Origin of the sequence: Actinomadura sp. NPDC047616, assembly GCF_040642915.1 — a bacterium.
Taxonomy (GTDB): domain Bacteria; phylum Actinomycetota; class Actinomycetes; order Streptosporangiales; family Streptosporangiaceae; genus Spirillospora; species Spirillospora miaoliensis.
In genome coordinates, this window is sequence record NZ_JBEYTB010000005.1 from 399,581 (window position 1) to 454,695 (window position 55,115).

52 protein-coding genes and 3 tRNA genes (1 of these 55 cut by a window edge) are annotated in these 55,115 nt (G+C 73.3%); 18 read left to right on the plus strand and 37 right to left on the minus strand.

The features are described 5' to 3' along the window. Nucleotides 1-1,718 carry the 5' portion of a multicopper oxidase gene (locus tag ABZ801_RS15390; RefSeq protein ID WP_360697997.1) on the minus strand. The gene continues 220 nt to the left of window position 1, outside the view, so only the first 1,718 of its 1,938 coding nucleotides appear in the window; the start codon lies at nucleotides 1,716-1,718; its stop codon lies beyond the left edge, outside the window. Nucleotides 1,719-1,882: 164 nt separating this feature from the next. Here ABZ801_RS15390 and ABZ801_RS15395 point away from each other — a divergent pair, with 164 nt between their 5' ends. Next, nucleotides 1,883-2,881, plus strand: coding sequence for a zinc-binding alcohol dehydrogenase family protein (locus ABZ801_RS15395; protein ID WP_360698000.1), 999 nt, complete (start codon nucleotides 1,883-1,885; stop codon nucleotides 2,879-2,881). Nucleotides 2,882-2,917: 36 nt separating this feature from the next. Here the strand turns inward: ABZ801_RS15395 and ABZ801_RS15400 are convergent, their stop codons facing one another. From ABZ801_RS15400 to ABZ801_RS15410, 3 genes are all read right to left on the minus strand, one after another. After that, nucleotides 2,918-4,414 (minus strand): AAA family ATPase, encoded by a 1,497-nt coding sequence (locus tag ABZ801_RS15400; protein ID WP_360698003.1) that lies wholly within the window; start codon nucleotides 4,412-4,414, stop codon nucleotides 2,918-2,920. 5 nt (nucleotides 4,415-4,419) lie between these two features. Beyond that, nucleotides 4,420-5,100, minus strand: coding sequence for a CBS domain-containing protein (locus tag ABZ801_RS15405; protein ID WP_344955112.1), 681 nt, complete (start codon nucleotides 5,098-5,100; stop codon nucleotides 4,420-4,422). Between the two features lie 106 nt (nucleotides 5,101-5,206). Then, nucleotides 5,207-5,635: a universal stress protein gene (locus ABZ801_RS15410; protein WP_360698006.1), complete on the minus strand. Its 429-nt coding sequence runs from the start codon at nucleotides 5,633-5,635 to the stop codon at nucleotides 5,207-5,209. Between the two features lie 165 nt (nucleotides 5,636-5,800). Between ABZ801_RS15410 and ABZ801_RS15415 the strand changes: the two genes are divergently transcribed. Further along, nucleotides 5,801-6,220, plus strand: coding sequence for an OsmC family protein (locus ABZ801_RS15415; RefSeq protein ID WP_360698009.1), 420 nt, complete (start codon nucleotides 5,801-5,803; stop codon nucleotides 6,218-6,220). 668 nt (nucleotides 6,221-6,888) lie between these two features. Continuing rightward, nucleotides 6,889-7,458 carry a hypothetical protein gene (locus ABZ801_RS15420; protein ID WP_344955106.1) on the plus strand — a complete coding sequence of 190 codons (570 nt, stop codon included), beginning with the start codon at nucleotides 6,889-6,891 and terminating at the stop codon, nucleotides 7,456-7,458. Nucleotides 7,459-7,623: 165 nt separating this feature from the next. Here the strand turns inward: ABZ801_RS15420 and ABZ801_RS15425 are convergent, their stop codons facing one another. Together ABZ801_RS15425 and ABZ801_RS15430 are read right to left on the minus strand one after the other, a co-directional pair. Next, nucleotides 7,624-7,935 carry an STAS domain-containing protein gene (locus ABZ801_RS15425; protein ID WP_360698013.1) on the minus strand — a complete coding sequence of 104 codons (312 nt, stop codon included), beginning with the start codon at nucleotides 7,933-7,935 and terminating at the stop codon, nucleotides 7,624-7,626. A gap of 163 nt (nucleotides 7,936-8,098) precedes the next feature. Then, a complete protein-coding gene (locus tag ABZ801_RS15430) occupies nucleotides 8,099-10,759 on the minus strand; it encodes a GNAT family N-acetyltransferase (RefSeq protein WP_360698016.1) in 2,661 nt (886 codons plus the stop codon). Nucleotides 10,760-11,272: 513 nt separating this feature from the next. Between ABZ801_RS15430 and ABZ801_RS15435 the strand changes: the two genes are divergently transcribed. From ABZ801_RS15435 to ABZ801_RS15445, 3 genes are read left to right on the plus strand one after another with little or no spacing between them, the layout of a single operon-like run. Further along, nucleotides 11,273-12,151, plus strand: a complete 879-nt coding sequence (locus ABZ801_RS15435) for a universal stress protein (RefSeq protein WP_360698019.1) — start codon at nucleotides 11,273-11,275, stop codon at nucleotides 12,149-12,151. Nucleotides 12,152-12,157: 6 nt separating this feature from the next. Next, nucleotides 12,158-12,331: a hypothetical protein gene (locus tag ABZ801_RS15440; protein ID WP_360698022.1), complete on the plus strand. Its 174-nt coding sequence runs from the start codon at nucleotides 12,158-12,160 to the stop codon at nucleotides 12,329-12,331. Then, on the plus strand, nucleotides 12,328-12,810 hold the full coding sequence (locus ABZ801_RS15445) for a cyclic nucleotide-binding domain-containing protein (protein ID WP_360698025.1): 483 nt from the start codon (nucleotides 12,328-12,330) through the stop codon (nucleotides 12,808-12,810). Before ABZ801_RS15440 ends, ABZ801_RS15445 begins: the two co-directional genes overlap by 4 nt. A gap of 245 nt (nucleotides 12,811-13,055) precedes the next feature. On the opposite strand, the gene ABZ801_RS15450 is transcribed toward ABZ801_RS15445, so the two are convergent. From ABZ801_RS15450 to ABZ801_RS15460, 3 genes are all read right to left on the minus strand, one after another. Further along, nucleotides 13,056-13,691: a hypothetical protein gene (locus tag ABZ801_RS15450; RefSeq protein ID WP_360698028.1), complete on the minus strand. Its 636-nt coding sequence runs from the start codon at nucleotides 13,689-13,691 to the stop codon at nucleotides 13,056-13,058. 179 nt (nucleotides 13,692-13,870) lie between these two features. Continuing rightward, on the minus strand, nucleotides 13,871-14,332 hold the full coding sequence (locus ABZ801_RS15455) for a pyridoxamine 5'-phosphate oxidase family protein (protein ID WP_360698031.1): 462 nt from the start codon (nucleotides 14,330-14,332) through the stop codon (nucleotides 13,871-13,873). 2 nt (nucleotides 14,333-14,334) lie between these two features. Beyond that, on the minus strand, nucleotides 14,335-15,363 hold the full coding sequence (locus ABZ801_RS15460) for a hypothetical protein (RefSeq protein ID WP_360698034.1): 1,029 nt from the start codon (nucleotides 15,361-15,363) through the stop codon (nucleotides 14,335-14,337). 157 nt (nucleotides 15,364-15,520) lie between these two features. On the opposite strand from ABZ801_RS15460, the gene ABZ801_RS15465 reads away from it, so the two are divergent. Both ABZ801_RS15465 and ABZ801_RS15470 read left to right on the plus strand, forming a co-directional pair. Next, nucleotides 15,521-15,664, plus strand: a complete 144-nt coding sequence (locus ABZ801_RS15465) for a hypothetical protein (RefSeq protein WP_360698037.1) — start codon at nucleotides 15,521-15,523, stop codon at nucleotides 15,662-15,664. A gap of 102 nt (nucleotides 15,665-15,766) precedes the next feature. Beyond that, nucleotides 15,767-16,468: a DUF429 domain-containing protein gene (locus tag ABZ801_RS15470; RefSeq protein WP_360698040.1), complete on the plus strand. Its 702-nt coding sequence runs from the start codon at nucleotides 15,767-15,769 to the stop codon at nucleotides 16,466-16,468. Between the two features lie 49 nt (nucleotides 16,469-16,517). Here the strand turns inward: ABZ801_RS15470 and ABZ801_RS15475 are convergent, their stop codons facing one another. Beyond that, complete coding sequence (locus ABZ801_RS15475; protein WP_344955091.1) at nucleotides 16,518-16,820, minus strand: hypothetical protein; 303 nt, start codon at nucleotides 16,818-16,820, stop codon at nucleotides 16,518-16,520. A gap of 186 nt (nucleotides 16,821-17,006) precedes the next feature. On the opposite strand from ABZ801_RS15475, the gene ABZ801_RS15480 reads away from it, so the two are divergent. Beyond that, entirely contained in the window at nucleotides 17,007-17,837 is an 831-nt protein-coding gene (locus ABZ801_RS15480; RefSeq protein WP_344955089.1) for an MBL fold metallo-hydrolase, read from the plus strand. 7 nt (nucleotides 17,838-17,844) lie between these two features. Here the strand turns inward: ABZ801_RS15480 and ABZ801_RS15485 are convergent, their stop codons facing one another. From ABZ801_RS15485 to ABZ801_RS15555, 15 genes are all read right to left on the minus strand, one after another. Then, complete coding sequence (locus ABZ801_RS15485; protein WP_344955087.1) at nucleotides 17,845-19,098, minus strand: PP2C family protein-serine/threonine phosphatase; 1,254 nt, start codon at nucleotides 19,096-19,098, stop codon at nucleotides 17,845-17,847. A gap of 138 nt (nucleotides 19,099-19,236) precedes the next feature. Further along, nucleotides 19,237-19,647: a hypothetical protein gene (locus tag ABZ801_RS15490; protein WP_344955085.1), complete on the minus strand. Its 411-nt coding sequence runs from the start codon at nucleotides 19,645-19,647 to the stop codon at nucleotides 19,237-19,239. A 141-nt stretch (nucleotides 19,648-19,788) separates the two neighbouring features. Beyond that, nucleotides 19,789-20,976, minus strand: a complete 1,188-nt coding sequence (locus ABZ801_RS15495) for a glycosyltransferase family 4 protein (protein WP_360698045.1) — start codon at nucleotides 20,974-20,976, stop codon at nucleotides 19,789-19,791. A gap of 252 nt (nucleotides 20,977-21,228) precedes the next feature. After that, complete coding sequence (locus ABZ801_RS15500; protein WP_344955081.1) at nucleotides 21,229-22,023, minus strand: sigma 54 modulation/S30EA ribosomal C-terminal domain-containing protein; 795 nt, start codon at nucleotides 22,021-22,023, stop codon at nucleotides 21,229-21,231. Nucleotides 22,024-22,224: 201 nt separating this feature from the next. Next, entirely contained in the window at nucleotides 22,225-23,322 is a 1,098-nt protein-coding gene (locus ABZ801_RS15505) for a Ppx/GppA family phosphatase (RefSeq protein ID WP_360698049.1), read from the minus strand. 123 nt (nucleotides 23,323-23,445) lie between these two features. Then, nucleotides 23,446-23,838 (minus strand): hypothetical protein, encoded by a 393-nt coding sequence (locus ABZ801_RS15510; protein WP_344955077.1) that lies wholly within the window; start codon nucleotides 23,836-23,838, stop codon nucleotides 23,446-23,448. Next, entirely contained in the window at nucleotides 23,835-24,500 is a 666-nt protein-coding gene (locus ABZ801_RS15515) for a DUF1990 family protein (RefSeq protein WP_360698052.1), read from the minus strand. The genes ABZ801_RS15510 and ABZ801_RS15515 overlap by 4 nt, the downstream gene beginning before the upstream one ends. 35 nt (nucleotides 24,501-24,535) lie before the next feature. Then, nucleotides 24,536-25,966 (minus strand): DUF1990 family protein, encoded by a 1,431-nt coding sequence (locus tag ABZ801_RS15520; protein ID WP_360698055.1) that lies wholly within the window; start codon nucleotides 25,964-25,966, stop codon nucleotides 24,536-24,538. 278 nt (nucleotides 25,967-26,244) lie between these two features. Next, nucleotides 26,245-26,787, minus strand: a complete 543-nt coding sequence (locus tag ABZ801_RS15525; RefSeq protein ID WP_360698058.1) for a DUF1697 domain-containing protein — start codon at nucleotides 26,785-26,787, stop codon at nucleotides 26,245-26,247. Nucleotides 26,788-26,917: 130 nt separating this feature from the next. Then, on the minus strand, nucleotides 26,918-30,004 hold the full coding sequence (locus ABZ801_RS15530) for a discoidin domain-containing protein (protein ID WP_360698061.1): 3,087 nt from the start codon (nucleotides 30,002-30,004) through the stop codon (nucleotides 26,918-26,920). 77 nt (nucleotides 30,005-30,081) lie between these two features. Further along, nucleotides 30,082-32,235, minus strand: coding sequence for a discoidin domain-containing protein (locus tag ABZ801_RS15535; RefSeq protein WP_360698064.1), 2,154 nt, complete (start codon nucleotides 32,233-32,235; stop codon nucleotides 30,082-30,084). Further along, nucleotides 32,235-33,578 carry a GH1 family beta-glucosidase gene (locus tag ABZ801_RS15540; protein ID WP_344955065.1) on the minus strand — a complete coding sequence of 448 codons (1,344 nt, stop codon included), beginning with the start codon at nucleotides 33,576-33,578 and terminating at the stop codon, nucleotides 32,235-32,237. Before ABZ801_RS15540 ends, ABZ801_RS15535 begins: the two co-directional genes overlap by 1 nt. 104 nt (nucleotides 33,579-33,682) lie before the next feature. Continuing rightward, nucleotides 33,683-34,522, minus strand: a complete 840-nt coding sequence (locus tag ABZ801_RS15545; protein WP_344955063.1) for a carbohydrate ABC transporter permease — start codon at nucleotides 34,520-34,522, stop codon at nucleotides 33,683-33,685. Beyond that, nucleotides 34,515-35,486, minus strand: coding sequence for a sugar ABC transporter permease (locus ABZ801_RS15550; protein ID WP_344955061.1), 972 nt, complete (start codon nucleotides 35,484-35,486; stop codon nucleotides 34,515-34,517). Before ABZ801_RS15550 ends, ABZ801_RS15545 begins: the two co-directional genes overlap by 8 nt. A gap of 5 nt (nucleotides 35,487-35,491) precedes the next feature. After that, on the minus strand, nucleotides 35,492-36,796 hold the full coding sequence (locus ABZ801_RS15555) for a sugar ABC transporter substrate-binding protein (protein WP_344955059.1): 1,305 nt from the start codon (nucleotides 36,794-36,796) through the stop codon (nucleotides 35,492-35,494). Between the two features lie 170 nt (nucleotides 36,797-36,966). On the opposite strand from ABZ801_RS15555, the gene ABZ801_RS15560 reads away from it, so the two are divergent. Beyond that, nucleotides 36,967-38,163: an ROK family transcriptional regulator gene (locus ABZ801_RS15560; RefSeq protein ID WP_360698070.1), complete on the plus strand. Its 1,197-nt coding sequence runs from the start codon at nucleotides 36,967-36,969 to the stop codon at nucleotides 38,161-38,163. Between the two features lie 283 nt (nucleotides 38,164-38,446). Here the strand turns inward: ABZ801_RS15560 and ABZ801_RS15565 are convergent, their stop codons facing one another. Next, nucleotides 38,447-39,697, minus strand: a complete 1,251-nt coding sequence (locus ABZ801_RS15565; RefSeq protein ID WP_360698197.1) for an ROK family protein — start codon at nucleotides 39,695-39,697, stop codon at nucleotides 38,447-38,449. 69 nt (nucleotides 39,698-39,766) lie between these two features. Between ABZ801_RS15565 and xylA the strand changes: the two genes are divergently transcribed. Then, entirely contained in the window at nucleotides 39,767-40,945 is a 1,179-nt protein-coding gene (gene xylA / locus ABZ801_RS15570; protein WP_360698073.1) for a xylose isomerase, read from the plus strand. A gap of 88 nt (nucleotides 40,946-41,033) precedes the next feature. Further along, a complete protein-coding gene (locus ABZ801_RS15575; RefSeq protein WP_360698076.1) occupies nucleotides 41,034-41,384 on the plus strand; it encodes a hypothetical protein in 351 nt (116 codons plus the stop codon). 42 nt (nucleotides 41,385-41,426) lie between these two features. Here ABZ801_RS15575 and ABZ801_RS15580 read toward each other — a convergent pair whose 3' ends face one another. Next, entirely contained in the window at nucleotides 41,427-42,341 is a 915-nt protein-coding gene (locus tag ABZ801_RS15580) for a LysR family transcriptional regulator (protein WP_360698079.1), read from the minus strand. 221 nt (nucleotides 42,342-42,562) lie between these two features. Between ABZ801_RS15580 and ABZ801_RS15585 the strand changes: the two genes are divergently transcribed. Together ABZ801_RS15585 and ABZ801_RS15590 are read left to right on the plus strand one after the other, a co-directional pair. Continuing rightward, the gene (locus ABZ801_RS15585) at nucleotides 42,563-43,819 is read left to right on the plus strand and encodes an MFS transporter (RefSeq protein ID WP_360698082.1); all 1,257 of its coding nucleotides are present in this window, start codon (nucleotides 42,563-42,565) and stop codon (nucleotides 43,817-43,819) included. Nucleotides 43,820-43,844: 25 nt separating this feature from the next. Then, nucleotides 43,845-45,086, plus strand: coding sequence for an FAD-dependent oxidoreductase (locus ABZ801_RS15590; RefSeq protein ID WP_360698085.1), 1,242 nt, complete (start codon nucleotides 43,845-43,847; stop codon nucleotides 45,084-45,086). Between the two features lie 557 nt (nucleotides 45,087-45,643). Here the strand turns inward: ABZ801_RS15590 and ABZ801_RS15595 are convergent. The 5 genes from ABZ801_RS15595 to ABZ801_RS15615 all read right to left on the minus strand — a co-directional run bounded on the left by ABZ801_RS15595 (nucleotide 45,644) and on the right by ABZ801_RS15615 (nucleotide 47,933). After that, a tRNA-Val gene (locus ABZ801_RS15595) sits at nucleotides 45,644-45,718 on the minus strand. Nucleotides 45,719-45,748: 30 nt separating this feature from the next. Then, nucleotides 45,749-45,819, minus strand: a tRNA-Cys gene (locus tag ABZ801_RS15600). Between the two features lie 36 nt (nucleotides 45,820-45,855). Further along, nucleotides 45,856-45,928, minus strand: a tRNA-Gly gene (locus ABZ801_RS15605). Between the two features lie 40 nt (nucleotides 45,929-45,968). After that, on the minus strand, nucleotides 45,969-46,934 hold the full coding sequence (locus tag ABZ801_RS15610) for a CHAP domain-containing protein (RefSeq protein WP_360698087.1): 966 nt from the start codon (nucleotides 46,932-46,934) through the stop codon (nucleotides 45,969-45,971). Nucleotides 46,935-47,129: 195 nt separating this feature from the next. Further along, nucleotides 47,130-47,933: a universal stress protein gene (locus tag ABZ801_RS15615; protein ID WP_344955045.1), complete on the minus strand. Its 804-nt coding sequence runs from the start codon at nucleotides 47,931-47,933 to the stop codon at nucleotides 47,130-47,132. 161 nt (nucleotides 47,934-48,094) lie between these two features. Here ABZ801_RS15615 and ABZ801_RS15620 point away from each other — a divergent pair, with 161 nt between their 5' ends. Further along, nucleotides 48,095-48,670: a YceI family protein gene (locus tag ABZ801_RS15620; RefSeq protein WP_360698091.1), complete on the plus strand. Its 576-nt coding sequence runs from the start codon at nucleotides 48,095-48,097 to the stop codon at nucleotides 48,668-48,670. 47 nt (nucleotides 48,671-48,717) lie between these two features. Here the strand turns inward: ABZ801_RS15620 and ABZ801_RS15625 are convergent, their stop codons facing one another. Genes ABZ801_RS15625 through ABZ801_RS15635 form a run of 3 tightly spaced genes read right to left on the minus strand, consistent with a single transcriptional unit; the run spans nucleotide 48,718 to nucleotide 50,880 of the window. Beyond that, a complete protein-coding gene (locus ABZ801_RS15625; RefSeq protein ID WP_360698094.1) occupies nucleotides 48,718-49,257 on the minus strand; it encodes a DinB family protein in 540 nt (179 codons plus the stop codon). A gap of 12 nt (nucleotides 49,258-49,269) precedes the next feature. After that, a complete protein-coding gene (gene atpB / locus ABZ801_RS15630) occupies nucleotides 49,270-50,079 on the minus strand; it encodes a F0F1 ATP synthase subunit A (RefSeq protein ID WP_344955041.1) in 810 nt (269 codons plus the stop codon). A 24-nt stretch (nucleotides 50,080-50,103) separates the two neighbouring features. Continuing rightward, entirely contained in the window at nucleotides 50,104-50,880 is a 777-nt protein-coding gene (locus ABZ801_RS15635) for a maleylpyruvate isomerase family mycothiol-dependent enzyme (RefSeq protein WP_360698098.1), read from the minus strand. A 70-nt stretch (nucleotides 50,881-50,950) separates the two neighbouring features. On the opposite strand from ABZ801_RS15635, the gene ABZ801_RS15640 reads away from it, so the two are divergent. The 3 genes from ABZ801_RS15640 (at nucleotide 50,951) to ABZ801_RS15650 (ending at nucleotide 53,889) form a co-directional block, all read left to right on the plus strand. Beyond that, a complete protein-coding gene (locus ABZ801_RS15640) occupies nucleotides 50,951-51,889 on the plus strand; it encodes a MerR family transcriptional regulator (RefSeq protein ID WP_360698101.1) in 939 nt (312 codons plus the stop codon). Nucleotides 51,890-52,129: 240 nt separating this feature from the next. Then, complete coding sequence (locus ABZ801_RS15645) at nucleotides 52,130-53,233, plus strand: LLM class flavin-dependent oxidoreductase (protein ID WP_360698104.1); 1,104 nt, start codon at nucleotides 52,130-52,132, stop codon at nucleotides 53,231-53,233. Next, nucleotides 53,230-53,889 (plus strand): CE1759 family FMN reductase, encoded by a 660-nt coding sequence (locus ABZ801_RS15650; RefSeq protein WP_360698107.1) that lies wholly within the window; start codon nucleotides 53,230-53,232, stop codon nucleotides 53,887-53,889. Before ABZ801_RS15645 ends, ABZ801_RS15650 begins: the two co-directional genes overlap by 4 nt. A gap of 13 nt (nucleotides 53,890-53,902) precedes the next feature. Here the strand turns inward: ABZ801_RS15650 and ABZ801_RS15655 are convergent, their stop codons facing one another. Both ABZ801_RS15655 and ABZ801_RS15660 read right to left on the minus strand, forming a co-directional pair. Then, the gene (locus tag ABZ801_RS15655; RefSeq protein WP_360698112.1) at nucleotides 53,903-54,415 is read right to left on the minus strand and encodes a hypothetical protein; all 513 of its coding nucleotides are present in this window, start codon (nucleotides 54,413-54,415) and stop codon (nucleotides 53,903-53,905) included. A 358-nt stretch (nucleotides 54,416-54,773) separates the two neighbouring features. Continuing rightward, complete coding sequence (locus ABZ801_RS15660) at nucleotides 54,774-54,950, minus strand: hypothetical protein (protein WP_360698115.1); 177 nt, start codon at nucleotides 54,948-54,950, stop codon at nucleotides 54,774-54,776. Nucleotides 54,951-55,115: the final 165 nt, after the last annotated feature.

Sequence of the window (55,115 nt, forward strand, 5' to 3'; positions counted from 1 at the left end):
ACCTCGTGGATGTGGATGGGGTGCGCGTCCGCCGTGAAGTTGTGCATCTCCCAGATCTCGGTCGTCCCGACCGCCGGCTCCTCGGTGACGGGCGCGTCCCATTCCAGGGGCACCGGCTTGCCGTGGCGGTCCAGGGTGCCGAGGAACACCGCCCTGGGGCCGACGCCTTTCAGCCGGGCGGAGTTCGCCTCGTTCAGGGACACCCGCCGGGTGAGCCGCGCCGCGCCCAGCGGCTGGAACGGGGGGAGCGTGAGCTGCTCGGGAGGCGTCGACCCGTCCGCGGCGGCGAGGGGGCGCACCACGAACTTCATGACCTGCCCGGTGGTCTTCGGGTTCGCGGGCCTGAAGTCGGTGCCGGCCGTCCCGCCCTTGAAGACCGCGTCCGGCCCCTCGTTGATCAGGTACAGCTCGGTGCCGGCGGGCAGGCCCGAGAAGTCGACGATGACGTCGGCGCGCTCGGCGGGCGCGATGAGCAGCTGCCCGAGCCGGACGGGCGCCGGCAGGAAGCCGCCCTCGCTGCCGATCTGCCACGGGGTGAGCGCCGCGGCGGCGGGGCGGCGCGCCAGCGGATCGGTGACGATCTTCAGGATCAGCGTGCGCGCGTTGCAGCCGTTGAGGAACCGGAACCGGTAGCGGCGCGGTTCCACCGGCAGCACCGGCCAGGTCCGGCCGTTGGCGAGCATCGCGGCGGCGAAGAACTCGGGGTTCCAGATCGGGGAGATGTCGCTCGTCGGAACGTAGGGCCCCTTGAACCCGTCGAACACGGCCCGGCTCGCCGGATAGGACAGGCTCCCGTCGGCGTTGAACGACCGGTCCTGGATGAGGACGGGGATCTCGTAGTACCGCGTGCCCGGCGGGTCGCCGAGTCTCGGCGCGGGACCGGGCAGCACCCCCCGGCCGAGGTCCGTCGGCCCGCCGCGCAGAAGGTAGAAGCCCGTCAGGCCGGCGTAGACGTTCAGCCGGGTGATGCCCAGGCAGTGGTCATGGAACCACAATGTGGTGGCCCGGCCGTGGTTTTCGTAATGGAACACCGCGTCACCCGGGCGCCAACGCGTTTCGTGCTTGGCCTCGAATTTCCGCCTGAATTCCTCGTAGAAGGAACCGGCGGAGGCATATCCCCGTGGAATGTCGCGTGCGGCCGGTAGATACCATGCCTCGGCGTAGCCGTCGCTCTCCTCGGTGTTCAGCCCTCCGTGCAGGTGCGTCACGATGGGCACCGGTCCGGTGTACGGGCCGGGTGTCGAGGTGAAGGAGGGGCGGGAGTCGCGCCCCGGCGTGCCTCCCGGCGGGTACGCCCAGTGCAGCGTGGGGTCCACCGGCAGCAGGGGCGGCAGGTACCTTCCCCGGGCGTCCACCAGTTCGTTGACCCATCTGACCTCGACCGGCCGGTCGATGTCCGCCTCGATGGTGTAGGCGGGGTAGTGGAACGTGTCCGGGTGCCGGGAGGACCCGTATCCCCACACGGTCGTCGCCGGGCTGCCCGGCGGGAGCAGCTGCTGGCGGAACTGGCGCACGCCGATCGTGTACCGGTCGGTGTCGCCGCGGCGGTCCGGTGGCATCACCGGCGGTATCACCAGCTCGGCCGCGTATTTCTTGATCGCCGCGGGATCGAGTGGGGCGGCCCTTCCCGCCCCGGTCCGCGCGGTCGTTCCGGCCGGCAGGAGAAGGCCCGCTCCTCCCACCGCTCCCGCCCGCAGGACGCGCCGCCTACTGATCATCGGTCCCCCCGTTCGCCGCCGCGTCGAACAACGCGCATCAAAACACGTGAAAAGCCGCATACCCGGGCAAATCCAACACATTCTTCGCTGCGCGGCGCCGGCCGTCCCGCGGGCCCGTGTCAGCCGCTCGGAAGCGGGCATCGCGGTCCTGGAGGGAGACGGTGATGCGGGCGTGGAGCGTGCGGGAGCCCGGAGCGATCGCGACCGGGCCGCTGCGGCCGGTGCACCGGGACGTGCCCGAGCCCGGCGGCGGCGAGCTGCTGCTGCGCGTCCGGGCGTGCGGGGTGTGCCGCACCGACCTGCACGTGGCCGAGGGCGACCTGCCGGTGCACCTGCCGGGCGTGACCCCCGGGCACGAGATCGTCGGCGAGGTGGTCACGGCGGGCGCGGGCTGCCGTCACGCGCCGGGCGACCGGGTCGGCGCGGCGTGGCTGCGCGGCACCTGCGGCGCGTGCCGGTACTGCCGCCGCGGCGCCGAGAACCTGTGCCCGTACTCCTCCTACACCGGCTGGGACGCCCACGGCGGATACGCCGAGTACACGATCGCGCGCGACGCCTACGTCTACGACCTGCCCGCGCATCGCGGCGACCTGGAGGTGGCGCCGCTGCTGTGCGCCGGGATCATCGGCTACCGGGCGCTGCGCCGCGCCGCGCTGCCGCCGGGCGGGCGGCTGGGGATCTGGGGCTTCGGCGGGTCCGCGCATCTGGCGGCCCAGATCGCGATGGCCGAGGGGGCGACCGTGCACGTGTTCACCCGGGCGGCCGCCGCCCGCACCCTGGCCAGGGCACTGGGGGTCGCGTCCGCGGGCGACTCGTTCGACCCCGCGCCCGAGCCGCTGGACTCGGCGATCGTGTTCGCCCCGGCCGGAGAGCTGGTCCCGGTCGCCCTGGAACGGCTGGACCGGGGCGGCACCCTGGCGATCGCCGGGATCCACCTGACGGACGTGCCGGCGCTCGACTACCGGCGTCACCTGTTCCAGGAGCGGCAGGTCCGGTCGGTCACCGCCAACACCCGGGCGGACGGGGAGGAGTTCCTGCGCCTGGCCGGACGGCTGCCGCTGCGCGTCGCCGGCGCGCCCTACGAGCTGTCCGACGCCGACCGGGCCCTGGCCGACCTGGCCGCCGACCGGGTCGAGGGCGCCGCCGTCCTGTTCGCCGGCTGACCGCCCGCGTGACCGTCCCGGCACCGGGGACGCGGGTCAGCCGGGCGCCATGCGCGGCCGGCGGTGCCAGACGTGCTCGGCGCCGTGCGGGCGGACCAGCGCCAGCGCCTCCCGGGCCGCGGTCTCCGGCGCCGCGGTGGTGTCGACCACGGTCGCGCCGGGCCACGGACGGGCGTCGGCGGTCATCGCCGCCGCGACGGCGGCGTCGGCGTCGGACGCGCCGCGCGGGCGGGTGCGCAGCCGTTCCGCGGCGACCTCCGGCGGCGCCTCGCAGCGCAGGGCGAACAGGTCGGCGTGCTCGTGCCGCGCCGCCTCGGCGGCCGCGTCGCGGTGCTCGGGGGCGGTCCACGAGGCGTCCAGGACGACGCTCTCGCCCAGGCGCAGCAGGCGCCGGGCGCGGTCGATCAGCTCGGTGTAGGTGCGGTGCGTCCACGCCGGATCGTAGATGCCCTCCCGGTAGGCGGCGGCCGCGGGCTGCTCCGGCGCCAGCCCGGCCAGCTCCTTGCGGACGCGGTCGCTGCCGAGCAGGGTGCAGCCCAGCCGGTCGGCCAGCGCGCCGGCCAGCGTCGTCTTGCCGGTGCCGGGCGCCCCGCCGACCAGGATCAGCGAGACGGCCCCGGCGCGCAGGTGCCGCAGCGCCACCTGCGCGAGCGCGCCCGCCTCGGCGGCCGCGTCCGGGTCGCCCTGGGCGTGCCGCAGGCAGGCCACCTTGGCGCGGACGAAGGCGCGGTAGGCCACGTAGTGGTGGCGCAGCGACGGCGGCGCCGGGTCGGCGGCGAAGTCGGCGTACCAGGCGACGAAGCGTTCGGCCAGGCCGGGCGCGCCCAGGCGCTCCAGGTCCATGGCCAGGAACGCGGCGTCGTCGAGCCCGTCGAGCGAGCGCAGGCGGTCGTCGAACTCCAGGCAGTCCAGCACGCGCGGCCCGTCGTCCAGGCAGAAGATGTCGCCGGCCAGCAGGTCGCCGTGCCCGTCGACGACGCGGCCGTCGGCGATGCGGGCGTCGAACAGCGGCCCGCGCCCGGCCAGGAAGCGCATGGCGCGCTGCTCGGTCTCCAGCGCGTCGGCGGTGTCGATCGACGTGCCGTGGAACGGCCTCACCTGCTGGAAGCCGTCGGCCCACCGGCCCTGGAGGGCGTCCCGGGTGCCCTCGGCCGAGATGCCGGGGCCGCGCGGCGCCATGGAATGCCAGCTCGCCAGCGCGTGCGCCACCGACCGCACCGCGTCGTCCACCGGGACGTGCGCGGCCACCAGGCGCGACAGGCGCCGCTCGGCCGGCATCCGGCGCATCACGACCAGGTGGTCGCAGGGTTCGCCGGCGGGGCCGTGGACGTCGGCGACGCCGAGATACACGTCGGGGGCGAACCTGCGGTTCAGCTCCACCTCCCGGTGGCAGGCGCGTTCGCGCGCCTCGCGCGTGGTGAAGTCGAGGAAACCCAGGCTCACCGGTTTCTTCAGCTTGTAGGCGCGGTCGGCGGCGAAGAAGACGATCCCGATGTGGGTCTCGCTCACGGCGGCGGGCGGCGCGGCGTCCATCGCCCTCACACCCGGCGGTAGGACTCTGGAATGGTGTCGTCCTGCTTGTAGTAGAGCAGTTCCCGCACGTCGACCACGCCCTCCGTGGCCGCGGCCAGCCGGACCAGGACCGGGATCATGCTGCGCCGGTCGACCCGCCCGGTCAGCTGGACCACCCCGTCCTGGACGCGGACGGCGACCTGGGAGGGGTCCTGCCAGAGCCGGTCCACCAGGACCTCGCGGATGATCTCCTCGCGGATGTCGTCGTCGGAGCGCAGGAAGACGCGCAGCAGGTCGGCGCGGGTGACGATGCCGGCCGGGCGGCCGTCCGCGTCCACCACCGGGGCCTGCTTGAACCCGTGCCGGGCCAGCAGCCGGGCGGCCTCGGCGACCGAGGAGTCCTTCGACACGGTGACCGCGGGGCCGCTCATCAGGCCCCGGGCGTCCACGGCGCCGGCCTTGGCGTGCACGCGGCGGCGCCGCAGCGACTCCAGCAGCGTCCGCGGGCCCTCCGCGTCCTTGTACTCCTGCTTGCGCAGCAGGTCGGCGTCGGTGACGATGCCGGTCACCCGGCCGTCCTGGCCGACCACGGGCACGGCGTGGATGCCGTGCTCGGCCATGGCCTCCACGATCTCGATGAAGGGCGTCTCCTCGGCGACGGTCACCACCCGCGCGGTCATGACGTCGGCGACCTTGCGTCGTCGCATGTTCCCTCCCGGGGCCTTTCGTAGGTCTTCAGCCTTGCTGGGCAGGTCCGGACGGCGTAGTGCCGAGCGGCCCGGCGGCCACGCGCTCATCGCGGGAGGCCCGGCGTCAGGCCGTCTGGCGGCTCGCGGCGTGATCCGCGCAGATCACCACCTCGCAGGCGGCCCTCTCCAGCACCACGGGCACGGTGGCCCCGCCGAGCGGGTTGCCGTGCTCGGAGTGCTCGCGGGCACCGATGACCAGCAGCTCGGCGCGGCGGCCGGCGGCGGCCAGCACCTGGCCGGGGTCGCCGACCGGTACACGCAGCCGGGCGGTGAGCCGCCGTGACCGTGGGATCTCGCGTGCGGCCAGGCGGCGCAGGCGCAGCCACTCGACGACGGTGCGCAACGGGCGCGGTCCGCCATCGTGCGAGCCGAGCACATGGATCACGTCCAGCACGGCGTTGCGTCGGTGGGCTTCGGTCACGGCGCGGCGGAGCGCCGCGATCGAGTTGGGCGAACCGTCGACGCCGACGACGACGCACCGCGGACCCGGCATGGCATTCATGATGAACCTCCTGATCGACTCCAGCCTCGCGGCGGCGCGGAGCCGCCGACAGTGCCGACGGGCCCCCGGCGCGCGGGACCTTCGCCCCTTCGGCGGGCGGCCCGCGAGGGGGAGCCTGAGAGGTACGGTTCCGAAGCCACCGCGTGGGGGTGCGCCATGAACGAGATCACCGTGATCCACCGCGACGGGGACGCGTTCGCCGTCCTGGTCCGCGGGCACGTCATCTGTGTGGACCAGCCGTTCGCGCTCGGCGGCATGGACGACGGCCCGACGCCGGTCGAGCTGTTCGTGGCGAGCCTGGCCGCCTGCGCCGCCCTCCACGGACGGCGCCATCTGCGCGACCACGGCATTCCCGCCGACGGCCTGGAGGTCCGGGGGCGGTTCGTCATGAACGCCGGAGCCCGGCCGCACGTCGCCCGCGTCGACCTGAGCGTGCGACCGCCGCACGGCCTGTCGCCGATGATCGTGGCGGGGCTGCGGAACGCCATCGACCGCTGCACGGTGCACAACTCGCTGCTGGACCTGCCGCGCATCACCGTGGACGTCGAGACCGTCGCGGGCACTCCCGTGATCTGAACAACCTCCGTGGTCTTTTTGAGCGTGGTCTTTTTGAGCGGGGTCTTTCTGAGCGGGGCCTTCCGGCTCCTTCAGCGCCGAGCCGTCGGCGCGTTCACCGGCGGACGCTCCGGTGAGGTGCCCGGTTTCGGCACGACGTGCAGCCGGGGCCTGGGCGGGGTGGCACGGGAGGTGCGCGGGGCTCCGGCGTGTTCCGGCGGTGGCGGCACCAGTTCCAGACGGGGACGCGGTGGCACGGCCGCTTCGTTCCTCGGCGGGTCCGTCCGCTGAAGGTCCGTCCGCTGAACGCCGGCCCTGCCGACGTCACGCCGGTAACGGGACAAACGCCTGAGCCAGCCGTGCGGGTGGGGGAAGAGGACGGCCGCTATGGCGGCGAGCAGGGCCCGGTCGACCAGGTCCCGGAAACCGTGACCGGTGCCGCGGGCGCGTGTGGCGTTGCGGTTCATGTCGTCCTTTCCATGGCGCCGTGGTTGGGACGTCACCTTCCAGCCTCCGCGCCGTCACGGCGGCCGCCGTAGGGACCTCGTCCCCCGATGCGGGGGTCTTTGGTCCTGGACGGTTCGGAGGACCAAGGTCCCGCCGATCAGGAGACCTAAGCGTCTGTCCGCCCGAGCGCGCCGAGGGTTGAGTCGTAGGTGGCAACCCTTCCTGGAGAAGGCGAGAGGACGATGGCAGTCTCGACCCCCAAGGCCCGTGACGGGCACCGGACGATCCGGCAACCGCACCTGAGCCGGCCCGAGCCGCTGGTCGAATCGCCCGCCGCGCGGTACGTCTGGGCGATCGCCCGGCTGTCGCTCGGCTGGGTGTTCGTGTGGGCGTTCCTGGACAAGACCTTCGGGCTGGGGCACGAGACCCCCGGCGCGAAGGCGTGGCTCAACGGCGGGAGCCCGACCGAGGGGTTCCTCGCGCACGCCCCCAAGGGCCCGTTCGCGGGCTTCTACCGCGACCTGGCCGGCGTCGTCGCGCTCGACTGGCTGTTCATGATCGGCCTCGCCGGGATCGGCGTGGCGCTGGTGCTGGGCATCGGCATGCGGATCGCGGCGGCGGCGGGCGCGCTGCTGCTGGTGATGATGTGGAGCGCGGTGCTGCCCCCGGAGAACAACCCGTTCATGGACGACCACCTGATCTACGCGGTCCTGCTGGTGGGCCTGGCGCTGGTCAGCGCCGGCGACACCCTCGGCCTGGGCCGGTGGTGGGGACGCACCGCCCTGGTACGCCGGCTGCCCGCGCTGAAGTGAGGAGAAGCGAGAAGCGGCGAAGAGCCGGGCGGCAACCGCCCGGCTCTTCGCTGTTCGCTGTGCTGTTCGCTGTTCGCTGTTCGCTGTCGTGTCGCTTCCCGCGCCTGCCTGCTTCTTTACGTTTCCTGCTTCTTCCGCTTCGTTCCGCTTCGGCCGCGGACGGGGTCAGCCCGGCCGGACGGCGGCCGCCGTGACCGCGAACCGCCGGCTCAGCCCGGTGATCTGCAGCAGCCGCACCACCGGGGGCCGGGCGTTGACGATCGTGACCCGGCCGCCGAGCGCCTCGGCGAGGTCGCCGGCGACCGTGAGCGCGCGCAGTCCCTGGGCGTCGCAGAAGTCCAGCCGCCCGGCGTCGACCACGACCCACGGGTGATCGAGGTCCAGCGCGGTGAGCAGCAGGTCGCCGAAGAGCTCCGCGGTGGCGATGTCCAGTTCACCGGCCACGCTCACCACCCTCGTCCCTCCGGGGGCGGTCATGAGCGACATCGTGAAACGGGGCGGATCCTCCGTCGGCGGGCCGTCCACTACCGTCACCGTCTCTCCATCTCTGTCCGGCTGCTGTCGTCGCATCGGTCTTCATGCTCCACTGCGCCGCCCGCGGCTCCGTAGGGGCGAAGGTCCCGGCGTCGGCGGCCGTCGGTCAGCCGAGGGCGCGGCTGAGGGGGGACGGCGCCGGCGGGGGAGGGGCGAGGCGCACGCGCACGTCCACGGCCGCCGTGCCGCGCGGCGTGACGATCACCGGGTTGAGGTCCAGCTCGGCGATCTCGGGGTTGTCGGCGACCAGCCGGGACACCCGTGCCAGCTGGTCCTCCAGGGCGGGCACGGCGGCGGGCGGGCGGCCCCGGTAGCCCGACAGCAGCGGGGCGCAGCGCAGCGAGCGGATCATCTCGCCCGCCTCGCCGTCGAGCAGCGGCGCCGCGCGGAACACCCGGTCGCCGAGCAGGTCGGCGGCGATCCCGCCCATGCCGACCATGACCAGCGGGCCGAACCTCGGGTCCTCCAGCGCGCCGATGATGATCTCGACTCCCGCGCCCGCCATGCGCTGGACCACGGCGCCGGTCATCGCGTCGCCGAGGGCGGCGGCCATGTCCCGGTAGGCGTCCCGGACCTGCTCGGCCGTCCGCAGGTCCAGCCGCACGCCGCCGACGTCGCTCTTGTGGACCAGGGCGGGGCCGGTGGCCTTGAGCGCGACCGGCAGGCCGGTCAGCGCGGCGGCCTCGACGGCGCCCTCCGGCCCGTCCACGCTGATCGTCTCGGCCATGGCGATGCCGTAGTGCCCCAGCAGCCGGTGCGCCGTCTCCGGGTCCAGCCAGCGGCCCGACGGCGTGAAGCGCAGCTCCGCCTCGATGAGCGAACGCGCCCGTCCCGGCCGTATGCCGGGCGGCCCGGCCGCCGGGGACGCGGGCCGGCCGCGCCACTCGGCCTGGTCCACCGCGTGCCGCAGCGCCGTGACCGCCTGCTCGGGGTAGGCGTACGCGGGGACCTGGACGGCGCCGTCGTCGATCAGGGAGTCCTCGCCGACGACGCAGGCCAGCACCGGTTTGTCCGCGCCGTGCGCCGCCGCGGCGATCGCCGCCTTGGAGGCCGCGGCGCCGGAACCGAACGGCGGGGTGTAGACGGCGATGACCGCGTCGACGCCCGGGTCGGCCAGCACCGTCCGCAACGCCTCGGTGAGCTGCGCCGCGCCGCCGTCGGCGGTCAGGTCCACCGGGTTGGCGACGGCCGCCGACGGGCCCAGGGCCCGGCGCAGCGCGCTGCGGGTCGCCTCGGCCAGCTCGGGCACCTCGAGACCGCACGCCGCGCAGGCGTCGGCGGCCAGCACGCCCGGCCCGCCGGAGTTGCCCACCACGGCCACGCGCCGGCCGCCCGGCAGCGGCTGGCAGGCCAGCAGGCGGGCGGTGTCCAGCAGGTCCCGGACCGTCTCGACGCGCACGACCCCGGCGCGGCGCAGCAGCGAGTCCACCGCGATGTCGGAGGTGGCCGCGGCGGCGGTGTGTGACCGGACGGCACGGCCGCCCGCGTCGGACCGGCCGCTCTTGAGCACCACGACGGGCTTGCGGGCCCCGACCCGGCGCGCCAGCGCGGCGAACTTGCGCGGGTTTCCGAACGACTCCAGATACAGCGCGACGACCGAGGTGTCGGGGTCGTCCTCCCAGTACTGCAGCAGGTCGTTGCCGCTGATGTCGGCCTTGTTGCCGGCCGACACGAAGCTGGACACCCCCAGCCCCGTCGCGCCGGCCTGCTCCAGCAGCGCCGAGCCGACCGCACCGGACTGCGACATCACCGCCAGCCGCCCGCGCGCCGGGATGGCGGGCAGGAAGCTGGCGTTCAGGCCCTCGGCGGTGTTGACGATGCCCAGGCAGTTGGGCCCGACCAGGCGCATGCCCGCGTCGCGGCAGATCGCCAGCAGCTCGGCCTCCCGCCGGGCGCCCTCGGCGCCCGTCTCGGCGAACCCGGCCGACACCACGACCAGCGCCTGCACCCCGTGCTCGGCGCAGTGGCGGGCCACCTTGGGCACCGCCTCGGCGGGCGTCGCCACGACCGCCAGGCACACCCCGCCGGGGACGGCCGACACGGTGGGGAACGCGGGAAGCCCGAGGATCTCGTCGGTGTGCGGGTTGACCGGGTAGATCGCCCCGGAGTAGCCGCCGTCCAGCAGGTTGCGCAGGATCCGGTGGCCCACGGTCCGCGGGTCGCGGCTCGCGCCGATCACCGCCACCGACCACGGCCGCAGCACCCGCTTCAGCGACGCCACCCCGGCGGTGTGCTCGCGGGCCTCGATCGCGGTGACGAGCTCGCCGGTGCACGCCAGGGGGAAGCCGATGTCGTACTCGTGGTCGCCGAACCGCCGCCGCACCCGGAACCCGGCCGTGGCCAGCAGCTCCATCATCGCCCGGTTCTCCCACAGCACGGTCGCGGTGAACTCGGCGATCCCCCGGGCGTCCGCCTCGATCGCCAGCTGCTCCAGCAGCAGCGTGCCCAGGCCGCGCCCGTGCATCCGGTCGTCGACCAGGACCCCGATCTCCGCGCGGCCGCCGTCGTCGGGGATCATCTCCGCCAGCCCCATCGCCTGCCCGCCCATGAAGGCCACCAGGGCGTGCCCCGGCCACCCGTCGCCGGTGACCCGGTCGACGTAGGCGTGCGGGGTGCGCAGGCCGCCGGTGAAGAAACGCAAGTAGGCCGACTGCTCGGACAGCCGGTCCACCAGGGCGTGCAGCGCCGCGCCGTCCGACCGCGCCAGCGGCCGGATGTGGACCATCGAGCCGTCGCGCAGCAGCGCGTGCTCACCCGCGTCGGTCATGGGAGCCGACATCATCTGCCTCCAGGGGCACGAAGGCGGCCCGAGCCTCCCCGGACCGCGAGCCATTGCGGCCTTCACGACATCACCCGGAGGGAACAGGGCGGCAGGGGCGAAGGTCCCCGAGGAGGAGAGGGAGGTCCCCCGGAGGGGGGACCGGCTCGCCCGAGGGGGCCGGCTCCTCATGCGGCACCCACCGGCGGTCGCTCGCGGGGCGCTTGGGATCCGGGTCATCCGTCTTGGCGACGATGGGTCTTGCGGCCGCTGTGGCCGTCTCATCCCGTCCCGGTCCCGGCGGTTCCTCTGCGCCGTCGGTGGGTGTCACTCACATACTGCCCCCCTCCCTCCGGGGGGACGACCGCCATTGGCCCCGCGACGCCGGGACCAACGTCCCGGCCTGCCCGCACGCGTCCGGTGGCGTGCGGAGGTCCCCCTCACCTCGGGCCTTTCGCCTCTGGGGCGGGTCTCGGACACGGGGATGCGATGGGACGAGGACGTACGGAACCGGGAGGCGCCATGAGCAGGGGCTCGTACGTGCTCGTCGGCTATGACGGGACCAAGCAGAGCGCATACGCGGTGGGGTGGGCGGCGACGGAGGCCCGGCTGCGGCGGCTGCCGCTGACCGTCGTGCACTCCTGGCGCTGGCCGTACCCCATCAGCCACATCGACTACGAGGGCGCGGCGATCGTCAAGCGCATGGGCGAGCACGTCCTGGACCACGGCGTGGCCCTGGCCGAGCGCTCCGCGCCCGGGGTGCGGATCCACGGGCGTCTCACGGACGGACCGGCGTACGCGGCGCTGCTGGCGGCGGGCGACGACGCCGAGGTGATCGTCATCGGCTCGCACGAGCAGGCCCGCCTGCCGGTGGCCTCGACGGCGCTCCAGCTCCCGGCCCGGGCGCGCTGCCCCGTGGTCGTCGTGCGCGCCCCCGCCACCGGTCACCGGCGCGTGGTCGCCGGGGTCGACGGCTCGGCGGGCGGCGACGCGGCCCTGGACTTCGCGTTCGAGCAGGCGGCCCTGCGCGGCTGGAGCCTGCTGGCGGTGTACGGCTGCTGGGAGCCGGGCGCGGTGCCGCGCGAGGAGCTGGACATGTTCCACGACGACGAGAAGCTCAAGCGGGTCTGCGGTGCCCGGCTGGAACGGGCCGTGGCCCCCTACCGGGTGCGCCACCCGCAGGTCGACGCGTGGACGTCGCTGGTCCTCGACCCGCCCCGCGAGGCCCTGTTCGACGCGGCCGACAACGCCGATCTCGTCGTGGTCGGCAACCGGGGCCGGGGAACCGTCGACCCGCTGCTGCTGGGTGCCACCAGCAGCGCCCTGCTGCAGCACGCGCCGTGCTCGGTCGCCATCGTCCAGCCCACCCACGCCGAGACAGGCGAGACCCGCGAGGGATGACCGGCGATGCCGGAAGTGATGACGACCGCGCACTTGGGCCGCTGCACGACCGTCGAGGACACCACCGACCTGACCGGCGACCACGCCGAGCGGTGGCAGCAGTGGGACTCGTGCGCCCTGCGGGCCGAGCAGGCCCGGGCCGGGCGGGCACGAGGAGACGAGGAGGTGGCCGCGCCATGACCGGAGTGACGATCGAGCAGCTGGCGGGCCAGGCCGTCTTCGCCGGGATGGACGGCGTCGATCTGGCCCGGCTCGCGCCCGCCGCGCGCCCGGTCACCGTTCCCGCCGGCCGGCGGCTGTTCGACGAGGGCGGCACGGCGGACCGGTTCTGGATCATCCAGGACGGCACCGTCGCCCTGGACCTGCACCTGCCGGACCGGGGAACGATGATCGTCGAGACGCTCGGCCGCGGCGCGATCGTCGGCTGGTCCTGGCTGTTCCCGCCCTACCGGTGGCGGTTCGGGGCGGTGGCGACGCGGCCGGTGCGGGCCCTGGAGTTCGACGCCCGGCTGGTGCGCTTCATCTGGGCGCTGGACCCGCGGCTGGCGCACGAGCTGACCCGGCGGTTCGCCGAGGTGGTCGTGGACCGGCTGCAGGCGACCCGGATCCGCCTGCTGGACCTGTACGCGGACGCGGCGGAGACCCGATGGCGCCCATGACGCCCGCGGCGTACCGGATGCCCGAAGCGCTGCGCGTGCTCGCCATCGAGGGAGCCGAGTTCGGCTGACGCTCCCGGTCGCCGGCGCCGTGGCGCCACGCGGATCGGATCGTCTCCCTCCTGGCCCGCCGCCAGACGCCTCAGGCGGGCGGTCCGCCTCGCGGTGGGGGACGGTCGACGTAGCGCGGGACGTACCACCGGGTGCGTTCGCCGCCGGCCGGGGCGGGCAGCGCCACACGAGCGGGTTCAACCGGCGTAGCGGCGGTCCAGCTGCTCCCACGCCCTGTCCCACGACGCGGCGCGACGGCGGTCGCACGCGCGCCGGGTCAGCGTGTACGCGAGCGCCAGGGGCGCGCCCACGCCCATGACGGCGTAGCAGGCGGCCAGCGCCGCGTTCACCACGACCTGCTCTCGCCGCAGCGGCTGGCCGACGAGGTCTCCGGAGGCGTTCACCCAGATGCGCCGGGTGCCGTCCTTGCCGGCGGACGGCCAGGCCGGGATCTCCCCGGTACGGGCCGTTCCGTCCGGTGCGCGCCAGCGCGCCCACACCGTGGACGGCGACTGGTCGCCGGTGACCGCCACGGCGCCCGCCGGACGCCGCGTGATCGTCGCGACGGCCGGGTACCGGCCGACCTTCTGGGCGGCCTCGTCGCGCAGGCCCGTCCGGTAGGAGTGGCCCGCCGCCCAGACCGCCAGCGGCGCCGCCAGTGCCAGGAACACGACGACGAGCGCGACGCCGACGGCGCGTTGCGCGCGGTCGACGGGACGCCGCAGGTCGCTGTGGCCGAATCCGAGCCTCCGGACGAGCCCGCGGACGAGCGGGCGCACCCGGGCGAGTGGACGCGGCCGGGCGCTCGCGCGCGCCGGATGTGATCGCCGCATGGCTCCTCCCTCGGTTCCCACCGACGCTAGAAGCCGGCGGCACGGGCCGGGAGGGGCTTTGTGCCCTGCCCCGGCGGACCGAAAGGCTTCTTTCCACGGAGGCCGGGCAGTCTTCGCCCCGGTCGCGGGGGCCGGGGCCGGCCTGGCGCCGGCACGCTCCCCCGCGGCCGTCGCGACCGCTACGTGGACTTCTCGCCCGGATAGAGGTGTTCGACGTACACGCCGCCCGGATGCAGGGGGAGGCGGCGGCCGGACACGTGGCGGATCGCGATGCGCACGTAGTCGGGCTTGGGATCCGGCGCCCACGGCGCCAGCCGCAGGGACTCCAGCCGGCGCAGCTCGTCGGCGTCGGTGATGATCGTGGCGGGGCCCTCGGCCACGACGCTCCAGCCCGTCTTCAGGGCCGGCTCCACGTCGTCGGCCTCGAAGGTGATGGGACGTCCCGCCGCGACGGCGGCGAGCTTGGCGCCCGCGGCGCTGCGGAAGACGACGGTGTCGCCGTCCAGCACGAAGTTCACCGGCAGCACCGTCACCCGGCCCCGGTCGTCTGCCCAGGCGACCCGGCCGATCGGGACGCCGCCCAGCAGGACCAGGCAGGTCTCGCGGTCCAGCACCTGGATCGGCTCCTGTCCGCCGGGCATCGTCAGAAGTCCTCGATCATGGACTGTTCGGCCGGGCGGCGCACGCTCGCCCGCGCGGCCTCGGCCCTGCCGAGCCGCAGCAGCATCTGCGGGTGCCGGCCGCGGCAGAACCGGCCGCGGACCAGCGCGCGCAGCTCCGGGATCTCCAGGGCCTGCGTGTGGAAGGCGGCCGAGACGTCCTCCTGCGCCCCGCGCAGCAGGACCCGTTGCAGCGCCTGCCCGGCCCGCAGCCAGTCGCCCGGCGCGTCCCCGGACGTAGTGATCAGCATCACCAGGCCCGTCACCTGCTCCTGCGCGCTCCCCGCGCCGGGGCCGGGGGCCGCCCCCCAGCCCTGGCCGCGGGAGAAGTCGCGCCCGGGGAAGTAGGGCTCGGTGCGCCGCTCCCGCCGCGGATAGGCCTCCTCGTGCACGCCCTCCGGACGCGAGGTGCCCGGGCGGGGCGCCCAGCGGGCCGACTCGCGCAGGTAGGACGCGTCGAGCTGCTGCAGGTGCTCGGCCGCCTCCGTCAGCGCGGCCAGGGCGCGCAGGGCGTGCGGGTCCTCGACGACCAGCAGCCCGGCGCCCTCCCGCTGCGCCTCCAGCCGCATCTTCGCCTGCAGGGCGGGGGAGACGCCGGGACCGGGCACGAAGCCGCCGCGGTGGGTGCGCCGCCGCCGGATCTGGTCGTACAGCCGCCGGTCGTCGTCGTTCTCGGCGATCCGGGCGCCGAGGATGACGTCGGCGAGCAGGTTGGGACGGTCCGGGTCCGGCAGGAGGCGCACCTCCGGTTCGTATCCGAGCCACCGGACCGCGACCCGCAGGCTGAGCAGGGCCGCGCCGCAGCTGATCACCATCTCCCGGCCGGTGGGGTCGGCGACGCCGAGCCGCCGGTCCGGATCGGCGCGCAACGTGATGCGGGATCCGCGGTGGCTGAAGCTCCAGGGCTGGGTGTTGTGCACCGACGGGGCCCAGACCGCGGCTTCGACCGCCCGCCGCACGTCCTCCGCCGGCGTCTCGGAGACGTTCCGGACCCGCGGCCACCTCGGTTCCATGCTGACTCCTCGTGCCGACTACAGGCCCAGTACATCGGCCGCCGCCCTTCGCAATAAGGGGCGAACGACTCATTTCGGGTGCCGTACGTCCCGGCGCCGCCATGTTTCGGATGTCCGCAGCGGCCACGCCTGGCGTAAGGAAAGGAAGTGGTAGGTCATGTACAACACTCCCCCCATCGGCGGCGCCGCCGCGGCCTCGCCGTGGCTCGGCGTCCAGGCCCTGTGGCTGGGGCTCGCCGTCTTCACCCTGGTGTCGGCGGGAATGGCCGTGAAGCGCGTGCTGCCCAGCCGGAAGGGCTGACGGCACGTCGTGCCCGGGTGCCCGCCATGGCCGCGGGCGACCCGCCGTAGGAGAGCCGGGGTCCTCACGCCCCGGCTCTCGTCGTCGGCGCATCATGAAGCGGTGGACCGCTTCCGGGTGATGGGCGTGGACGCGTGCCGGACGGGCTGGATCGGCGTCGTCCTGACCGGCGGCGCGCCGATCGCCTGCCACGCCACGGAGATCGGCGACCTGGCCGCCACCGCCGCCCGTGACGCACCGCTCGACGTCATCGCCGTCGACATCCCCATCGGCCTGGCGGACACGGGCCGGCGCCGCGCCGACGAGCTCGCCCGCGAGGCCGCCGGGCCCCGGTGGGCGTCGGTGTTCATGACACCGGTCAGAACCGCGTTGCGCGCCGCCGACTACGCCACCGCCGCCAGGGAGAGCCGGCGGATCTGCGGCACCGGCATCTCCGCCCAGTCCTACGCGCTCAGAAGCAAGATCCTGCAGGTCGACCGGTGGATCCGCCGGGCCGGGACGCGGGTCGTCGAGGCGCACCCCGAGGTGTGCTTCGCCGAGATGGCCGCGCTGTCGGGCGGCCCCCTCACCGCGGGCAAGAAGTCATGGGCCGGGATGCGGCAGCGCGCCGCGCTCCTGGCCCGTCAGGGCATCGACCTTCCGGCCGACCTCGGCGAACCCGGCGCCCTGGCCGGGGCCGACGACGTTCTGGACGCCGCGGCCGCCGCGTGGACGGCCCGCCGGGTGGCCCGGGGGGAGGCCAGGTCCCTGCCCGACCCGCCCCAGGTCTTCTCCGACGGCCTGCCGTGCGCGATCTGGGTCTGAACCGCCGCCGGCCCCGGCGCCGGGACGCCGGGGCCGGCCCGCTCGGCGGTCAGTGGCAGTCCCAGTGGCCCTCGTGGGCGGCGTGGCGATGCCCGTCGTGCAGGTAGTCCACGTGGTCGTCGTGCGGGACGGCGACGTGTCCGCAGCCGGGCCCGTGCTGGTGCTCGTGCTCCTTGTGGGCCATGTGCCCCTTCGGCGCGCACTCGTCGACGTGATCCTCGTGCAGGACGTGGAAGTGCCCGTCGTGCAGGAAGTCGACATGGTCGTCGTGCGGGACGGCCACATGCCCACATCCCTCGCCGTGGACGTGCGAGTGCTCGCGGTGGGTGCGATGCCCGGTGGCAGCCGTCATGGCCGATCTCCTCGTTGAGCAGGTGTTCCGGCATCCGAAACGGTCGACACCCCGGGTCCTACCCGCCACGGCGGCGGAGGCACGTTTCCGAACGAAGCGGGCGTGCCCGCCGTTCCCGCCCCGGGGTGAGATGCCGGAGTTTGGGGGTAGGGGGTGCGGACGCGACCGTATGGCTAGGGGGAAGCCATGACAGGCGATACGGCGGGCGCACGGCCCGGCAACTCCGTGACCTTCGTGGGCAACGCCACCACCATCATCCGCTGCGGCGGTTTCACGCTGCTGACCGACCCGAACTTCCTGCGCCGGGGCGAGCGCGCCCACCTCGGCTACGGCATCACCACCACGCGGCTGCGCGACCCGGCCCTGACGGTGGACGAGCTGCCCGACCTCGACGGCGTGGTGCTGTCGCACCTGCACGAGGACCACTGGGACAGGGTGGCCGAGCGGAACCTGGAGCGGAACCTGCCCATCCTCACCACCGGCGCCGCCGCGCGCACCCTGCGCGCCCGCGGATTCGGCCAGGCGATCGGGCTGCGCACCTGGCAGCCGCACGAACTGGTCAAGGGCGACCGGATGGTGCGCGTCACCGCCATGCCGGGCCGGCACGCGCCCGGTCAGCTGCGGCGCCTGCTGCCGCCGGTGATGGGCTCGCTGCTGGAGTTCGGCCCCCGCGGCGGCCCGCCCGACCTGCGGCTCTACATCAGCGGCGACACGCTGATGTACGACGGGATCGCCGAGATCGGGCGGCGCTATCCGGACATCGACGTCGGCATCGTGCACCTGGGCGGGACCCGGCTGATGGGGCTGCTGACGGTGACCATGGACGGGCGGCAGGGCGCCGAGTGGCTGGAGACGGTGCGGTGCGCCACCGCGATCCCCGTTCACTACGACGACTACACCGTCATGAAGTCGCCCCTGTCGGACTTCGAGCGCGAGGTCGAACGGCGCGGTCTCGAAGGAAGGGTGCGCTACCTGCGCCGTGGCGAGCAGTTCCAGCTCGTCCCCGCGCACCACTAGCGCTCCGTCACAACTTCGTGGCGAGTCGCGCGGGGCTCGTCCCGGCGGGGATGCGGGCGTCCGGCCCCCGCCATTCCAGGAGCAGCACGCTGGCGTCGTCGTCGAGCCGGCCGGCGTGATGGTCCAGGATGCTGCGGATGAGACGGCGCAGCGTCTCCGGGACGGGCAGCCCGTCGGCGTTGCGGCGGATGATGAAGTCGACGAAGCGGTGCAGGCCGAACTCCTGTCCGCGGCTGTTGCGGGCCTCGACGATGCCGTCGGTGTAGAGCAGGATGCGGTCGCCGGGTTCCAGCTGTTCCTGGCACAGCGCGGCGTCGCTGCCCAGCCCCGTGCCCAGCGGGGCGGTCGGCGGGCAGTCCAGGGTGGTGACCCAGCGGCCGTTGCGGATCACCACCGGCGCCGGGTGGCCGTGATTGGTCCACGACAGCAGGCCGGTGCGCGAGTCGAGCTCGGCGAGCAGCGCGGTGACGTAGCTGGTGGCGGCGAACTGCCGTTCCAGGATCTTCTCGATCGCGTCGCCGGTCCCCAGCAGGTCGGCGCCCTGCAGGCGGCTGTTGCGGCAGGTCGCCACGGCCAGGTTGGAGGTCAGCCCCGAGGTGGTGTTGTGGCCCATCGCGTCGAAGATGGCCAGGTGGACGATGTCGCCCGCCAGGCCGTAGTCGAAGGCGTCCCCGCCGAGCTGGTAGGCCGGTTCCAGGAGCGCGCCGATCACCACCCGGTCGTTGGCGAAGGTTCGCGGCGGCATCAGCCGCCACTGCATCTCGGCGGAGACCGTCATGGGCTGGCTGCGCATCAGTTTCGCGTAGGTGTCGCTGAGCGGCCGCTTGCTGACGACGATCAGCCCCACCAGGCCCGCGAGGCGCCACAGAAAGGGCATGACGTCCCGGTCCCCGGGGGGCACGACGATCTTCAGGACGCCCAGCCGTTCGATGCCGTCCAGTATCGGCACCCACCACACGGTGCCGCCGTCGTCGGCCGTGGGGCCCTGAACGCCGGCGACGTTCTGGAACGCCCGTCCTGCCAGGGTCCCTTCGACGCGGATCTCGCCCGGCGCGCACCTGGCGTGCGGCAGCTCCTCCTCGTCGCGTCCCCTCAGCAGGCGCAGCACGCTCTGCTGGATGTCGACGAGGTAGATGAGCGCGTCCCGGTAGCCGGCCCGCCCGGCGATGTCGGCCACCACCACCGGGATCTGCTGCATCGAGATGGCATGGCTGCTGTCGAGCAGCTCGCCGAGCAGTTGGTTGTCCCGGTCAAACTCCATCGGTCTCAGTCCCCCGGACGGGCGGCCGCGGCTGGGCGCGGAACCCGCCTCGGTCCCTACATTCCCGGCATTCACCACGCCATGCGGCCGCTCACGGCCGGTGTCCCGCCCGGACCGGACGCCGCGCGCGGTCCCCGGTCACCGGCGGGGGAGGGCGTCGACCCGGTCGGTCGGCCTGTCCAGCGCCCGCAGCACGGCGCGAAGCTCCTGGCGCTCGGCGGCGGTGATCGGCGCGTCGCACAGGCAGAGGGCCGTGACCAGGTGGTCGACGGCCTTGTCCCAGCGTTCGCCGGCCGCGGCCCGCGTGACCTGCCGCAGGGCCGCGGGGCCGAGCCGGTCGCGGTAGCGGTCGGGCAGGCGCCGTAAGGTCTGCTCCAGCCGGCGCCGTCCCACCGCCGGTACCGTCGCCGGTTCCACGGGGTCGGCGGCCAGCGCCATGGCCAGCGCCCTGGGCGCCCCCATGGTCGGACGCGAGGTGTCGCCGTACAGCGGGGGGTCGTCGTGGGCGGTCAGCCCGAGGAGCCGTAGGAAGTCCTCCATCACGCCCATCGCACACCTCGCGCTCCCCTTGGCCGCGGTGCGGCTTCCTGACCACCTCGACACACGCATCGTAATCAAATCGTTGCAGTACGTCATCATGGGGCCACCGTGCGCGCAGCTCCCAGAGTCTGAACCCGGCTGATCCCGGCGTCAGGCGAGCACGTGCCCGGCGGGGGCGGGGAGCAGCACCGAGCGGTAGACGTCCAGGACGCGGGCGCCGAGGTGCTCCCACGTGTAGCCGCGTACGAGCTCGTGGGCGGCGCCGGCCAGTTCCCGCGACAACACGGGATCGTCCAGCAGCTCGCGGAGCGCGGCGGCCAGGGCGGCCGGTGCGTGCGGTGGGACGAGCAGGCCGGTGCGGCGGTGCCGCACCAGCTCGGGAACACCGCCGACATGGCTGGCCACGACGGGAACGCGGCAGTGCATCGCCTCCAGCAGCACCGTGCCGAGTTCCTCGTAACGGGACGGGTAGGCCAGCAGGTCCACGTCGTCGAGCACGCTCGGGACGTCCTCGTGCGGAACGAAGCCGGTGAAATGGGTTCGGCCGGCGATGCCCAGACGCTGGGCCGAGCGCCGCAGCCGCGCCCGTTCGGGGCCGTCGCCCACGATCACCAGATGCGCCGGGTGGGCCATCCCCAGCGACGCGAAGGCGCGCAGGAGCGTCTCGACGTCCTTCTGCGGGTGCAGCCTGCCCACGTAGGCGACGCGTGGACGCGGGATGTGCGCGGGAAGGACCGGCCGCCTCGGCCCGGTCGTGAACTCGCGGCCGATGCCGGACGGTATGACATGCACGTGGGCGGAGGGCATGTCACGGCGGAGACGGTGGGTCAGGACGATGACCGCGTCCGCCCTGGCGCTGCCGTACCGCTCCAGGAGGCCGCCGGCCGTCTTCAGCACCAGCGAGCGCGGCCCGCCCACCCTGAGCGTGCGGCGAAGGCTGCAGTGGATCGTCAGCACCAGGGGCGCGTCGGCGAGCGCGGCCGCGTGCATCGCCAGCGGCACGATCGCCAGGTCCTCGCCGAGGTGCGCGTGGACCAGGTCGACGCCCCGGGTCAGCGTCGCCGCCTGCCACCAGGCGGGCAGCCAGAAGAACTGGCGGCAGCGCGGGACCGGCACGCCGAACCTGACCACCGTCCCGTGGCGCCCGAACGGCGCGGTGGCGGGCGCGGTCGGCGGCCTGCTCGTCACCACGGTCTGGCGCACGCCGAGTTCGTCCAGGACGCGGCTCAGCTGGGCGGTGTGGTTCTGCATCCCCCCGGCGGGGTCGAAACGCACCCCGCGTCCCGACAACGCCGTCACCGGAGCCTCGAACACCGAGCACAGACGCAGTACCCGCATGGCCCCCGTTCCTCCGCACCCTGCCGTTCGCGCGCCGTCGGGCCTGGCCGTTCCTTCACCGAAACCCCAGGTCAGCCGGGATGTTCCACGACATTTGAGGCCGAAACGTCCGGTGTGCGAGCCGCACTCACATGCCCGCCCCTGTCCAGCGCGCTCCCCGGGGCCACGTTCCGGCGACCCGATCAAGGACCTGCTCTCACACAGAGTTAGCGACGCGGACTCGGCGCCGTCTGCTCGCCGTTGCGTGGGCGGTTATGCGGGGGTGATCAGGCCGTAGTGGCCGTCGTAGCGGTGGTAGAGCACGTTGCCCCGCCCGGTGGCGGTGTCGAGGAAGAACAACCACGGCATCCCGGACGTCTCCAGCCGCTCGGTCGCCTCCAGAAGGCTCAGCCGGGGCGCCGGGTGGGCGCTGATCGTCAGCGGGACCGCGAGCGGGGCGCGCCGGCTCCGCCGCGGCGCCACCTGGGCCAGCCGGTAACCCCCTTCGGCACGGTAGATGACGCTGTCCTGGCCGGTCTCGACGTCGGCGAACAGCAGGAAGCCGTAGTCCAGCGTCTCCAGGTCGAAGGCCGCCTCGTCGGGGGTCTCGGTGGCCAGCGTGAACGACTTGTGCCGCACCAGCTCGCGATCCTCCAGCGGACGCGGATACCAGGCCGGGCGGTGCGTCCGCTCGGCGCCGTGCCGCCACTCGCGGGGGTCCGGCGCCGGCCGGCCGCCGCGGCGGTACTCCGCGTGCCGGCCGATCCGCTCCAGCCGGGCCAGCAGCCGGTCGTGCAGCCGGTCGATGGCCTCGCGCATCGTCTCCGCCGTCACCTGCACCCGCACCGGGCGGCCGTTGACGTCCAGGTTGGCCTGCGCGACGGCCGGGCGGTCCACCGCCGGGTCCGGCGCCATGGTCAGTTTCGCGCGGGCGAACAGCACCGGCTCGGGCGCGTGCCCGAACACCGCGGCCACCTTGGCGCGCGCGTAGTCGGCGGAGCCTTCCGGCACCGCTCCCCGGTGTTCCACGGCCACCTCGGGGGCGACCTGGGTCGTCGGCCGATTCATGACGTTCCCCTCTCACCGCGATCCGGCGCGCGCCTTGCTCGCTTCCAGCCTTGGCCCACCGGACCCGCCCGGACAGTGGCCGAAGGTCACCGCCCGGAGGGACGTCCGGCCGTCGGCCACCTTGAGGGGACGATCTCCGGCACGGCCGCCACGCGCGAAAGGCGGCCCGGGCGCCGGGTTCCGAGCGCCCGGGCCGCGCCTTCACACGAGGTCGGACCGGCCGTGGGAGACGGAAAGGACGGGCCGGGGGCTGCAGCGGTGCAGCGGGACGACGGGGGAGCGGTCCCGCTGCGCCGGCAGCCGGAGGATCGACTGGGTGAGCCGCGCGGTCTCGTCGTCGGCGTCCGCCGGATCGGCCATCGCCTGCAGCCGCCGGATGACGACGCCCTCCCGCAGCGCCCACGGGCAGATCTCGAGCTGCTCGATGTCGAAGATGGTCATGACGGCCTCGGCGACGATCGCGCCGGCCAGGATCTGCGGAGCCCGCGCCCTGGAGATGCCGGGCAGCTTCGCCCGGCCCGCGTAGTCGGTGCGGGCCAGGACCGGGATCTGCGCGCGCAGCCGCTCGCGGTCCAGCACCCGGCGCGCGTAGGGGCCGGCCTTGTGCTTGGGCGCCCCGGTCAGCCGGGCCAGCTGGGTGAACGTCCTGGAGGTGGCGAGCGGCCGCATCGGCTGCGGATCGTCCCGCCGCGCGGCCAGTCGCGCGGCCAGCTCCCCGGTGGCCTCGGTGAGGCGCCGCCGGACGAGCCGCCGCAGCCGCCGCACCCGTTTGGGCGACGGCGGGTCGCCCGGCAGGTGCTCGCGCGTGAGCCGTCCGGCGCCCAGGGGAAGCGACAGCGCGGTCGTCGGCTCCTGCCCGTCACCGTGGGCGATCTCCAGCGAGCCGCCGCCGATGTCGGCCAGCAGCAGCCCCCCGGCCGACCAGCCGTACCAGGCGCGCGCGGCCAGGAACGTCAGCCGGGCCTCGTCCCGGCCGGTCAGGAAGCCCAGCCGCAGCCCGGTCGACGCGGTGACCCGCGCGACGATCTCGTCCCGGTTGGCGGCGTCGCGCACCGCCGAGGTGGCGAACGCGATCAGCTCGTCGACGTCGTGCCGCGCGGCGGCGCCGATCGACCCCCTGATCGCCTCCGTCAGCCGGCCGATCGCGGCGGGCTCGACCGTGCCGTCCGCGCCGGTCGCCTCGGCCAGCCGCGTCGGGTGCTTCACCGTCGCCACCGTGCGGTGCGGCCGTCCCACGTCCACCTCGACGACCTTGAGATGGGCAGAGTTGGATCCCACGTCCAGAACACCGAGTCGCATGTGGCGCGCTTTACCCGGGGGAGCGCTTTCCTATCCGTACACGGCATCTGACCAGCGACGTAACCTCGACCGGCTCCGGCCGAAACCGACATGACCTCGAACGGTGACCGCGCCCGCCGAACGCTATTTCAGCCGGGCCAGGAGCTGGTCGGGACGCGCCACCGTCACCGTCGCCGTCGGATGGCGTATCAGGTGCAGGGGGTCGATCGCCGGTACCGGGGTGCGGAAGCGGACGCACACGCCCCCATCGCGGTTGGTGGCGAAGGTGATGCCGCGATCGGCGAGCGAAAGATGCGCCGGGCCGGCGGTCTTCAGGAAGGCGTAGGGCCCGGAGACCTCCTCCGCCTCGGCGACGTTGTCCAGGTTCGTGGTGAGACGCCACGGCCCGAACCGGATCTCCAGCGCGACCTCCGTCACGATGACGCACGCGGACGACGACGTGACGCCGAACGGCAGCGCCGCCACCCGGTACGCCGAGCTGAACCGGAAGGGGAAGACTTGGCGTTCCGTGGTCATCGGCTCGTTCCTCCTCCGGGGGCCCGCCGTCGCGCGGCCAGCGCGGCCCTGGTCAGTTCCTCCATGCGCCGGCAGGCCCGCCTGTGGTACCTGACCTGCGTGGTGCGGCCGAAGAGCACGAAGCCGAGGCGCACGATGGGGTTCGCGATGGGCGCCATCTGGGAGAAGGCGTGGATGTGGAACTCCACCTCACCGGTGTCCAGCCACTTGCGCACCTCGTGATCCATCTGGCCGCGTTCGAGATGCCCCTGGAGCGTCCGGTAGTTCCACCCCCACACTCGTGCCCGGCGCCCGTCCTGCTCGACGACTCCGTCGACGACCGCCCCGATTCGTACCCCGAGGTAGAACCGCAATCCGTAGAACCGGCCCTCGAGCAGCATGTCCTGGCCCGCCGCGGGACGGCCGCCGCCGTAGGCGTGCCGGATGAAGGCCGGATCGGCGAACTCGTAGTCCCGTACGAGGCGACGGGCGATCTCCCAGCTTCCGTCGGGCAGCGGCGGGCCGGGCGGCTCGGCGGGCAGGGGCTGCCGGTAGTCGTCGATGTGCCAGCCGGAGTCCGCGTCGCCGCCGGGTTCCTCCCGCGGATCGAAATTGATCGGCCGATGCCGCAGCTCGGCGTGCAGCCGCCGCAGTCGTCGCTGAACCCGCGTGTTCTCGCCCATGACATCGAGCTTCTCCGCCTGGCGGTGTGTGACGCTCAGAGTGTGACGTCGTCGGCGGGGCCGGCGACCTGGCGGACGGCGGCGTAGGCGGGGCCCCGTATCTGCTGCAGCGCCCCGGCCGGCGGCAGCCCTGGAATCTGGTGCCGGGCCGGGGCGAAACGCATCGGTGCGCTGTCGTCGCTGCGCGCCGGACCGGTGAGCAGCAGCTCGCCGAACCTCTCCCACGAGCCGAACTCGGTCGCGATGACCAGGTCCAGCGGCAAGGGGCTCTCGCCGACGGCCCCGGCGAGCGCGGCGTCGCCGGCCGGGACGATACAGGGCCGCCGCGCGACCGCGCCCAGGAAGACGCGGCGGTCACCGGCCGCGTACGGCAACAGGGAACCGTAGAAGGCCGGACTCCACCTGATCGCCGGCCGTGGCAGGTGGCGGCCGAGCAGGCCGTGCCCGGCGGTGACCAGGAGCAGCTCGGCGACGGCCGGCTCGCCGTCCGGCGAACCCCCGCCGGACCCCGGCGAGACGTCCGCGGGTTGCATCCACCGCAGCGCCAGCCCCAGCACGTCCGGCAGCGGGGGAGGCAGCCCCACCGACCTGGACAGCCGCGCCACCCCCCGCAGCTCGGCCGCGTCGTCCAGGAAGGAGACGCCCCAGGGCCGGGAGGTGCCGTGCAGGAGCAGGGTGGCGTCGCACACCAGCCCCTTGGGGTGCAGAGGCCGCCCGCCGCGCAGCCGCGCCGCCGTGGTGAACAACCGCGTGAAAGCGGTCGTGGCGACCTGGGTCAGGTGCTGTGCGTGCAGCCTGCTGTCTCCGGCGACCTCGGCCCGCTCGGTGTGGACTTCCACCTCGCCGGTCACCCGGCCGCCGGCCATCTCCGCGACGCGCGAGCAGAAATGGGTCCACATGTGAAGCTGCATCTCCTTCGCGATGCGCAGCCTGTCGTACAGCACGTCCGCCAGGCGGCTACCGCTGCGCGCCCATGACTCGATGGTGAAGACCACGTCGCCGTCCCGGGTGTTCACCGCCCGGAACTCGATCTCTCCCGCCTCGATGTGACCTTCCAGGGTCGCGAAGCGGAATGACCGCGGCTCGCGTTCCACCACGCGCACCGGACAGTTCCACGGGCCCGGCATGTGCACGTCGTACTCGTCGCCGAGGTCCAGGCACCGCGAGTCGCCCGACGTCTTGTCGAAGACGGCGAACTCCACCGGTGACGCGGCGTTGATGTCGGCGCACAAACGGCCGATCAGCTCTTCGGCGCTCAGCGGGCTGCCGGTGATCCGGACGGTGTAGCGCCGCTGGAAGGCCGGCCCGGCGCCCTGCCGCGGATGCTGCAGCCGGTCTCCGCCACGTTCCGGGATCTGCTCGATCTCGGCCACCACACTGGTGCGGAGCCGCCGCCGCGCCACCCCACGGGAACCGCGCAGCCACCGCCACGCGGCCAGGCCGATCCCCACGGGCCAGCGCACCATCCGCACACGCTGCCGCCAACGAACTCGCACGGCGCCCCCCGATGATCGTCTGCCCGTCGTCGCGCCCGCCCCCGGACGCGACAGCCGTGCCCGCCATGAGTACCCCAGGCGCCCACCCCCAACCCGCCCCGGACCCGGGAGCAGCTGATCGACGGCACGCGACGCCCGAAGCGGCAGCGGCCCTGCGCCGAGATCTACGGCCTGTTCCGGCGCCGCCAGAAAGGGGCCCGCGACGGGGCAGGCCGGCGTCGCCGGTGGGCGCGAGGGTGCGTGAGGGTTTACCGGCTCGCCTTGAGCAGGCGCCTGATCGTCCCTGCGGTGCGCGTTGTGGCCGGGACGCCCAGCCTCGCCTCCAGCTCCGCGGTGGGGTTGCCGACCCGTGATCCGGTCTTGCGGATGACGCCCAACGCGACGCCCTGGGAGAACTCGATGATGTCGACGTCGCCGCGGCGGTTCGTCCAGGGAACCGGAGCCCCGAAGTCGTGGTCGCCGTCGAAGAAGGTGAACGTCTCCCGGTAGGTGCGCTCGTCCGTGGAACCGGCGAACGGGTTCCGGTCGAGAATCGTCTCCAGGTGGTCGACGGGACGCACGATCGCGGCATCCTTGTAGCCGCTGACCGCCGTCAGGCGCGGCGCCGCCCGGTCGACCACTTCACGAGGGTCCTCGTCGCCGACCTTGACCAGTACCGTCCCGTTCGTCTGGAACGACCGTACGAAGGACGCTCCGGCCTCGCGCAGTGCGTCCTCCAGCGCCGCCCGGTCAGGGCTGTTCTGATGGCCCAGGTTCATGTTGCGGTAGAAGACGACGAAGACTGTTGACATGCGCAGAGTGTCGCAGATCCGCGGTGACCATCACGGACGGTCGCACACCACCCGGTGCGCCTCGATACGTCGGCCTGGAACCCGGCAGCCGGGGTCCAGGCCGACGTGAGGCGGTCAGCGGGTGAGGTGGTCAGTCCGTCTTCCGCTGCGCTGAGCCCCAGCCCTGGAGGCCGGCGCCGTAGGGGTAGAGCGGGTTCCCGTAGCCGGTGGGGACGGGACGTCCGGCGTCGATGTGGGAGCGGATCTCGGCGCGCTGCGCCGGAGTGGCGCCCAGGTCGTACGGGATGGTCCAGTCCTCGACGGCGTCGGCGGGGACGTCCGCGCCGCCCGGTGTGAGGATCTGGTCGAGGGAGCGGGGCATCTGCCAGGGCAGCCGTCCGCTGGGGGCGTAGTCGCCGAACAGCAGGGCGGCGGTCGCCGGGCCGACCTCCTCGCCGCCGCGGTAGGTCAGCACGATGGCGTCGGCCAGGTCGTGCCATTCGGTGATGACGGTGGGCCGGGGCAGGGTCATGACCACCACGACGGGGACGCCCTGGTCGTGGAACCGGCGGATGATCGCGAGTTGTTCGGGTGGCAGCTGGGGTTTCTCCTTCACCCAGGCGGTGGCGTGCGTGTAGCTGGGCTCCCCGACGGCCACGACGGCCAGTTCGGGGTCGGTCGCGGTGTCCTGGTGGACGGTGACGCCGGCGGCCGCGGCCCGGGCTCTGACCGCCTGCAGCAGGGTCTGGGAGCCGTGTTCGGCGTGGAAGAAGCTGGTCCAGATGCAGCAGGCGCCGCCGTCGGTGGCGGTGGGTCCGGCCACCACGATGTCGTCGCCGGGCCGGAGCCTGACGGGCAGGACGCCGTTGTTCCTGAGCAGGGTGTTGGACTCCCGCGCGGCCCGCTCGGCCAGGGCGGCATAGGACGGCTGGTGGAACCGGAAGGGTCCGTTCACCGGGTCCCCGTACGGACGCTCGAAGATCCCGAGCTGGAACTTCAGCCGCAGGATCCGGGTGACCGCGTCGTCGATGCGGGCCATGGGGACGTCGGCCAGGAACCGGGACATGGTGAACCCCTCGGCGCCGGGGTCGGCGCCGCCCATCACGTCCGAGCCGGCGTTGGCGGCCTTCGTCCAGACGCCCGAGGGCAGCCAGTCCGTGGTGATCAGGCCCGTGTAGCCCAGGTTGTTCCGGAGGTAGTCGAGGATGGGCTTGCTGTCTCCCGCGCCCGATCCGCCGGGATCGAGGTACTTGCTGCCGGCGTACCCCGGCATGATGTTGACGGTGCCCGCCTCGATCGCCGCCCTGAACGGGATCATGTGGTACTTGATGGTCACCTCGTCGTAGGTGATCTGGGCCTCGCCGCCGGCGCCCTCGCCGGGCCAGTGCTTGACCGTGGCCAGGACGGAGTTCGGGTTCAGTTCCGGCCCGCCCTGCAGGCCCGTCACCAGTGCCCGGACCTGGGCCGCGGCGACCTGGGCGTCCTCGCCGTTGCCCTCCTGGATCCGCGGGTAGATCACCTTGGTGCCGACCTCGGCGAGCGGTCCGAGCACGCCGCGGGTGCCGACCTCCAGCTGCTCGCGCCGCTGCATGTCGCCCAGTTCGCGGTCGAGCGGATAGTTCCTGGCGGCGGCCAGCGTGCTCTGCAGCGGGTAGGTGGTCTGGTACCCGGCGATGGTGTCGCCCGCGGAGACCGGCGGGATGCCGAGGCGGGTTCCGGCCGAGCCGAGCAGCACGTTGTGCAGGTCGCCGGGCTGCGCGGGCCCGAAGTGCCATCCCGACCGCGGGTACTGCTGGGCGCCGTAGAACATCTGGTACGCCTTCTCCTCCGGCGTCATCCGGCCGAGCAGGTCGCTCACCCGGGCCTCCACCGGCCGCCGCCAGTCCTCGTACGGCTCGATCGTCCCGTTGCGGTTGAGGTCGCGGGCGCCGCCGACGATCGGGACGCCGTCGTCGACCCGCTCGATCTCCGGGAGGTAGACGCTGAAGGTGCGGACGGCCGAGGTGGTCCGGCCCCCGGACCCGTCCACGGCGACCACGAACCACCGGTACGTCCAGCGGTCGGAGATGTCCCAGGTGGGGGTGTAGCCGGTGGCGGTCGTCTCGGCGACCTTGGTGTAGAGGTCGAGCAGGCTGCCGGACGCGGTGAAGTCGTAGTCGGCCCGGCTGACGTTGATCCACACCTCGTAGCGGACGGTCCCCGGCACGGCCGACCACGACAGGGCGGGCCGCCGCGTGTCGGTGATCATCGCCCGGTCGGGCGGGGCGGACAGCGCGAACTGGCCGGTGGTCCCCGGTGCCCTGGTGGGTCTGGACAGCAACGGCGGGGTGTCGGCGGTGGTGTCGAGGGTGCCGTGGACCTGGAACTCCCACAGCGAGTAGCCGTAGCCGGTCGCGCGGGCCGTCCCGGTGAACCGGACGTAGCGGCCCTTGCCCGAGACCGTCAGGTTCTCGACGCCGCCCTTTCCGGCGGTGGTGCTGTGGAGGGTCCTCCAGGTGGAGTCGTCGTCCGAGACCTCGACCCGGTAGCCGGTGGCGTAGGCCGCCTCCCAGTTCAGGGTCAGGCCGGTGATCGTGCCGATGCCGCCGAGGTCGACCTTCAGCCACTGGTCGTCGCCGGTGAGGCTGGCCCACCGGGTGGTGGTGCGCCCGTCCAGGGCCGCGGCGGGCGCGTTGCCGCCCTCCCAGGACGAGGCCGACACCTTCTTGAACGCGGAGATCGGCGTTCCCGAGGGGACGGCGGTGTCGGCGGTGTGGACGGCCATTTCCCACAGCGAGTAGCCGTAGCCGGTGCCGCGCGCGGTGCCGTACATGCGCAGGTAGCGGCCGGTGCCGGTGACATCGAGGGTCTGGGTGCCGCCGGTTCCCGTGCCGGTGGTGTAGATGGGCGTCCAGTTCGACCCGTCGGTGGAGGTCTGGAGCTGGAAGGCCCGCGCGTGGGCGGCCTCCCAGGTGAGCACGACCCTGCAGATCGACTTCGTCGCGCCGAGGTCGACCTGCAGCCACTGCGGGTCGGAGAAGGCGCTGGACCAGCGGGTGCCGCCGTCGCCGTCGACGGCGGCCGAGGCGGGGAAGGCGCCGTTCTCGACGGACGAGGCGGTCGCCGGACGGTTCAGGGCCGCGTTGGCGGTGCCGCAGGCGGCGGCCGCCGCCGGACGGGCGGTGACGCTCACGGCGCAGGCGGCCAGCAGCGACAGCGCGCCCAGTGTCACGGACAGGGCGCGGGGACGGTGTTTCATGGGCGTTCCTCCAGGGAGCGGGGAACCTGGCCTGCGGGGCCCGGCGGCGGCGCCCGCCGGGCCCGGCAGGGGCGCTGTCACGGGTAGGAGACGACCACGGACGGGGTCGTGGAGGTGCCCGACGTCGGCGCGCCGGTGTCGTTGATGACGTGGTTGTACTGGCCGTTGCCGCCCAGCGACACCACCAGCGCGTGGTGGAACCTGATGCCGGGCTTGACGGGGGTCTGGAAGCCGTGGTGCTGCCGGATCGTCGGGTCGACGTTGTAGTAGCAGTACGAGCCGACGCCCCACGCCTCGTGGGTGTTCACCGAGTCGGCGACCCGGTAGGCGGCGTAGCCCTGGATGGAGCCGTTCTGGATCGCCGCCTGGTTGGGCGCGTCGTACGCCTTCTCGTTCTGGAAGAAGATCGTCCGGCCGCGCTCGCCGAACCACTGCACGTCGTACTTGTTGAAGTGCTCGACGAACAGGCCGGTGGCCAGCACGTCGTCGCCGTTGACGACCAGGCCGTAGTCGGCCCGGTTGGTCTCCCAGCCGACGCCGGCGCCGTGGTCGGCGCGCCAGATCCAGGTGTGGTCGATGATCACGTCGTCGCTGTTGACGACCATGCTGGTGGTGGCCCGGCCGGGCCCGGCGCCGCCGATGCGGATGAACACGTCCTGCAGGGTCGTCGGGTCGGCGGCGTGGTCGGCGGCGGAGCCGGACGGGCCGACCTCGACGAGCGTGGCGGAGTTGGCGGGCCCGGCGTCCACCAGGAACCCGGCGAGCCGCACCCCGTTGACGTCGGCCACCTTCATCGCGGTAACGCCGTTGTCGGGGATGAGCGTCGCCAGCCCGAGGCCGAGCACGACGGTGCCCGCGCGGTTGACGTTGATGGGCTGGTCGAGGTGGTAGATGCCGGGGGTCAGCAGCAGGTGCAGGCCCTGGGCGAGGGCGGTGTTGATGCGCGCGGCGCTGTCTCCGGGCTTGGCCACGTAGAACTGGGTGAGCGGGAGGGAGGTGCCGGGGGTGGAGCCGCCTTCCCAGGTCGTGCCGCGGGCGTTGGTGCGCTTGGCGGGGACGAACACGCGGTAGTCGGCGCCGTCCAGGTAGATGTACGGCTTCTCGCGGCTGATCGGGGTGGTGTTCAGGTCCGTGTACGGCGGCTGGGGGAAGGTGTCGCCCGGGGAGCCCTGGACGCCGGAGAACACCATGTTCCACACGCCGTTGAGCCACCCGCCGATGGAGCTGTCGCGGGTGTACCACTGCTGCTGCGAGTACGGGCCGACGGTGCCGTCGATCTTGCTGTCGGCGATGTAGCCGCCGCTGGCCCAGCCGTATCCGGCGGGCGCCAGGTTGAGCCCGCCGCGCACGTGCATGCGGCGGAACGGCGCGGCCTGGGCGACGGCCCACCGGTTCGTGCCGTTGACGGGGGTGACCGACAGGTTCTCGGTCGAGCGCCAGAAGTTCTGGGTGGCGTTGCCGCCGAACCAGCCGGCGTCGACGGTGATGTCGCCGTTGATGGCCACGTCGTCGGGGTTGCGGCCGAGCCCGTGCACGGAGGTGTAGAAGCCGATCTGCGCGTTCAGCCCGCTGTAGCGGCCGGGCTTGAAGAAGATGGCGTGCCGTCCGGTGCCGAACTGCGCCGACTCCTGCTGCCGGAAGATCTGGTCGAGCTGGGACTGGACGGCCGAGGACGGCATCGACGGGTCGAAGACGTGCACGTTCGGGCCGAGGTCGCCCCCGCCGGTCGGCGGCGGCTCGTCGCCGTCCTCCACGTGGACGGCGAACTCCCACAGCGAGTACCCGTAGCCGGTGCCGCGTGCGGTGCCGTACATGCGGACGTACCGTCCCGAACCGGTGACGTTGTAGGCGGCGGTGCCGCCGGTGCCGCCGGTCACGGTCGCCAGGTCGGTCCAGGACGTGCCGTCGCGGGACGCCTGGATCCGGAAGTCCCTGCCGTAGGCGGCCTCCCAGCTCAGGTCCACCCGGCAGATGTTCCGGGCGGAGCCGAGATCGACCTGGACCCACTGGGGGTCGGAGAAGGCGCTGGACCAGCGGGTGCCGGAGTCGCCGTCGAAGGCCGCCGCGGCCGGGGTGCCCGCGTTCTCGGCGGACGAGGCGGTGGCCGGCCTGTTCAGGGCGGCGTTGCCGGACCCGCACGCGGCGGCGTGCGCGGGGGAGGCGGGGACGGTGAGCAGCGCCGCCAGTACTGCCAGGGCCGGCAGGGCGGTGCGGGCGGGGTGGGGTTTCATCACACTCCTCGTGGGGGGTGGCGGTGGGTGCGGATGATCTCGGCGTAGCGGTGGCCGCTGGCCTTGACGGTGCGCGCCTGGGTGGCGTAGTCGACGTGGACCAGCCCGAACCGCTTGTCCAGGCCGTCGGCCCATTCGAAGTTGTCCAGCAGCGACCAGGCGAAATAGCCCTTGACCGGTGCTCCGTCGCGGGCGGCGCGGGCGACGGCGGCCAGGTGGTCCTCCAGGTAGGCGATCCGGTCCCGGTCGTCGACCGAGCCGTCGGCGCCGACCTTGTCGTCCCAGGCCGAGCCGTTCTCGGTGACGTAGAGCCGGGCGGCGCCGTAGTCGCGGCTCAGCCGCAGCAGCAGCTCGGCGAGCCCGTCGGCGTGGACCTCCCAGCCCATCGCGGTGACCTGCGCGCCCGTCACCGGGAGCTGCCGGAAGTACGGGGCGGGCCCGGCCGGGTCGTCCGCGACGATCTGCCGGAAGTAGTAGTTGACCCCGTCGTACTCGACGGGGGCGGCGATGGTCTCCAGGTCGCCCGCCCGCACGGGCGGCTCGACGCCGTAGACCTCGATCATGTCGGCGGGGTAGCCGTGTCCGTGGGCCGGGTCGAGCCACCACCGGTTGATGTGGCCGTCCGCCCGGGTCGCGGCCTGGACGTCCTCGGCCCGGTCCGACGCCGGCTCGATCGGGCTGAGGTTGTTGACCAGCCCGATCGAGGGCGGCGCCGCCGCGTGGGCGCGCACCGCCGCGGCGCCGAGGCCGTGCGCGAGCAGCAGGTGGTGCGCGGCGTGGACGGCCTGGCGCAGGTCGCGCAGGCCCGGGGCGAAGCGCCCTTCCAGGTGCCCGATCCAGGCCGCGCACAGCGGTTCGTTGACGGTCGTCCAGTCGGTGACCCGGTCGCCGAGCCGGGCGGCGACGACGGCGGCGTAGTCGGCGAAGTGCGCGGCGGTGTCCCGGGCCGGCCAGCCGCCCCGCTCCTGCAGCGCCGACGGCAGGTCCCAGTGGTAGAGGGTGACGAACGGCCGGATGCCCGCGTCGAGCAGCGCGTCGACGAGACGGTCGTAGAAGTCCAGGCCCGGGCCGTTGACCGCGCCGGCGCCCTCCGGGACGACCCGGGGCCAGGCGACGGAGAACCGGTAGGCGTCCAGGCCGAGCCGCCGCATCAGCGCGACGTCCTCCCGCCAGTGGTGGTAGTGCTCGCAGGCGTCGTCGCCGGTGTCGCCGCCCGCGACGGCGCCGGGGACGCGGCAGAAGTCGTCCCAGATGGACGGCAGCCGGCCGTCGGCGGAGACCGCGCCCTCGATCTGGTAGGCGGAGGTGGCGGCACCGAAGAGGAAGTCGGCGGGAAGGTTCAAGGCAGTCTTCTCCCAGGGAGGCGGCGCGCCGGCCTGTTGCCCGGCGGGCGCCGGCGCTGAACGGTTGCTTGGGGGGCGAGTGGCGTTTACCGGAGGGGGCCGGGTTACTTGACGGCGCCGGCGGTGAGGCCGGCGACCAGGTAGCGCTGCAGGAGCAGGAAGCCGGCGACGATCGGCACCGACACGATCAGCGAGGCGGCCATGACCTGGTTCCAGTAGACCTGGACCTCGGTGGAGTACTCCTGCAGCCCGACCGCGAGGGTCCGGGTGCCCGAGTCGGTCATGACGGACGCGAACAGCACCTCTCCCCAGGCGGTCATGAACGAGTAGATGGCGACGGCGACGATCCCGGGGGCGGCGGCGGGCACCACGATCCGCAGCAGCGTGCCGATCGGGCCGTTGCCGTCGACCAGCGACGCCTCGTCCAGCTCCTTCGGGATCGAGTCGAAGTACCCGGCGAGCATCCAGATGGCGAACGGCAGCGAGAAGGTCAGATAGGTCAGCACCAGCCCGAGCCGCGTGCCGTAGAGCGCGACGCCGGTGCTGTTGCCGATGTTGACGAAGATCAGGAACAGCGGGAGCAGGAACAGGATGCCGGGGAACATCTGGGTGGACAGCACGCTCATCGAGAACAGCCGGCGGCCGGGGAAGCGGTACCGGCTGATCGCGTACGCGGCGAGGATCGCGATCACGACGGACAGCGCCGTGGCCGCCCCGGACACGATCAGGCTGTTGAGGAAGTAGCGGCCGAGCGGGATCGTCGTCCAGATGTCGGCGAACGGGCGGAACGTGATCGTCGAGGGGATCCAGCGCCAGTCGCGCTGCACGTCGCCCAGCGGTTTGAGTGCCGAGGTGACCATCGCGTACAGCGGCAGCCCGGTGAACAGCACGAGGAATCCCACGACGGCACGGCGCGCCCAGCGCACCCCCCGCGGCTCACGCATGGACCCGCCCCCTTCGCGACGTGACCGCCAGGTACCCGGCCGTGACCAGCAGCAGGAACAGCAGCAACAGCACCGACATCGCCGAGCCGAGCCCGAAGTTCCAGGTCACGAACGAGCTCTGGTAGATGTGCACGGAGATCAGCGACGCCTCGCGCGGCGCGGACTCGCCGAACAGCACGTACGGCGTGTTGAAGTCGTTGAACGTCCACAGGAACAGCACCAGCAGCAGCACCTGGTTGACCGGGCGCAGCAGCGGCTGGGTGACGGTGCGGAACCGGCGCCACCAGCCCGCCCCGTCGAGCGCGGCGGCCTCGTACAGGTCCCGCGGGATGTTCTGCAGCCCGGCCATGACGATCAGGAACGCGAACGGCCAGGTCCGCCACACCGACACCACGACCAGCGACCAGAAGCTGTTGCCGCCGATCAGCCAGAACGGCGCGTCCGGGCCGTCCAGGCCGAGCAGCCCGTTCACCATGCCGGTGTCGCGCTGCAGCATGAACGCCCATGTGATCACCGCCGCGTACATCGGCAGCGCGTACGGCACCAGGAAGAACGCCCGCAGCGCGCCGCGGCCGCGGAAGACCGGCTGCATCAGCACGGCGGCCGAGGTCCCGAGCAGCCACGCCGCCCCGACCGAGGCGAACGTGAACCCGGCCGTCACCCAGAACGAGTGCAGCAGCTCGCGGCCGACCGCGGAGTCGAAGTCGAGCATCACCCGGTAGTTGCCGAACCCGGCGTGCGGAGCCGCCGACCAGTCGCGGATGTAGAACTGGGTGAGCTTGCGGAAGCTCATGAGGATCCCCACCAGCATCGGCACGATGTGCACGAGCAGCTCCAGCGCCAGGGCGGGCAGCAGGAGCAGGTAGGGCAGCGCGATCCGGCGGCCCCGGGCGCGGGCGCGCCGGCGCGGAGGGCGGTCCCCCGCCGCGGGGGCGGCCGGGGGGTGGTCGGCCAGTGCCGTCATGGGCCTCAGCCTCCGGCGGCCAGCTGCTGGTCGGCCTGGGCGAGCTTGGCCCTGATGCCCGCGGCGTCGACCGTCCGCCCGGCGGCGACGTCGGCGAACATCGACTTCATCGCGGTGCCGACGAGGGTCTCGAACTGGCTCTCCTGCGGCACCTGCGGCATGGGCTCGGCGGTGCCGCTCAGCACGCTCTGGAACACCTTGACGTGCTCGGTCTGGAACGCGGGGTCGGCGTAGGCGTCCCTGACCGTGGGCAGCGAGCCGTAGGTCTTGTTGAGCAGCACCTGCTCCTCGGTGCCGGTCATGAACCGCACGAACTTCAGCGCGCCGTCGCGGTTCTCGGTGTTCTTGAACACCGCGAGGTTGATCCCGGCCACGAAGCTGTTGACCCTGCGGCCGCCGGGCGGGGGCTGGTCGGGCAGGGGGATCGGGGCGACGCCGAGCTCGTCCATCTTCATCCCGACGGCCTGGAACGAGCCCGCCGACGCCTGGTTCATGAACATCGCGGCCCTGCCGTCCGCCAGGTCCTTCAGCGACTTGGCGGTGTCGGTGTACTCGGCGTTGCTCGGGTTGACGATCCTGTGGACCTGCATCAGGTCGAGGTACTGCTTGATCGCGTTGGCGGCGGGATCGGACGCCAGCGTGGGCTTGGCGCCGTCGAAGAACCGGGCCCCGTGCTGCGCGCCGAGGATCGCGGCGTGGTGGGCGTTCTCGGTGACCTGCCCGGCCTGCAGGGTGAGACCCCACCGGCCCGGCTTGGTCAGCTTCTTGCCGACGTCGACCAGCTCGTTCCAGGTGGCGGGCGGCTTTGTGATGCCCGCCTCCTTGAACAGCCTCTTGTTGTAGTACAGGCCGTACGCCTGGCCGTAGAGGGGGACGGCGGTCGGCGGCTTGCCCTCGGCGCCGGTGGCGGCCAGGCAGGGGCCGAGGAACCGGTCCTTGCCGCCGACCTTGGCGAGCGTCGCGTCGTCGAACGGCAGCAGCGCCCCGGTGGCCTGCAGGGACGCCGACCATGTGTTGCCGATGTTGAGCACGTCCGGGCCCTCGCCGGACGTGGTGGCGGCCAGGATGCGGTTGAGCAGGTCGGGCCAGCCGATGACCTCCAGCTTGACCTTGATTCCGGTCTGGCGGGTGAACTTCGCCAGCTCGGGCTCCAGCACCCGCCGGTCGTGGTCGAGGCTGGTGCCCTGGTTGGAAGCCCAGTAGACGAGCTCCTTCGGGCCGCCGGCGGACGAGCCGCCGCCTCCGCAGCCGGCGGCGGTCACGGCGAGCAGCGTCAGCGCGGCCGCCGACGCCATCTGTCTGATGCCCATGGAGGGGTCCCTCGGGGGTCGGGGTGGAGGACGGAGGTGACGTGACGTACGCCACACTCCTTTTTTCACGGCTTGATTTAATCCTGGGGCCAGAGGGCCGTCAACACTTCCGGATGACTTTTTTCGCGCCGTGAAGGAAGATGGGGGCGAACAGCGGGGGAGGTGCCACGATGGCGCAGCGCAGGCGGGGAACGGTGCGTGACCTGCGCCGGGACAACCGTGCGGTACTGCTCAGGGCGCTGTACTTCAGCGGCCCGCGCAGCCGGCAGGAGCTCGCCGCGGAGACCGGGCTGAGCCAGGCGTCGGTCAGCAACGTGACCCGCGAGCTGATCCGCGACGGGATCGTCGCCGAGATCGGCTCGGTCGACTCCGAGGTCGGCCGGCCCCGGGTGCTGCTGCAGGTGAACCCCGAGTACGGCTACGTCGTCGGCGTGGACGTGGGGGAGACCCGGGTGCAGGTCGAGCTGTTCGACCTGGCGATGACCGAGCGGGCCAAGGCCGACTTCCCGCTGGACCCGGCGCGGCATCCGGCGCCCGAGGTCGTCTCCCGGATCCTGGCCGGCATCGAGGCGGTCCTCGCCGACGGCGGCGTCCCGGACGAGGCGATCTTCGGCGTGGGCATCGGCGTGCCCGGCGTCGTCCAGCAGCGTCCCGAGGTCATCGTGGACGCCCAGACGCTCGGCTGGGACCGGGTGCCGCTGGAACGGCTGCTGTGCGCGGGCACCGGCCTGCCGCTGCTCATCGACAACGGCGCCAACACCATGGGCCAGGCCGAGCTGTGGTTCGGCGCCGGCCGCGGCACCCAGAACATCGTGGTCGGGCTGATCGGGTCCGGGGTCGGCGCCGCGATCATCTCGCAGGGCACGGCCGACCGGGGCTCGCCCGCCTCGGCCGGCGAGTGGGGCCACACCCCGGTCGTCGTCGGCGGCCGGACCTGCCGCTGCGGCAACGTCGGCTGCCTGGAGGCCTACGTCGGCGCCGAGGCCATGCTCGACCGCTACGCCGAGGCCGGCGGGACGATCACCGCGGCCGACCAGGAGTCCGCCCTGGCCGCCATGATCCTGGAGGCCGGCACCCCGGGCACCGTCGGCGCCCGGATCGTCGACGAGACCATCCGGTACCTCGGCGCCGCCATCGGCGGGCTGATCAACCTGCTCAACCCCGAGCGCGTCATCCTCGGCGGCTGGGCCGGCCTGCTCCTCGGCGAGACCTACCTGGACGCCATCCGCGAGGCCGCCCGCGGCCACGCCCTGAAGCACCCGTTCGCGACCACCTCGATCGAACTGTGCACCCTGGGGCCCGACGCGGTCGCCCTGGGCGCCGCCACCCTCCCCCTGGAACTCTTCCTGAACGGCCGAGGCGGCTAGGCCGCGTTCAGAAAACGTGGGGCCGGCGACAGAACAGGGCCCGCTCCCCTTTTCCGGCATATCCGGTGAGCGGGCCCTGAGCGTGGACAGATGTCCAATCACACCGACAGGTGAACCTTCTCGGCCGCACGGCGCTTTTGGCCACTGAACGCCTTGTGCCGAGCAATAGGTGTCCTACCCGGGGCGGCCCGAAAAAAGCGTTGCTCACGCCAATATTCGGGTCAATGTCCGGCATGGATGATGATCAGTGACGGGGCCGTACATGAACGCGCCCGAAATGCACTTATTTTTCCCCCGGGAGCCAGCGCGCGGGATCGTCCACGACGTCGGCGAGCTGGACCAGGGCGGCGCCGGTGGCGGCAGGGGCCGCGGTGCCGGCGGGGGCGTGCACCTCCGGCGCGGCCCAGCGGGCCGACAGCACCCGCCGGTTCAGATGCTCGCGCAGCGGCGGGACCAGCAGGTCCGCGAGCTCGGCGAGGTGCCCGCCGAGCAGGACCGTCGGGATGTCCAGGATGTTGACGGCGCCCGCCAGCGCCACGCCGAGCGCCCAGGCGGCCCGGTCGATCGCCCGGCGGGCGGCGGGATCGGCGGCCCTGACGGCGGCCGTCAGCTCCGTGAGGGGACGGTCGCCCGGCAGGCCGGCCGCCGTCAGCAGGGCGGCCTGCCCGGCGTACTGCTCCAGGCAGCCGGTCGACCCGCACCTGCACGGGGGGCCGCCGGGGTCGACGCAGACGTGCCCGATCTCGCCGGCCCTGCCGTGCCGTCCGGTCAGCACGGTGCCGTCCAGCACCGCGGCCCCGCCCAGCCCGACGTCGCCCGACAGGTAGATGAAGTCGAGCAGGGGGCCGGGGCGTCCCGGGGCGACCTCGGCGGCCGCGCGGGCCGCCAGATCCGCCTCGTTGCCGACGCGGAGCGGCAGTCCGGCACGCGACGCCCGGCGCAGGTGGTCGGCCGGGCGGATGCCGGACCAGCCGAGGTTGGGGGCGACCAGCAGATCGCCCGACCCGGCCGCGACGATGCCGGGCAGGGCCAGCCCGGAGCCGATCACCCGCACGTCGCCCGGCACGCGGTCCAGCAGGCGCGCCGCCAGCGCGTCCAGCCGCGCCAGCACGGCGGCGGGATCGCTGTCGCGGAGGTCCCCGGGCTCGGTGTGCTCGGCCAGCACCTCGCCGCCCAGGGTCAGCACGCGCCCGGCCAGGAACGTCACGTTGACCTGCAGGCCGAGCGCGGCGATCCGGCGTCCGCCCGCCAGGGGGCGGGCCGGCCGTCCCCGCCCGGTGACCGGCGGCGGGTCCCGCTCGTCCAGGACGCCTCCGGCGACCAGCTCGTCGACGAGACGCGCGGCGGTCGCGCGGGTCATGCGCGTCGCGGCCGCCACGCCCGCCCGGGTCAGCGGTTCCGGGGCGGCGAGCACGGTGCGGGTGACCAGGCCGAGGTTGGCCTCGCGCAGGGACGACTGCCGCAGCGACGACCGCTCCGCGGACGGGGGGCGCGCGTCGGCCGCGTCCCGCGCGGCGGGGGAGGGCCTGGACATCACGCTGTTGACCCTAGCGGGCACCCCAATTATGTTCATCCGTGAAACAAAAACGAGGAGGTACCCGCGATGAGCCGTCGACCCACCCCCGCCGACCGCTTCTCGTTCGGTCTGTGGACGGTCGGCTGGACGGGCGTCGACCCGTTCGGCGTGGCCAGCCGTCCGGCGCTGGACCCGTGGGAGTACGCCGAGCGGCTGGCCGAGCTGGGCGTGTGGGGGGTGAGCTTCCACGACAACGACGTCTTCCCCTTCGACGCGTCCGAGAGCGAGCGGGACAAGCGCGTCGCCCGGCTGAGGGAGGCCGCCGACCGGGCCGGGCTGGTGATCGAGATGGTCACCACCAACACCTTCACCCACCCGGTGTTCAAGGACGGCGCCCTGACCGCCAACGACCGGTCGGTGCGGCGCTTCGCGCTGCGCAAGGTGCTGCGGGCCGTCGACCTGGCCGCCGCGGCCGGGGCCTCCACCTTCGTGATGTGGGGCGGACGCGAGGGCGGCGAGTACGACGGGTCCAAGGACGTCTTCGCGGCGATGGAGCGCTACAAGGAGGGGCTGGACACCGTCGCGGGTTACATCAAGTCCCAGGGCCACGGGCTGCGGATCGCCCTGGAGCCCAAGCCCAACGAGCCGCGCGGCGACATCTTCCTGCCGACCGTCGGGCACGCCCTCGCCATGATCTCCGAACTGGAGCACGGCGACATCGTCGGGCTCAATCCCGAGACCGGGCACGAGCAGATGGCCGGGCTCAACTACACCCACGCCCTGGGCCAGGCGCTGTGGCACGGCAAGCTGTTCCACATCGACCTCAACGGCCAGCGCGGGCTCAAGTACGACCAGGACCTGGTGTTCGGCCACGGCGACCTGATGTCGGCGTTCTTCACCGTCGACCTGCTGGAGAACGGCTTCCCCGGCTACCCCGACGGGCCGCGCTACACCGGTGCCCGGCACTTCGACTACAAGCCGTCCCGCACCGAGCACATGGACGGCGTCTGGGAGTCGGCCCGCGCCTGCATGGCGACCTATCTGATGCTGGCCGACAAGGCGCGCGCGTTCCGCGCCGACCCCCGGGTGCGGGAGGCGATGGAGTACGCCGGGGTGACCGCACTGGCGACCCCGACCCTGGCCGAGGGGGAGACGGCGCAGTCGCTGCTGGCGGCCGACGACGGCTTCGACCCCGACCGGGCCGCCGAACGCGACCTGGGCTTCGTCCGCCTCCAGCAACTGGCCGTCGAGCACCTCATCGGCTGACCGAAGCCCCCTCGCGCCGGTCACCGGCTCATCGGCGAACGCCGTCATCGCGGCGGGGATCGACGCCGCCCGCCGGGCCGGACGGCGGGTGGTCGTCCGCTCCGCCGCGCCGCTGGCCGGCACGTCCGCGCGTCCGGTCACCCCTCCGCCGTCGCGCGCCGTGCTCGTCGCCTGCGGCTCCCACACCGACGGCGCGACCCGCCGGCTGGACCGGCTTCCCGTGCCCGCGCGCCCGCTCCCGCCCGCCGAAACGCTGCTGGACCCCGGCCACGACCCGACGGCCGAACTCGACCGGCTCGCCGAGCCGCTGCGCCACGACCGGGGGCCGGGGGACACCGTCCACCAGGTCGTGGTGCCCGGCAACGTCGGCGACGACAGCGTGCTGCTCGACATCGTCGGCATGCTCCGCCCGTCCGAACGGACGGAAGCGACACCGTGACAGCCCCCCGGCCCGAACACGGCGCCCGTACACGGCGGTGCCTCAGGAGCCGGAGGGCCGGGCCGCGGGGGTCGCGCCCGCGGGCCGGTCCTGGGCGCGGACGACCCGGGCGACGTCGCGGACGACCACGCGGGTCTCCAGCGGCCAGGTCAGCCAGGTGACCAGGGGGAATTCCGGCTCGGCCAGCGGCAACCACGGCCAGTCGGGCAGCAGGCGCCGGGCCGAGTGCGCCATGAGCAGCACCGCGTCCGCCTTCACCGCCTCGGCGAAGGCGCGTGCGTGCTGGGAGAACTGGGCGAACTGCCACAGCGGCACGACGCCGGCGTCGTGCGCCGCGACCACCAGCCGGTCGTCGACGACGGGGACCTGCTGCCTGCCGTGGGCGAGGATGCGCAGGTTGTCCAGGTCCTGCATCCGGCAGGCCGTGCCGTCCGCGAGCGGGTGGCCGGGACGGACGGCGAGCCCGAAGGGGAAGGCGAACAGGTGCTCGGCGTGCAGCCTGCCGGGCGGATGTTCGTGGACCAGACCGAGGTCGAGGCGGCCCTCACGGATCATCCGCAGCTGCTCGGTGCTGCTGGCCTCGGTCAGGGTGACCGCGGCGTGCGGGAGCTCGGTCTCCAGCGTGGCCAGGACGTCCAGCAGCCACCCGTCCGGCACGCCCGGTGGGACGCCGATGTGCACGATCTCGCGGGTGCGGCCCATCGCCGAGCGCGCCATGTCGGGCGCGGCGTCGGCGAGGCGGAGCAGCAGCAGCGCGTGGTGGTGCAGGGCCGCGCCGGCGGGGGTCAGCGACGTTCCGCCGGGGGTGCGCTCGAACAGAGGTGCGCCGACGTCGCGTTCGAGCTGGCGGATCTGCCGGCTCAGCGACGGCTGGGTCAGGTGCAGCCGCTCCGCCGCGCGCGACAGGGAGCCCTCCGCCGCGACCGTGGTGAAGTAACGGAGATGACGCAGTTCCATCGGTCTCCTCGCTGACGGGGGCATGCCTGACAGGCATGGCTCTTCTGATTTACGGGCATTGGACGCGCCGCTGTCAATCAGTGTGTACTGACCCGCAGCCGGGTGACGTCGAACGTTACGTGCGGTCAACGCGCCGAGGGGCTGTGCTGGCGACCTTCGCGCAGGGCCGCCCCCTGCCTTGGAGGCAGAGCGCCCGGCGTCGCAGAAGGGAACACCCAACCATGAGTCTCACTTCGGAACCGGTGGTCGTCCGGCATCCGTACCGCTGGGTGGTGCTGGCGCTGGCATGGGCCGCGTTCACCATGACCGCCGTGGACCGCTCCACCTGGGGCCCCGCCTCGGTCTCGGTCGGCGAGCACCTCGGCGTGTCGCTGGCCGGGCTCGGCGTCTTCGCCACCGGCTACTACGTCGGCTACGTCATCTCCAACGCCGCGGGCGGGGTACTGACCGACTGGCTCGGCCCCCGTGTGGTGATCGGCTGCTCGCTCTTCCTCGCCGGCGGGTTCATGATCCTGTTCGGCGAGACCGACTCGGTGGCCATGGGCATCGCGTTCCAGGCCGGGGTCGGCGTGTTCGCCGGGTGCGACTACTCCGCCGGGGTCAAGCTGATCTCCCAGTGGTTCCCGCCCAAGGACCGCGGCTTCGCCATGGGCGTGTTCATGACCGCCACCTCGCTGGGCACCGTGATCGCGAACGCGGTGGTGCCGAGCCTCATCGCCGCGTCCGGGTGGAGCGCGTCGTACCACCTGTTCGGCGCCGGCTCGATGGTCGTCGCCGTCCTGTGCCTGGTCCTGCTGCGCAACTCCGACGCCGACGCCGGCGCCGCGCGGTCCGCGCCCGCGGCCCGGCGGGCGCCGGACCTGCGCCCGCTGGCCCGCAACCGCGACCTGTGGCTGATCGGCCTGGCCGGGTTCGGCGGCCTGTGGGGCACCTACGGCTTCATCACCTGGTCCAACGCGCTGATGATCAAGGGCAGCGGCATCTCCGCCACGCAGGCCGGCACCGTGGTCGCGATCTTCGGCGTCGCCGCCATCGTGGCCAAGCCGTTCATGGGCGTGGTGTCCGACCTGTTCGGCGGCCGGCGCAGGCTCCCGACCGTCATCGTGCTCGGCGCGTTCGTCGTGACGCTGCTGGCGTTCGGCACCCGCGACAGCCTGGCGGGGTTCCTGTGGGTGGCGCCGTTCCTCGGCGTCGCGGCGTACGTCTACAGCCCGCTGATGATCGCACTGATCCCGGAGATCGCCGGCGTCGGGCTCGCCGGGTCCGCGGCCGGCGCGACGAACGCGTTCTGGCAGCTCGGCAGCACGATCGTGCCGGTGGTGCTCGGGGCGGTGTTCCAGGCGACCGGCTCGTTCTTCTGGGCCTTCGCCACGCTCGCCGTGGGCCCGCTGCTCGGCATGTTCCTCATGCTCGGGGTCCGGGAGGGCGACGCCGCCGTCCGGTCCCCCTCGGTCAGGGCGCAGGCCCTCGTCCGGTGAAGACGGCCAGGAAAGGAACCGTACTGTGACCGAACACTACGACGTCATCGTGGCCGGGGGCGGGTCCGCGGGCATCGCGGCCGCGATCGGCGCGCGGCGTGCCGGCGCGCGCACGCTCCTGGTCGAGCGCGGCCCGTGCCTGGGCGGCGCGGCCTCCCTGCGCAACGTCGTCACCTACTGCGGCCTGTACACCGAGGACCTGCGCCAGGTGGTGTTCGGCGTCGCCGAGCAGATGCTGGCCGGGCTGCGGGACATGGGCGCGGTGACGGAGCCGAAGCGGTTCACGGCCGTGGCGGTCGTCTTCGACCCCGAGGCGGTCAAGCGCGTCGCGGACGAGCTGTGCCACCGCGCGGGCGTGGACGTGCTGCTGCACTCCCACCTCCTGCAGGCCACCCGCCAGGACGAGCGGATCACCGCGGTCCGGGTGGCCGACCACTCCGGACTGCACGAGTACACGGCGGCCGCGTTCGTGGACGCCACCGGCGAGGCCGACCTGGCCCACCACGGCGGCGCGCAGGTGCGGTATGGCAACGACGGCCGGGTGCTCAACGGCACGCTCGCGGTCCGCTTCGGCGGCATCCCCGCCGACGTGCCGGTGACCCGCCAGGCCCTCGCCGCCGCGGTCCGCGCGGCCAAGCGGAGCGGCGGGGGGCACCTGACCGGAGAGGCCGGGCTGGTCGCGCGGATGCCGGTGTCCGGGGATCTGATCACCTACCTGGCCGACGAGGGCTACGACGCGCGCAGCGCCGCCGACACCAGCCGCGCCGAGCGCAGCGCCCGGCGGCAGGCCCAGGACTACCTGCGGGTCCTGCGCACCCTGCCGGGATGCGAGGGCGCCTACATCGTGGCGACCGGGCCGGAGCTGGGCACCCGGGAGTCCCGTCACCTCGTCGGCCGCGCCCAGCTGACCGAGGCGGACGTGCTGCGGCCCGGGCCGGTGGACGACGCGGTGGCGATCGGCGCCTGGCCGATCGAGTCCCACCCCGGGCCGGGCCTGCCCGTGGAATGGAAGCACATCGGCGAGCCGGGCTACTACGGCGTCCCGCTCGACGTGCTGCGCAGCCGCAACACGCCGAACCTGTTCGCCGGCGGCCGCACCGTCGACGGCGACCACGGCGCGGGCGCGTCCCTGCGGGTCATGGGCACCGCGTTCGCCACCGGCCAGGCCGCCGGGATCGCCGCGGCCTTCACCGCCCGCGACGGCGACGTGGACACCGCCGCCGTGCGGGACGAACTCGACCGCCAGGACGCCCGGCTGCCCCACTGACCGTCCCGGCGCCCGTGGAACTCACCGTCCCTGACGGCCGACCTGGCGACGGCGGCACTCGCCGGAGGTGTCGCCGCGCGGATGAAACCGCACCACGCGGCGACGCGCTGGACGGTGACGTTCCGCAGCGCCGGGTCGGCCAGGGCGCGACGTGCCCGTTCCAGGCGCTGCCAGCGAATCCAGGCCGGGCCCCTGCCGAAGGGGGCGTTCGGGGACCTGGGGGGCAGCGGAGTGGAGCCGCGGGTGGTGGGGCGGCGGTGACCAGGGCTGTCGGCAGCAGCCCGAGGGGGCGCCGCGTCTGCAGCCGGCGACTCTCCAGGCGGCGTTGGTGCCCAGATCGGCGGCCGGGATGCTGGGGGAGATCTTGATGCTCTGAGTGTCGATGGCGGCGGAGGCTGTGGTGGCGGGGCCGTTCTCCGCGCGTACCGGCGGTGCGGCAGCCTGGAGAGGTGGGTGAAGACGCCGTCGTTGGAGGTCGACGCCAGGTGTCCCGTGGCCGGCAGGGCCGAAAATGAGAGATCCCCAGGCTTGACATGAAGTCCGACCTGGGGATGGTGTGGTGGGCGATACTGGGATTGAACCAGTGACCTCTACCGTGTCAAGGTAGCGCTCTCCCACTGAGCTAATCGCCCGAGCCCGCGCCTACCTCGACACGGGGGTTGAGGTGGAGACGGGATTCGAACCCGTGTACACGGCTTTGCAGGCCGTTGCCTCGCCTCTCGGCCACTCCACCGGGGAGTTCAGCCCGGCCGTATACAGGGCCTCTCAGAGCGGACGACGGGATTCGAACCCGCGACCCTCACCTTGGCAAGGTGATGCTCTACCAACTGAGCCACGTCCGCCTGCCTTTCCGGGGATCTCCCCGGGGGCGCAGTGATTACTTTAGCGGAAACTCCGAGTGCTTGCGTACTCGTCGCCGCGGGACACCTCCGCGTGCAGGGAGTTCCAGAAGGAGAGCTCCTCGTCCTCGCGCAGGTGGGCGATGCGGCCCCAGAACTCGCGGTCCTCGGCCTCCTGGGCGACGGCCGCCGACAGCGCGGGCATCACGGTGGTGCCGGCGTCGGCGGCGTCCAGGTCGGCGGGGGTGATGTCGGGCGGGAGGGTGACCGGGGTGGCCGGGCGGTGGTGCTTGCCGCGCTTGCGGAGCCGCACGGGGGGCGACGAGGGCGCCTTGGCGGCCGCGGCGCGTCCGGCGGCCAGGGCGAGGGTGCCGCACAGGACGAAGGCCAGGACGCCGCCGAGCACCGTCTCCTGGGCGGGGAGGTGGTGGTCGGGGGAGGACGGCTCGTGCTTGCGCGTCTCCGTGCGGGCCGTGGCCGGGGTGTCGGTGAGCTTCTCGACGGACGGCGGGGGAGCGGCGTGCTTGGGGGCGTACTTCTTCTCGACCTTGACCCTGCCGGGGAAGCCGAAGCCGACGACGGTGTCCATGCTGCGGGTCTTGCGGGTGAGCTTGTAGCCGTCGGCGTTGGCCTCGATGGTGTGGAGGGTCTTCCCGTCCACCTTCTCCACCAGGCCCACGTGGTCGATCTGGTCGATGTCGCCCGAGCCGCTCCAGTCGAAGAACACCAGGGCGCCGGGTTCGGGCTCGGTGCTCCAGGCGTCGTGCTTCTTGAACCACTTGGCGTGCTGCACGGTGGCGGCGAACTGGCCGGCCTGCTCGGTGACGCCGGCCTTGTCGGCGGCCCAGGCCAGGAACATGTCGCACCAGGGGGCGGTCTTGAAGTAGGAGTCGCCGTCCTCGATGTTCTTGGCGTACCAGTCGCCGTACTTGGTGTAGCCGTCGCCCTTCTCGGTGTATCCGAGTTCGTCCTTGGCGATTTCGAGCAGCTTCCTGCCGATGGGGTCCATGACGCTCCCTGTGCCGCCGGCCTGGTCGGCTGACGGGTCAGGGCGCACGCGCCCGACCCGGTCGACACGCCACCCTGGGTTTCAAGGTCACGTGCTGGTCTCGGTGGAATGTAGCGAAGGTAAAGAGCGAGGGGCAAGTGACGGCATGGAAAACGGGTGATTCGGACTATGTGGTCGTGACCGGGCAGGGTCAGATCACGTATAGCCCCTCGGGAGCACCGCGACGGGGCACGGTGCGGCGCGCAGCACCTTCAGCGCGTTCTCGCCGAGGAAGACGCGGTGGGCCGTGGCGTCCTCACTGCTGGCGCAGACCAGCAGCTCGGCGTCGCTCCAGCCGACGGCGTGCAGGGCGTCGGCGATGTCGTCGCCCTCGCCCAGCTCGGCCTCGACCGACTCGGCGTCCAGGCCGGAGGAGTCGCGGGCCAGCCGGATCGCCAGGGCCAGGTCGTCGCGGAGCCGTTCGGCCTGGTCGGCGTCGACGGCGAGGGTGAGCAGCCGCAGCGGGATGCCGAGGACGGTGGCGGCCTGGGCGGCCCGGACGACCGCCTCGTCGCACTGGGGGCGGCGGACGTAGGCGACGGTGATGCGGTCGAGCTCCTCGCGGCGCTCGTACCCGGCGGGTGCCAGCATCACCGCCTCCGTGGCCGAGTGCAGCAGGTGGTCGCCGGTGCTGCCGACCGCGATGCGGCCGCGCGCGCCCCCGGCGGGGGATCCGATGACGATGAGGTCGGCGCCGGCTCTGCTGGCCAGCACCGACAGCCCGCGTGCGACGCCCCGGCTCTCGTGGGCGACGAACTCGGCGGGCTGGTCGTCCAGCAGTGCCGCGGCCTGTTCCAGGAGCGCGTGGGCCTCACCGGCGGCCGCGGGGCGGTCGGGCGGGTGGACGGCGGCGACGGTGAGCCGTCCGCCGCTGCGTGCCACGACCCCGCGGGCCAGTTGCAGGGCCTCGCGGCCGCCGGCGTCGGGGGTGAAGCCGGCCAGCACGTGTTCGCCGATCATGCCGGGGTCATTCCCCCGTTCGGCGGCCGGTCACCGCTGCGGCGATTTCTCCCCGGCACTGGGGCGCTGAGCAGGGGATTCGCGGACCAGGAGGCGGCGAGCTCGCCGAGTTTGCGGTAAATTCACCACTTCCGACCGCTTTGTTGATTTTTGGGGGATTTGTGATTCCAGCGACGGAAGCGCCGGACCTGGTCGCCGGGAGGTGGACCATCGATCCGGCGCACTCGGAGGTGACCTTCGCGGTCCGCCATCTCATGACCACGGTCCGGGGCAGCTTCGCCGAGTTCAGCGGCGAGATCCTGGTCCGCGAGGACCCGCTCGCCTCGACCGCCGCCGCCGAGATCGCGCTGGCGTCCGTGGACACCCGCAACGCCGAGCGGGACGCGCACGTGCGCTCGGCCGACATCCTGGACGTCGCGACGTACCCGTCCATGACGTTCGTCAGCACCCACGCCGAGCGGGCGCTGGTCGGACGGCGGGCGCGCCGTCCGCGCTACCACGTGGACGGCGACCTGACCATCAGGGGCGTCACGCGGCCGGTGCGGCTGCTCACCGAGTACCACGGCGTGTCCAGCGACCCGTGGGGCGGCACCCGCGCCGGGTTCACCGCCACGACGTCCATCAGCCGCAGCGACTTCGGCATCGAGTTCAACATCCCGCTGCAGGGCGACAAGGTCGTCCTCGGCGACTCCATCGCCGTCGGGCTGGAGATCCAGGCCGTCCTCGCCGACGCCTGACCCGCCCCGGCCCGGTCATGCGCGGCGCCCGGCCCGGCCGGGCCGTGTCATTCGCCGACGACGCCGTCGGCCAGCTCGCGCACCACGTCCAGGTGACCGGCGTGCCGGGCGTACTCCTGCAGCAGGTGGAACAGGATCCAGATCAGCGACGGGGCCGGTCCGGAGGCGCCCAGTCGCCCGCCGGCGGACGCGACGTCGTCCAGCCGCGCGCCCGCGACGATGCGCCGGGAGTGCGCGCACGCGTCCAGGAACGTCGCCCGCACGCCCTCGAAGGTCTCCTCCGCGGCGACGTGCCAGCGGCCGCCGGGACCCGGATCGGCGGCGGAGCGGTCGCCCCACGGATCGGGGACGGGCTCGTCGGCGAACCTACAGCGCAACCAGCGCGTCTCCACGTACGCCAGGTGCTTGAGCAGCTCCAGCGGGGTCCAGCCGGACGGGAGCCGGGACGTGCGCAGCTGCTCGTCCGACAGCCCGTCCAGCTTGCGCAGCACCGCGTCGCGGTAGTGGTCGAGATAGCCCGTGAGCAGGTCGCGCGGGTCGGTCAGCGTCACGTCCGGTTCCGCCGGGGGCTCGACATGGGTGACCATGGGGCCACCCTATTAGTGCTCGGGGTGCAGCGCTCCGCCGATGTACGAGGCGGCCAGCAACGTGAAGATGTACGCCTGCAGCAGCTGGACGAACACCTCGAACGCGGTCATGACGATCGTCATGACCAGGCCGACCACGCCCACCCCGAACCCCGCCGGGGACAGCGCGTCCACCAGGAACCAGTACGCCACGGTGGCGAAGAACGCGATCAGCAGGTGCCCGGCGAACATGTTGGCGAACAGCCGGATGGCGTGCGTGACCGGACGCAGCACCAGGTGGTGCAGCAGCTCCAGCGGCGCGTAGAACGCGTACACCCACACCGGCAGCCCGGGCGGGAACATGATCCCGCGCAGGTAGCCCACCAGGCCCTGGTGCCGCACGCTCAACGCCACGTACAGCACGTACACCACCAGCGCCAGCAGCAGCGGGACCGCGAAGTGCGAGGTCGCCGGGAGCTGCAGGCCCGGCACCACGCCCATCAGGTTCATCACCGCGACGAACAGGAACGTCGAGAACAGGAACGGCATCCAGGCGTCGGCGTCCCTGCCCAGCATGGGACGGGCGACCTGCTCGCGGACGAACAGGTACAGCACCTCGCCGGCGTTCTGCACGCCGCGCGGCACCAGACGGGGGCGGGCGAACGCCCGGGCGCAGAACCCGATCACGACGAGCGCCGACAGCCCGATGATCAGGATCGGCTTGGTCAGCCACCGCAGCCAGTGCGGACCGCCGGGGAACAGCGGACCCCAGTCGAAGATCTCGGTGCCGGGCGCCTGGAACCCCGGTTCTCCTCCGGAGGCGAGTACCGTGACGACGCTCACCCCGTCCCTCCTTCCGGGATCTCGTCAGCCGAAGGCGGTCAGGGACAGCCAGTGGTCCAGCAGCGGCCGGTCCCCCGCGACGGCGACGTGGGGCTCCTCGGGCGGGACGCGCCGGGACAGCACGAGCAGCAGGTCCGTCACCGATCCGCGCAGTGTCACGTCGGCGTCGGCGTCGGCCGTGCGCTGGCACGCGACCCCGTCCGGCCGCCGGGTGATCAGCCAGCCGGTCACGTGCGGTTCGGACGGGCGCAGGGCGATCCGCTCGCCGTCGCCGCGCAGCTTCGCCAGGGACGGGTTGAGCGTCGCCGCCCTCGGCCCGGACAGCATGTCCATCGCCTCGTCGATCGCGTCCGCCGCGAGGTCGGAGGCGAGGGCGTAGCCGTCCAGCCGGTCCACGCTGATCGCGGCGTCGGCGTGGTGGACGGCGGTGTCGTACAGCATCCGGCGCACCCAGAAGCGCGCGGGGCGCGGCCCGAGGAACGTCCACACGGTCGTGTCCGGGCCGGCCGTGTCGACCGCGTCGAGCAGGCGCTCCGCCCCGTCCCGCAGCCAGCCGGGCCACTGCGCGGGGTCGTCCGGCGCCTTCTCGGGGACCATCGGGAGGAGGTCGGCGGAGCGTTCGGCCACGAGCGTCGCCGCCCACCGGTGGCCGTTGCCCACGTGCGCGACGAGGTCGCGCAGGCACCATTCGGGGCAGGTCGGCACGTGCCGCTCGGGTGCGGCGCCGTCGGTCATGCGGGCCAGCCCGGCGGTGTGCTCGCGCAGTCCTTCGCAGAGGAGTTCCAGAGACGGCTCTGTCACGGTGATCCCCCTTGTCGTCGTGTGAGTGGGACGCCCGTACCGTAGAAGCTCCACCCGGGTGGAGGTTCAAGTGGCTGTGACCGACGACACGACGCGCGATCCCGGCCTGGGGATCGGGGACCTGGCGCGCCTGACGGGGGTGCCGGTCCGCACGATCCGCTTCTACTGCGACGAGGGGGTCCTGGACGCTCGCCGCAGCGCCGGCGGGCACCGCAGGTTCGACCGGGACGCGGTGGACCGGCTCCGGCTCGTCCGGCGGCTGCGCGGCTTCGGTCTCGGCCTGCCCGCGATCGTCCAGGTGCTGAACGAGGAGCGGTCCCTCGGCGAGGCGGTCGCCGCCGAACGCGCCGCGCTCGATGTCGAGCTGGCCGCGCTCGCCTGGCGGCGCGCCCGCCTGCGCGCGCTGGAGGAGGCGCGGCCGGCCGGCCGCGCCGCGCGCCTGGAACTGCTGGAACGGGTGGAGGACGGGCACGCCGCCCGGGACGCGCTGGTCGCGTTCTGGCGCGGCCTCATCGTCGGCCCGCTGCCCAAGCCGCTCCGGGACGCGTTCGTCGAGGTGTCGGTGCCCGAGCCGCCGGACGATCCCACACCGGCGCAGGTCGTCGCGTACGCGGAGATGGTCACGCTCGCGCAGGACCGGTCGCTGACCACCAGGATGCGCGCGCTCGCCCGGGGCAACGCTCCGCAGATCGCCGACCTGGGCGCGCTGATGGTCGGCGTCGGGGAGGCGTGGCGGCTGGTGGCCCCAGCGCTGCTCGCCGGGCGGACGCCCGAGCCCGGCCCCGCGCTGGACCGTTTCGTCGACGCCCACGTCCAGGTACGGCACGGACGGCGCGATTCCCCGGAGTTCCGCCGTGAGCTGTACGAGATCCTGGAGCCGGACCTGGATCCGCGCCTGGAGCGCTACTGGCGCCTCGTCAGCGAGATCACCGGCGACGTCGCCACGCTCGGCGCCGCGCAGGCCTGGCTGGTGCGCGCCCTGTGCGGCTGCGTGCGATCCGAACAGTAGGGCCCGCCGGGGGACGGGCCGGGTGGACGTTGGCCGTCCGGCGCGTCCACCCGGCCACCCCCTTCCAGCGTGGCGGCGACATCCCCGGTCGGTCGCCGTGCCGCTCGTCCCGTGGTACGGACCCGTGCGCCCGCCGGTTCATCCGGCGTCCCGGCCGATTGCGATCATGGGGAATGACCGGGCCGCGCACGCGGTTCGGTAGGATAGTTGAAAGTTCTACAAACTCTGAGAGGTCGGGTCATGCAGTTCGGGATCTTCAGCGTCGGCGACGTCACGCCCGACCCCACCAACGGCCGGACGCCGACCGAGCGCGAGCGGATCAAGGCGATGGTGACGATCGCCCTGAAGGCCGAGGAGGTCGGCCTGGACGTGTTCGCCACCGGCGAGCACCACAACCCGCCCTTCGTCCCCTCGTCCCCCACCACGATGCTCGGGTACGTCGCCGCGCGCACCGAGCGGCTGATCCTGTCGACCGCCACCACGCTGATCACCACCAACGACCCGGTGAAGATCGCCGAGGACTTCGCCATGCTCCAGCACCTGGCCGACGGCCGCGTCGACCTGATGCTGGGCCGCGGCAACACCGGCCCCGTGTACCCGTGGTTCGGCAAGGACATCCGCGACGGGATCCCGCTGGCGATCGAGAACTACAACCTGCTGCACCGGCTGTGGCGCGAGGACGTGGTCGACTGGGAGGGGCGTCACCGCACGCCGCTGCAGGGCTTCACCTCCACCCCGCGTCCGCTGGACGGGGTGCCGCCGTTCGTCTGGCACGGCTCCATCCGCAGCCCGGAGATCGCCGAGCAGGCCGCCTACTACGGCGACGGCTTCTTCGCCAACAACATCTTCTGGCCCAAGGAGCACTTCCAGCGGCTGATCGGCCTGTACCGGCGGCGCTACGAGCACTACGGGCACGGCAGCGCCGACCAGGCGATCGTCGGCCTGGGCGGCCAGGTGTTCATGCGCAAGAACTCCCAGGACGCCGTCCGGGAGTTCCGGCCCTACTTCGACAACGCGCCGGTCTACGGGCACGGGCCGTCGCTGGAGGACTTCATGGCCCAGACGCCGCTCACCGTCGGCAGCCCGCAGCAGGTGATCGACCGGACCCTGGGGTTCCGCGAGTACTTCGGCGACTACCAGCGGCAGCTGTTCCTGATGGACCACGCGGGCCTGCCGCTCAAGACCGTTCTCGAGCAGCTGGACATCCTGGGGGAGGAGGTCGTCCCGGTGCTGCGCAAGGAGTTCGCCGCGCTGCGTCCCGCGCACGTCCCCGAGGCGCCCACACACGAGTCCCTTCTCGCCGCCGCCGGTGCGAAGGCCGGGGAAGCGGAGGCCGCGCGATGACGGCGCGTTCGGCGGGCGGGCGGACGATCGCGGTGGTCTCGGCCGGGCTGGGGCAGCCGTCCTCGACGCGGCTGCTGGCGGACCGGCTCGCGGCCGCCGCGGCCGACGCCCTGCGGGAGCGCGGCGCCGGCGCCGAGGTCGTCACGGTGGACCTGCGCGACCACGCGCACCAGATGGTGGACGCCACGCTCACCGGGTTCACGGCCGGGGCGCTGCGCGACGCCGTCGAGACGGTGACCGGCGCCGACGGCCTGGTCGCGGTCACGCCCGTCTTCAACGCCTCCTACAGCGGGCTGTTCAAGACGTTCTTCGACCTGCTGGAGCGCGGTTCGCTGGAGGGCCTGCCGGTGCTGATCGGCGCCACCGGCGGCACGGCGCGCCACTCGCTGGTGCTGGAGCACGCCGTCCGCCCGTTGTTCGCCTACATGCGGGCCGTGGTCGCGCCGACGGCCGTCTACGCCGCCTCGGAGGACTGGGGTTCCGGACGGTCCGGCGGCGTGGACGGGCTGCCCGAACGCGTCGCCCGGGCCGGGGACGAGCTGGCGTCGCTGGTCGCCGCACGTCCCCCGGCGGCGGCCCGCCGGGACGCCGAGGACGCCGACCCGTACGAGGATCCTGTCCCGTTCGAGCAGTTGCTGGCCTCCGGCGGGCAGTGAACGCCCGTCCGGATCAGGAGGCGGGACGGAACGGCACGACTCCGGCCGCGAGCATGCCCTCGGCGGCGGCGCCGCGCAGGCGGTCCTCGAAGTCGCCCAGGCCGCCCGCGACGCCGACCGTTCCGGCGAACAGCATGATGTAGCCCAGCATCGCGGCCCGCTCGGCCCACCCGGGCGGCGTGCCGACGCCTTCGGCGCGGCAGAACGGCCGCCCGGGAGGGTCGAGCGGGGACCGGACGGTGAACGCGCCGTCGCGATCGAGCGACGCGCTCCACTCGGGGGCCAGCGGTACCTGCAGGTCGGGCGCGTCCGTGGCCAGGCCGAGACCGCCCCGCAGGCACGCGGCGACCAGCGCGCCGGTCGGCTCCCGGCCGTGCGACCCGGGAGCGGGCGTGCGGTCGGGGTCGTCCAGCAGCGCCAGCGGCACCGCCCCGTTCGGCGTGGGCAGCGCGCTCAGCATCACGTCCAGCCGGAACACCTCGGCGCCCCGGCGCGGCGGCGGGCCGCCGCCGGGCGTTTCGTTCATGCCTTGCGCTCCCGTTTCGCGCGGTACGGAAAACGCGACCGAGTTTGAGAGGCGGCCGGGCCCGGGGCGGTGCAAGGGGAGTGGCTTTCCCCTGGGGCCCGGCGGCCTCGGTCCCTCTCGTCAGGATCGCTGCGGGGCCACGGCCGGGGGCGAGAGGCCGAAACCCCTGGGTGAGGAGAGGGACTATGACCATAACTCCGCAGGTCAGCGGCGTGAAGTGACCTGGTCCTTACAGTTGTTCCCTACTCTTGTCAGGATTCAGACGTGACTAATCACCATTTGCGGACAAAGATCCACTGGGTGTGAGGGGCCTCCGTGCCCACGCGGCTCGTGGGCCGGTTCGGCTCGGAGGCACGGCTCATTCGAAGTCGTCCGGGTTGAACTCCTCCGGGCGCTGCCCCCGCGGCTCGCCGGGGGAGCCCGCCATCTGCTTGGGCTCCGGCGGGCCGGCCGGTGTCGTCGTCTTCTGCTCCGCCGCGGTCGCCTCCCCGGTGGCACCGGGCTCGGCCGCGCGGGCGTCTTCTCGTCCCCTCATGATCCGCTCCTGATCCCCCGCTCATTCCGGACGCTTTCATCTACCCGTTCGGGAGCGGTTCATTCCCGCTGGTCACCGCCTTCCGCGGGGCGGGCTGTCACCCAAGGCACACACATGCCTTTCCAGCGCGCCAGGCATTGAGCGCGCCCCAGCGTCTCATCATCC

Coding starts and splice junctions, on each gene's coding strand:
- ABZ801_RS15530 (WP_360698061.1), bottom strand. CDS start 30,004: ATGAAACACCGTCCCCGCGCCCTGTCCGTGACACTGGGCGCGCTGTCG.
- ABZ801_RS15610 (WP_360698087.1), bottom strand. CDS start 46,934: ATGGACCCCATCGGCAGGAAGCTGCTCGAAATCGCCAAGGACGAACTC.
- ABZ801_RS15515 (WP_360698052.1), bottom strand. CDS start 24,500: ATGGGCGAGAACACGCGGGTTCAGCGACGACTGCGGCGGCTGCACGCC.
- ABZ801_RS15445 (WP_360698025.1), top strand. CDS start 12,328: ATGACCGGAGTGACGATCGAGCAGCTGGCGGGCCAGGCCGTCTTCGCC.
- xylA (WP_360698073.1), top strand. CDS start 39,767: ATGAGCCGTCGACCCACCCCCGCCGACCGCTTCTCGTTCGGTCTGTGG.
- ABZ801_RS15645 (WP_360698104.1), top strand. CDS start 52,130: ATGCAGTTCGGGATCTTCAGCGTCGGCGACGTCACGCCCGACCCCACC.
- ABZ801_RS15395 (WP_360698000.1), top strand. CDS start 1,883: ATGCGGGCGTGGAGCGTGCGGGAGCCCGGAGCGATCGCGACCGGGCCG.
- ABZ801_RS15480 (WP_344955089.1), top strand. CDS start 17,007: ATGACAGGCGATACGGCGGGCGCACGGCCCGGCAACTCCGTGACCTTC.
- ABZ801_RS15415 (WP_360698009.1), top strand. CDS start 5,801: ATGAACGAGATCACCGTGATCCACCGCGACGGGGACGCGTTCGCCGTC.
- ABZ801_RS15550 (WP_344955061.1), bottom strand. CDS start 35,486: ATGACGGCACTGGCCGACCACCCCCCGGCCGCCCCCGCGGCGGGGGAC.
- ABZ801_RS15545 (WP_344955063.1), bottom strand. CDS start 34,522: ATGCGTGAGCCGCGGGGGGTGCGCTGGGCGCGCCGTGCCGTCGTGGGA.
- ABZ801_RS15510 (WP_344955077.1), bottom strand. CDS start 23,838: ATGACCACGGAACGCCAAGTCTTCCCCTTCCGGTTCAGCTCGGCGTAC.
- ABZ801_RS15500 (WP_344955081.1), bottom strand. CDS start 22,023: ATGAATCGGCCGACGACCCAGGTCGCCCCCGAGGTGGCCGTGGAACAC.
- ABZ801_RS15565 (WP_360698197.1), bottom strand. CDS start 39,697: ATGTCCAGGCCCTCCCCCGCCGCGCGGGACGCGGCCGACGCGCGCCCC.
- ABZ801_RS15455 (WP_360698031.1), bottom strand. CDS start 14,332: ATGCCCGGCGGACAGGAGCCGATCCAGGTGCTGGACCGCGAGACCTGC.
- ABZ801_RS15440 (WP_360698022.1), top strand. CDS start 12,158: ATGCCGGAAGTGATGACGACCGCGCACTTGGGCCGCTGCACGACCGTC.
- ABZ801_RS15615 (WP_344955045.1), bottom strand. CDS start 47,933: ATGATCGGCGAACACGTGCTGGCCGGCTTCACCCCCGACGCCGGCGGC.
- ABZ801_RS15505 (WP_360698049.1), bottom strand. CDS start 23,322: ATGCGACTCGGTGTTCTGGACGTGGGATCCAACTCTGCCCATCTCAAG.
- ABZ801_RS15585 (WP_360698082.1), top strand. CDS start 42,563: ATGAGTCTCACTTCGGAACCGGTGGTCGTCCGGCATCCGTACCGCTGG.
- ABZ801_RS15495 (WP_360698045.1), bottom strand. CDS start 20,976: ATGCGGGTACTGCGTCTGTGCTCGGTGTTCGAGGCTCCGGTGACGGCG.
- ABZ801_RS15420 (WP_344955106.1), top strand. CDS start 6,889: ATGGCAGTCTCGACCCCCAAGGCCCGTGACGGGCACCGGACGATCCGG.
- ABZ801_RS15650 (WP_360698107.1), top strand. CDS start 53,230: ATGACGGCGCGTTCGGCGGGCGGGCGGACGATCGCGGTGGTCTCGGCC.
- ABZ801_RS15560 (WP_360698070.1), top strand. CDS start 36,967: ATGGCGCAGCGCAGGCGGGGAACGGTGCGTGACCTGCGCCGGGACAAC.
- ABZ801_RS15435 (WP_360698019.1), top strand. CDS start 11,273: ATGAGCAGGGGCTCGTACGTGCTCGTCGGCTATGACGGGACCAAGCAG.
- ABZ801_RS15410 (WP_360698006.1), bottom strand. CDS start 5,635: ATGCCGGGTCCGCGGTGCGTCGTCGTCGGCGTCGACGGTTCGCCCAAC.
- ABZ801_RS15660 (WP_360698115.1), bottom strand. CDS start 54,950: ATGAGGGGACGAGAAGACGCCCGCGCGGCCGAGCCCGGTGCCACCGGG.
- ABZ801_RS15485 (WP_344955087.1), bottom strand. CDS start 19,098: ATGGAGTTTGACCGGGACAACCAACTGCTCGGCGAGCTGCTCGACAGC.
- ABZ801_RS15490 (WP_344955085.1), bottom strand. CDS start 19,647: ATGGGCGTGATGGAGGACTTCCTACGGCTCCTCGGGCTGACCGCCCAC.
- ABZ801_RS15425 (WP_360698013.1), bottom strand. CDS start 7,935: ATGACCGCCCCCGGAGGGACGAGGGTGGTGAGCGTGGCCGGTGAACTG.
- ABZ801_RS15580 (WP_360698079.1), bottom strand. CDS start 42,341: ATGGAACTGCGTCATCTCCGTTACTTCACCACGGTCGCGGCGGAGGGC.
- ABZ801_RS15400 (WP_360698003.1), bottom strand. CDS start 4,414: ATGGACGCCGCGCCGCCCGCCGCCGTGAGCGAGACCCACATCGGGATC.
- ABZ801_RS15520 (WP_360698055.1), bottom strand. CDS start 25,966: ATGGTGCGCTGGCCCGTGGGGATCGGCCTGGCCGCGTGGCGGTGGCTG.
- ABZ801_RS15450 (WP_360698028.1), bottom strand. CDS start 13,691: ATGCGGCGATCACATCCGGCGCGCGCGAGCGCCCGGCCGCGTCCACTC.
- ABZ801_RS15465 (WP_360698037.1), top strand. CDS start 15,521: ATGTACAACACTCCCCCCATCGGCGGCGCCGCCGCGGCCTCGCCGTGG.
- ABZ801_RS15535 (WP_360698064.1), bottom strand. CDS start 32,235: ATGAAACCCCACCCCGCCCGCACCGCCCTGCCGGCCCTGGCAGTACTG.
- ABZ801_RS15625 (WP_360698094.1), bottom strand. CDS start 49,257: ATGGTCACCCATGTCGAGCCCCCGGCGGAACCGGACGTGACGCTGACC.
- ABZ801_RS15460 (WP_360698034.1), bottom strand. CDS start 15,363: ATGGAACCGAGGTGGCCGCGGGTCCGGAACGTCTCCGAGACGCCGGCG.
- ABZ801_RS15525 (WP_360698058.1), bottom strand. CDS start 26,787: ATGTCAACAGTCTTCGTCGTCTTCTACCGCAACATGAACCTGGGCCAT.
- ABZ801_RS15555 (WP_344955059.1), bottom strand. CDS start 36,796: ATGGGCATCAGACAGATGGCGTCGGCGGCCGCGCTGACGCTGCTCGCC.
- ABZ801_RS15430 (WP_360698016.1), bottom strand. CDS start 10,759: ATGACCGACGCGGGTGAGCACGCGCTGCTGCGCGACGGCTCGATGGTC.
- ABZ801_RS15405 (WP_344955112.1), bottom strand. CDS start 5,100: ATGCGACGACGCAAGGTCGCCGACGTCATGACCGCGCGGGTGGTGACC.
- ABZ801_RS15475 (WP_344955091.1), bottom strand. CDS start 16,820: ATGACGGCTGCCACCGGGCATCGCACCCACCGCGAGCACTCGCACGTC.
- ABZ801_RS15655 (WP_360698112.1), bottom strand. CDS start 54,415: ATGAACGAAACGCCCGGCGGCGGCCCGCCGCCGCGCCGGGGCGCCGAG.